This window comes from uncultured Methanobrevibacter sp. (assembly GCF_902764455.1).
Taxonomy (GTDB): Archaea; Methanobacteriota; Methanobacteria; order Methanobacteriales; family Methanobacteriaceae; genus Methanocatella.
The window spans coordinates 1-57,671 of the sequence record NZ_CACWVY010000011.1 but is presented as its reverse complement, the minus strand read 5'-3'; the positions used below and the strand labels follow the sequence as shown (position 1 = coordinate 57,671).

Here is a 57,671-nt window from a genome sequence, read left to right as displayed (position 1 = left end):
TAGATCCTACAATCACTCTTAATGTGGATGATGCTGTCATTGGTGATACTGCAACATTAACAATAAATATTCCTCAAGCAACTGGTGGTGTTGAAATAAAAATGGGCACTGAAACTTATGATGGGCAATTGATTGATGGAATGATTGTTAAAGAGCTGTTTGATTTCAAGATTGGTGAAAATACAATTGAAGTATTTTACAAAGGTGACAATAATTTTAATCCATTAATTAAAACAACAGCATTTAAAGCTTGGAATAATTTAGATTTAGATGTGGCTTATGAATCTGAAATAATGGTTGGTGAGGATTACATCATTGACATTAATAATTTAGATGAAAATACTAACGAAGATAATTTAATTCTTTTCATTGACGGTGTTAAACATAATCATGATTTTAGCATAATGTATGACGATGAAGACACCAATCACATTCAAATTAGTTTTATTGCTGATTTAAGTGAAGGAGAACATATATGGGAAATAACCTATCTTGATAATGTAAATTACATAAATACTTCTAAATCTGTGGAATTTAGTGTTATTGTTCCTCCACAACATGATACTTACCAATTTGCATTAATTACAAACAAATCCGTCATTAACATCCCATTTGATAAAATAACTTGGAATGTGAAAACAGTATCCGTTTATGATGAATATCTTGCTGAGTATTATGATGACCCGTATGTCAATTATACCTTTTCTACATTCACTTTAGATAATATTGGCTATGTAATTATAACTTCAAGTGAAAATCCTTCTTTCGCTTCACTTGCAGTACCATTCAATCCGAATGGATATATTGAGCATGATGGAATTTATTATGCAGTAAAAGATGGTGAAATTACAGACGTAATTGGCTATTCTGATTACAATGTTTATGATAATGAGTATTATCGTATTGTAGGTAGTGGATATAAAACGTTTAGTGAAAATGCAGGTGCTGTGGAATATGCTCTTGTAAATGGTGAATGTTATAAGATTACAGGAACAATGGGTGCTTCAACAGCAATGTTCAATAGAGCTATCCAAAATGTTGATTATAAAATTGTAAATGGTAAATATTACACATTAAACGACGAACTGATTGAAAATCTGTTGGATGAGTCCTATGGAAGTGACTATGCAGTAATTAACGGTACTTTCTATGATATTAATGGAAATATTTACACTCCACACGCCGCTTGGACAATAGGTGATGTATTAATTAACAACAATGGTGAATTGTCAAAAGTTGTTTATGGAAAAGATTATAATAATTCATACGCAGTGGATGATGGAAAACTCTTTGCAGTTGTTGGAGATGCAGTCGGAGAAATTGTTGATGTTGATATGAACCAATCTGTTGAAAATCAAACATCAGAAAATACAACTGACATTAATGAAACTGTTGAGCCTGAAATTGATATTCCTTCTTTGGATAATGTTTCAGAAGAGGGTAATGTTGTTGTTACTTTACCTTCTGATGCTACTGGTACTGTTACTTTGACTGTTGGTGGTAAGGATTATATTTTTGATGTTAAAGATGGTGTTGTTAATGTTAAATTGCCTGAACTGGAAAATGGTAATTATGATTACACAATAACTTATTCTGGTGATGGTAAATATTCTTCATTTGTTACCAATGGTAATGTGAATGTCAATACTACTAAACCTGAAGATGTCAAACCAACACCTCAAGTTGTTATTCCTCCATTGGATGAACCTTCAGAGGATGGATCAGTTGCAATCAGCTTACCTGGTGATGCAACAGGAACAGTAACATTAACCATTAATGGTAAAGAGTATTACTTTGCTGTGGTGAAAGGTGCTGCAAATATCATCATTCCTGATTTAGGCGATGGAAATTATCCATATACAATTACCTACTCTGGAGACAGTAAGTACTCATCATTCACTACAAATGGAACTTTAAATAAAGTTGCTCCGGCAATAGACCCAGTAATTACTGCCTCAAATGTTAAAGTGACATATGCAAATGGAAAATATTACACAATAAAAGTGTATGGAACTGACGGTGAACTTGCAGATGGGGTTAAAGTAGTTATCACTGTTAAAGGAAAAACCTTTAAAACTTTAACTACATCAAATGGTGTTGCTAGGTTTAAAGTAACAAATGTTCCTGGAACATACAAGATGAACATAACTGCTTTAGGTAAGTCAGTTGTAAAAACATTAACAGTAAAACATTTGGTAACACTCAAATCTGTTACTGTTAAAAAGTCTGCGAAAAAGCTTACTTTACAAGCAACTTTGGGTAAAGTCAACGGTAAATACCTTAAAAACAAAAAGATTACCTTCAAATTTAACGGTAAGAAATACACTGCAAAAACAGATAAAAAAGGTGTTGCAAAAGTAACCATTAAATCAAGTATCCTCAAAAAGCTTAAAGTTGGCAAAAAAGTAACTTACCAAGCAACATACAGTAAAGATACTGTTAAGAAAACTGCGATAATTAAAAAGTAATTGCTTAGGCAGTTACTTTACTTTTTTTCTTTTTTTCCTATAAAAGAACCAACAAAAATTAAAATTACAAGTGATAAAGAGCAGAATGAGGGTGGAGAATTATCCATACAATTAACAGATTTGAATAAAACTCCACTATCCAAAGAAGTAGTTAACATTACAGTAACCAATAGTAAAGGCAAAGTTGTTGTTGACGATGTTGTAAAAACTGATTCGAAGGGTAAAGCAAAACTGGATTTGGATTTGAAGAAAGGAAAATACAATGTTACTGTAACATATGGTGGAAATGAAAATTATACTGGCAACAATACAACACAAAAATTGACAGTTAAGGAAAAGGTTGTTGAAACACAGGCAGATACTTCAAGTAGTAGTTCTTCAAGTGTTTCCCAAAGATACACAACTGATGAACATGGTACTTATGATAATGAAAGGGATATGTATATTGATCGTCAATTTCAAGGTTCTTCCAAAGCAGAAGTGCAAGAATTTGAAGAAAAAATTAGAAGAGATGGTGGAATGGTTTAATTATTCAAGTAGGTAGAACTCTACCTACAACCATTCTTTTTTTTAGACATTACCTCAATGATAATGTCATCTTCACATTCATGTTGAATCAAACGCATCACTTCTTTCGTCATTCCAGCAATGTCTGAATCTATCAATCCATGTTGATTGTCCAGTATATACTGGGTGGCGAATATTTCCATGTTTTTTCAAATTTAAATATTTTTGGGGGACTGGAATATGTGGTTTTTGGGGTGGTGTGGCGTTATTGTTGAATGGAGGAATGATAAAATTAATGATATAAATGAAAGTGTATTATTTACTCATGCTTTTCTATAATTAAACCTTATTTATTTTTTTCTGATTTTAGTTGGAACTATTTATTTTCCAATTGCAATAATTTTATTATTTACATTACAATTCAGAAAAAGATTATTCTATTTTAAAATAAGTATAAATAATATGTTTGAATTTATTTTTTGTTTTATTCTAATATTTGAAATGTAACATGTAATTAAATTAATATTTTTTGGAATTAACTTAAAAAACAATATGTATGGAAGAATTGATTTTTTAATTCCTTCCATTTCAAAAGATAGTGATTATTTGAATCTATCATCTGCTTTTTGTGATTTTGCTTTTTGGTGCTTTGTTTCAAACCATCCTATTCTTAACTCGTCTATTGTATCCTCATATAATTGGGGTACATAAGGTTTGATGTCCAAAAGCGGTGTTCCATTTAAAATGTCCACATTTTCAATAAAAACTGTATTGCCTTCTACTTTATTTATTTTAACAACGCTCATTCCAATTCTGTTTGGTCTTTTTGGTGATCTTGTTGCAAATACTCCGTGTGTATTGTTATCCATAAAAGGCTTTACTTCAAGCATGTATCCTTCCACTTTGTGAAGCAGGTAAATTAAATGAATATGGGAAAATCCTTCCAAATCCTTAAGTCCTTCAACATATTTATCTTCAATTTCAATTGTTCCTTTTATTCCTTTTGCACCGGTTGGCTGAATTGGCATACCTTCAATTTCATTAAATTCTGTATGGATAGTACCAATTGATTCTAATTCGATATTCATGTATATTATTTTTGATTTGTTTTTTAATAAAATTTTCTGGATGCTTTATATATTATGTAATGAATTTTATGAATTTCGATAGAATTTAAAATTAACTAATATAAATTAATATTATAATTTATAAAGATTATATTTTTTTTTATTTTTATTTTTATATTATTATAATATTTTGAATTTAATTTTAATAATTTTAATTGCTTTTAAAAAATATTTTTTTATTTTTGATATCGATATGAAGCATTTTCGGTAATCGTTCTAAAAAGCCTTATTTATAATGTTATTACTGCTGTTATTACCAAAGAATCTGCTGAAAAATTAGGTTTAACTGAAGGCGATGATGTAACTGCTATCATCAAATCAACTGAAGTAATCATTGGAAAATAAATGGGACGTGAAAATATGCAACTTAGTGGAAGAAATCAATTAGAAGGTAAAATTACAAATGTTGAACTTGGTGCTGTAATGGCTAACGTTAAAATTGAAATTAGTGAACCTAATGTTATTACTGCTGTTATTACTAAAGAATCTGCTGAAAAATTAGGTTTAACTGAAGGCGATGATGTAACTGCTATCATCAAATCAACTGAAGTTATTGTAGGAAAATAAATTTAAATGTCTGGGGAGATTTTTAAATAATAACTTCTTAAGAAATCTTAAAATGTACTGACTTAATTAAAAAAATTAGTTAGGTTAGTAGGATTTAAATCCTGCTATTCCTAATAGTATTAACACCACAAAAATAATCAAAACCTTTTTTTAGAATGGTTTCGGATTTTAAAATAAATCTTAAAAATTATCCTCCTGCAAGGATAGTTTTAGTTCCTTCTTCGGAAATCTCTTCTTTTTTAAACTCTACTTCATATTTTACAGTTTCAATAACTTCTTTTAATGCATCAAGAGTTTCGCCACGATGATTTCCTAAAACTGCAACTAAAAATAACATGTCTCCTGTATAAAATTCACCAATATAGTGAACAACGGATATTTCATTAACATTATATTTTATTTTTGCATTTTCAACAATTTTTTCAATCTCTTTTTGAGTTTTTTCTTTGTCAGGTGTAGTTAAAATTAATTTTTTCAAGTTCATGTTTTCTTCTTTTCCACGAACTATTCCTTCAAATGTAAAAATAGCTCCTGAATAATCAATTTTACTACTTTTCTTTATTTCAGCGATTAAATCTGCTGTTGTAATTTTATCTTCTTTTGCTTCAATAACTCTTACAACCATTATTTTCATCTCCAGTATTAAACTTTGGTCAAATTAATATAAATAACTATTGTTATATATCACTAATTTCCTTAACTGATAAATTTTTAATTCTTTCAATTCCTTTAATTTCTTCAAGGACATCTGCAGTTGCCTTTGGAACTAATTCACGCCAGTTTGAATCCTCAAGAATACGTTTTCTGACTTCTGTTCCGGATAAATGTAAGCGATCGTAAAGTGGGGGCTGCCTTACTTCATAACCCTCTTCCGAGAAGAGCTGCTTGACTAAAGGGTTTCCGGAATACACTATTGAAAATGGAGGAGTTAACATTTTGACATGAGAAGCCCAGATTGCGTTAAAGTTAATGTCCTGCATTGGAATAATATAGTATCTGCTTGGATCAACGTCAGCTTCAGCCAGAGCCTGTGATATCATGACAATTCTTTCACCTGCGGTAAAGGGGTCTTTAAGCTCATGGCTTATCTGAGCACTACCTATTCCTATAATGATTTCATCAACTTCTTCCAAAATCTTATTGATGACTTGCATATGTCCATTATGTACTGGCTGCATTCTACCAATCAATATTCCTCGAACTTTTTGCATATTTACCACGCTAAAGATTTAATTAATCTAAATTATTCATATTAGTAATATACAAAAATTATGTTATTATTAATTAAAATACTTTTTTAATCAAAACAAAGTATATTAAAGACTTTTTACAAATTATAAAATTAACAAATTATGGAGTTTTCATAATGGAAGATAAATATACAATTATAATTTTAGCAGCTGTTGTTGTAGTTATTGCAATTGCAGGTTATATTTTTGCTACTGGAATGTTAAACGGCAATGGACCTGCCCAAACAAGTCCATTAAAAACAGAATTTATGGAAGGGAATTTTGTAGGTAATGTAAGTTTAGAAAATGACTCAAAAAACTTCATGCATTCCTATGAAGATAAACAGCATCATATCACATATAACATTTCCACTGTGGACAATTCAACTGCACTAATGGAAATATATGAACTTCAAGGTGTTACAAACCCTGAAAAGAGATCATTCAATGGCGTTGACTGGAACATCTACTTTACTCAGGCAGTACCTGGAAATGACACAAATAATACTAACAAGACTATGAATATTATAATCTGTCAGCACCAAGGTGAAAAACAGGGATATCTTATATATGCAATATTCGACGGCGAATCCGATGTAAATGCATCAGGTCAAATGTTCTCTCCTGCTTATAAGGAGTATATAGAGCCTTTGCTTAAAAGCATATCACTAAAAGAAAGTAAAAATGTTCCAAAAATCAATGAAGAATATGGACTAAGTGAAGATGAATTTGCTAAACAAATGGATTTGATTCATCAATATAAAGCAGGTAATACCTCTGCTTTAGAAGGTTAAAATATGAAAATTACAGTTTTCCATGCAGATGAATGTGATAAAAAAAGGTGCACTGCCATAAAGATGTCAAAAATGGGTAAGTGCAGACTGGTTCATGATATAAATAAGATACCTTCAGGAGCCATTGTTTTAAATCCATATGCTGAGAAAGCTGTATCATATGAAGACTATAGATATGTCCATAGAAGAGGAATTGTAGGACTTGACTGTTCATGGAATGAAGTGTCAAGTTCTAAAAAATTCTTTTCACTTTCAAAATACCACCGATCATTACCTTTCTTAATTGCAACCAATCCTGTAAATTATGGAAAACCTTGCATTTTATCAACAGTTGAAGCAGTAAGTGCAACACTTTATATTACTCGTTTTAAAGAGGAGGCACGTGATTTAATGAATGGTTATAAATGGGGCCATACATTTTTAGAACTAAATCACGAACTGCTTGAAGCTTATAGTGAAGTTGACACCAGTGCTGAAGTTGTTAAAGTTCAAAATGAATTTCTCGCTGAGAAAGGCATTAATTCAGTTGAGTAATCTTTATTTTTTTCTGATTTTTTTTAATGAATGTCCTAAAGTTTAAATCACAAGTTTTATTACTTGAATTTACAAACTTATTATTAGGTGATTAATATAAGCTCAAATCAAAACAGTGGACTTAACGGTTTACTAACAATATTCAAAAAAGAAGCAGTCGAGGCATCTAAAATTACTTTTATTGGAAGTCCTGGTCTTTGCACACCATTTGCAGAATTTCTGAGTTATGGAGTAAATGACAAACAAACACATTTTATTCCTTTGCTTGATTGTGATGACTGTCATGAATTCGAATTAAAATCATATGGTATGGCACTTAATAGTGAAGTTTCAGACCCTCATGATTCTGACATTGTCGTTCTATTGGGTGGATTGGCTATGCCTGAGTTTAATGTGGATGTAGATGAATTGGTCAATCTGGTCAATGAAATTCTAAAAAAAGACGGTAAAATCATTGGTGTTTGCTTCATGAACATGTTTGCTGACTTTGGATGGTTGGAAAAGATTAATTTTGACTGTGTTATTGATGGAACACTGATTCCAATGGTTCAAAAATAACTCGGGATTGGAATTCCGCAATGCCATTTTCTAAAACTTCTTTGAAATCATGATATCAGTTAAAAATATTTTAAATGAATAAATTTCTTTAATTTAGGGATTTTTAACTAAACATTTAAATACTATTAAAGTAAAATAATTAATTAATAGTTATGAAGAGTGAATAATTGCTTTTAGTTTCATAACATTTTTATTATTACTGAATTTTCATGATTATAGGAGGAGTTATTAATGGCAAGATTTGAAGTAGCAGAAAACAGAATGTTCAATGTAAAAATCTGCTTAAAATGTAATGCTCGTAACCCTGCTGGTGCAACTACTTGCAGAAAATGTGGTTACAAAGGTTTAAGATACAAAGCCAAAGAACCAAGAGGATAGATTTATTCTCTTTACTTTTTTTATTATTTTTTTCAATACAATACTTTAATATATTATTTTTTACAAAACTTATTCTATGAAAAACGTTGAAAATTATATCCGTGATATTTTAAAAACAAGAAAAATTCATTTTACTTTAATTGATCCTGATGAACAATCTCCAGAGGAAGCTTTAGAAATAGCCACTCAAGCTATTGAAGGTGGAACTGACGGTATTATGATTGGAGGGTCTACTGTAGATGGCGATGATGTAGATAACACTTGTAAAATATTGTCTGAAAATATTGCTGTTCCAATTATTATTTTCCCAGGAAACACCAGCAGTGTAAGTGAATACGCTGATGCTATTTTTTATATGAGTTATGTGAATTCCAGAAATCCTTATTGGATTAACGGTGCTCAAGCAATTGCTGCACCATCTGTTAAAGCATCTGGAATGGAAATTTTATCAATGCATTATATTGTAATAGCACCTGGCGGAACTGTCGGGTGGGTCGGAGATGCAAATTTGGTTCCAAGAAATAAACCTAAAATACCTGCGATTTATGCGATGTCTGCTGAACTGTTCGGAATAAAATTCTTCTATCTTGAAGCGGGTTCAGGTGTTGATGAACCGATTCCTCCGGAAATGGTAGCATATTCCAAAGGAGCTGCTCCAAATACAATCATTATTGTTGGCGGAGGAATTCGTGATGCTAAAGCAGCTTATACTGCAGCAAAAGCTGGCGGAGACATAATTGTAACAGGCACTGTTGTTGAAGAAGTTACTGATGTCAAAGCTAAGATTCAGGAATTGACCGGAGCTATTAAGAAAGCTTCACTAGAGTAGTTATCAACTGCTCTCTCTAAATTTTTTTATAAAACATTAACATAATTATTGTTTAGGAGATATTATGTTAAATTCACTATATGAAAAAGCCATCGCTAAAAGAGGATTTATCCATGATATTGAATCAGAAACCAATCCTGAAGATTTATTGAACGGAAGGTGGTTTGATAGAAATATCAAAGAAAGTTCCGATGAATTCATTATTGCAGCAGGAGACGGAAGTTTCAACAAAAAGAAATTTCTAACAACCAATTTCTGTGCTGTCGGTGCTGAATCTATAATTTACGATGGTGAAATCAAAAAAATTGACGACTCGGATATTTTTGACATTGGCCATGTTTCTTTTTTGGATGAACTTTTAGGAAATTACATGGCAATATATGAGTTGAAATGCGCTCTAAGGGCTTTAAATGAATATGATGTTGATTACTATATGTTTGACGGATCCATTTTGGGAGACCTTCAAAATGCATTTCCAAGAGGCGCCAAGCTGCCAAATAAATTAAGGGAAAATCTGGATGATTCACTTAAAAACGAATTTGAGAGAAGATTAAAGATTAATCGTTACGGCTTGTCATTTCCGGAAATTAGAGATTCTCTGAAATTAATGGAATTGCCGAGAAGTGAAAATTCAAATAAGATTGAAGAGTATAATCTTCATTTAGCATCAATAGAAAAGATTATTCTTTTAAAGGAAATTCTGCAACACAGAAAAAAGATTATTTCTATTTCAAAAACCTCTTCTGATAATTCATTGTTCCATTGGAATATTCCGGATATTGCATTTTTGGATAAAAATACCAAAAAACAGGGTATTTCATTAATTAAAGATGATTTTAAAGTATATGAAAAAGCGGCTTTCCCGTATTACAATGATTTTTTCAAGGCATTGACATTTACGATTTTTTATGTAAGGCTGCAGGACAATAAAAACGTGCTGAAGGTTGAATTGCCGTATAAAGCTTCTAAACAGGAAGTGTTCAGGATAATCGAGAAAATCAACGTCCTGTCAGTTCAGGGTTATCCGTATCTATTGAATAAAGCGCACAATGATGTTGTGATTACAGACAGAAATATTAAGGAATTATTAAAAATAGCTAAGATTTACGAAACAACTAATAGGGAAGTGATGTCATGGTAGTCGGAATTTGTGTCGGTGAAACTTCACTGACTGAAGTTACATTTATTTCAGATAAAATGCCTAAAGTGGGAGAATATGTTACTATAGAATATGACGGAAAAATGGTTTTGGGCATGATTGAAAATCTGATAAGAGGAAATGATGCTTTAAATGTGGATATAAACGATTTCAAAGCAATCCAAAAAATCTCAAGAATCGGCGTTGATGAAAATTATATCAGGGGTAAAGTCAAAATTCTTGGTGATGTCAATGATAATTTAAAACTGCCTAGAACTCCAGTGCTTCCCGGAACTGAAATCAGACTGGCCGATAAGGATGTATTAAGGGAAATATTCGATGTTAAAAATGCTTTGAAGTTAGGTTGTCTTGTAAATCAGAGTGATGTGGATGTTAATGTTGATGCCAATCCGATTCTGTCAAGACATTTGGCTATTCTGGCAATGACTGGTGCAGGTAAATCAAATACTGTGTCTGTTTTGATGGACCAGCTGTTAACATATAATGTTCCTGTTTTTGTTTTTGATATGCACGGTGAGTATAAGGATGCACAGTTCCCGAATGGGCAAGTAAATGTAATTAAACCTCAAATCAATCCTAAATATATGGAATTTTATGAAATCAAGAGTCTGATGAATATTCCGAATAATGCGGTTATTCAGGAGAGATACTTTAGAGAAGCATTCAATTATGCTACTAAAAAACTCAGTGAAGGAACTCATGAAACAGTAAACTTCCTGGATTTGATGTATAATTACCTTGAAGATAAATCAGGGATTAATGATGAGGATGCAAAGGTTGAAAAGACTATGGTTGACGTGATGAACAAGATTACTGATTCGAAACTTAAATACTCCAAGCTATTTTATCAGAATGCTTCAAACATCATATCCAACATTAAGGCAGGATATTTAAATGTCCTTGATTTAAGTCAGGTTGATGAATATGTTGCTACCGTTCTTGTCAGCCATATTTTAAGAAATTCACTTCAAAGGTCAAAAGATGCTGCTCATAGTGGAAATAAAGCCGATCTGCTAAACAATTCTGTATTTTTCATCTTAGAAGAAGCTCATATATTGGCTCCAAATAAGCGTGATTCAGATTCTAAAAGATGGATACAGAGAGTTGCAAGGGAAGGGCGTAAATTTGGTTTAGGATTATGTCTTGTAAGCCAATCTCCTAAAACAGTTGATCATGATGCTCTGTCTCAAATGAATAACATGATAATCCTAAGGCTTGTTGAGCCTGAAGACCAAAGGCATGTCCAGTCAGCAAGTGAAAGTCTCTCACAAGATTTGGTTAACCAGCTTCCGTCCTTGAACGTTGGAGAGGCAATAGTTTTAGGTTTAATGAGCAAAGTTCCTACTCTTGTTAAAATCGATGAGTTTAAAGGTCGTCGCCATGGTGATGACATGGACATTGTATCTTATTTTAAGGATATCAAGGAAAGAAAAGAAAAGGAACTGCGTGAAGCTGAACAAGAGACTTTGGACATGGGTTATGATTATTAGATTTTGAACGAACAATATTATATTATTGTTCAATTCTTTTTTTAATTATTTGTATAATAACTTTTATTAATTAATTTAATCAATAACTAATAGTATAGATTTATTAAATTTTTTTAGAATAATTTTAATTTATTCTTATTTTTGTGGTGTGTATATGAATAAAAATTTTTCAGAAGATGATTTAAAGAGCAATATCGGAAAAATATTTTTTGCCGTTAGTGTTTTACTTGGAATTTATTTGTTTTTTTCACCAATCAGCAATGTTTTAATACATATTGATGAATGGTGGACAGTCGCTTTGATAAAAACATCCTTTTTGGAATGTTTGAAAATAACAATTAAGGATGTTCATCCTCCTTTGTACTACATGATAGTTCAAACGGTCTGTTATGTTCTAAATGCTCTTCATATTCAATATGATTTGATATCTGTTTTAAAGATAATTTCATTTGTTCCATATTTTATTGTTTTGGGCATTAGTGCAACTAAAATAAGAAAAGAATACGGCTGGCTGACTGTTGGTATATTTACATTTTCAATTATAGCCATGTCATTCTTCTTTAGAGGATATTCCACAATTAGGATGTACAGCTGGAGTTTACTGTTCCTTCTTATGTCTTTTTTATATTTCAGGCAAGTCATCGCAAAATCTGATAGAAAATCATGGGCACTGTTTATATTGTTTACACTGCTCGGAGCTTATACACATTATTTCGTATTGGTTAGCTCTGCATTGATGTATCTAATGTTATTTATCCGTATTTTCATCAATAATGATGGCATTGATAAAAAAGAGGAACTGAAAAAATGGATAGTGGCCAGTATTTCCACTGTGATTTTATATGCCCCGTGGATATTTGTTTTAATGAAACAGGTAAGTAAAACCATGGAATATCAAAAGAATTTTCCACATTTATATGATCTGTTCAGTTATGTTTCATGGTTTGCAGTAAACAGTACTACTGATTTTTCTTATGTTGATTTCGGTTTTAGAATCCTTGCAATACTCTTTTTAGTATTCATGATAATAATTTTTGTAAAACAGTCAAAAAGCACAGATTTCAATGAAAATTATTTTATCTCTTCAGGTTTTATATTATATTTACTGACTTTAGCTATAGGAGTAACTGCAATCGTTTTAACATATAAACCGTTAGTAATCAGATACCTGATACCTGTAATCTCACTGTTATGGCTGTCCTGTGCAATTGTCATTGGAAAGATTAAAGACCGGAAGATTTTAGTGATTTCTATTATTTTAGTACTTCTATTGGGTGCTTACGGATTGGCTGTTACTTATGATACAAATAATCAGATAAAAGACGATGGAAGTGAGATGATTGCGGCATTGGATAAATTAAACAATGACAGCAATGTTGTAGTATTTAATCAGGACTTTTTATATGTCTGTTATCATGATTATGTTGACAATGCTAAACTGTATGCTACTCAGAAAGACATCAGATTTGATTATAAGCTGGATGACGTCAAATCAGGTAGTAATCTGACAACTATCATGAAGGAAAATCATGGTAAAAAAGTGTATATGATTGATACGTTTCCGGATAAAAATTTCAAATTTGAAAATAATATAACAGGTAAGAAAGTCTATAAGCATCAGGATATGTATTTCCTGAAACTTTCTTAACTTCTTTTTTTATTCATTATTTTCTTTTTTTTAAAAAATTTTAACTTAATATCAATTTTGATTTCTTATCAAATGCTCTCTTTGCAAACAATTAAATATAAAATGGTATAAACTATAATTAGTTAAATACTGTGAAAGTGTTTAAATTGGTTATATACAATAAATTAAAATAGGTAATATAATGAAATTTGCACATTTAGCAGACACTCATTTAGGTTATCGCCAATTTGGTTTAATTGAGCGTGAAAAAGACTTTTATGAAGTGTTTGGAAAAGTTATAGATAAAATTATTGAAGAAAATGTAGACTTTGTAATACATAGTGGAGACTTATTCGAAACCGCAAAACCATCTCCAATGGCACTTTTAGAATTCCAAAAAGGATTATTGAAACTTAAGGGTGCAGGAATTCCAGTCTATGCAATAGCAGGAAATCATGATTCAGTTGCCCGCAGAGGATCAATTCCTCCTCAGGTGATTTTTAAGAAATTAGGATTGAAAGTAATCAGTCCAATCAATACAAATTACATGCAGGATGACATATTTATTGCAGGACTGCCATATTATCCTGCTTCACAATCCAGAGTTTTAAAATCCAAATTAGCGGAACTGTCCAAAAAAGCAGCTGACTATGATAAATCTATTTTGGTGCTGCATCAGGGAATTGACAAGTACTTCGGTTACCAGTATGAGCTGGAAATTGGAGATATTCCTGACAATTTCTCATATTATGCAATGGGCCATATCCATAAATATATCTGTGACGATTTTGGAAAAGGCAAACTGGTTTATCCGGGTTCAAGTGAAATTTGGAAAACCGATGAGCTTGAAGATTATGCTAGAAACGGAAAAGGTTTTGTCGTTGTTGATATGGATGGTCCAAAACCTGTTGTCAAAAGGGTTAATGTGGATATTTCACGTACCTTTGTCAAAAGGTCTCTTGACTACAATAATCTGGGAAGCGGAATAGCAGGAATAAGAGAAACCATTAAGGATTTTGACAAACCTCCAATACTGAATTTGGAAATCAATAATGTCGAATCTGATACAAGCTTTGTTTATGAAATGATTAACGATGAATTGGGAGAATTGTCTTTAATTATCCGACCTAATTTTAACATGGTCGGAGAAGAATCTATTGATATAATTATCAACGAAAACAATCGTGTAGGTCCTAAAGAATTAATTGTTGAAAAGCTAAAGGGCTACGGCAATAGTGATGTCAATAAATTGGCTATTGACCTGTATGACTATTTATCAAAGGACCGCATTGAAGATTCACAGGATATTATTGACCAATTTTTCCAAGAGCATTACAATACTGTAAAAGATGATGTTGAATTTAAAATAGAAAAAGAAGAAATTGAAGAGGTTGAAGAAGAAACTCCAGAAGAACAACCTAAAGATGTTCAAGTAACATTTAAGAAGGAGGTTCAGCAATGATTTTCAAAAAATTAAAATTAACTAATTTTAAATCACATCAAAGCACAATAATAGGATTCGATAAAGGAATAAGTGTTATAGTTGGTGAAAACGGTGCAGGTAAATCAACTATCCTGGAAGCTATTAGTTTTGCTTTATTCAAACAGCATACTGCTAAAAAAATTGATGATTTAGTTAGAAATAATGCCGATAACATGGCTGTTGAATTGGAATTCACATCAAATGGTAAAGATTATAAAATTGTCCGTGAAAAGAAATCCAATCTGAAATCTTCCATTTACACAAAAACTTCTAATGAAGGAGGTTTTGTCCACATTTGTACAGGTGACAGGGAAGTGAATGATGAAATTCGCCAGATTTTGGATATTGATTCCGATTTGTTCCTGAATGCCATTTACATAAGGCAAGGTGAAATTGCTGATTTGGTGGATAAGACACCTGCTGAGAAAAAGTTATTGATTGCAAAGCTATTAGGTATTGATTCACTTGAAAAGTCATGGAAAAATTTATTGCCGTTCATTAATGATTATGAAAATCGGCTTTCAGAACTTAAGGGTAAACTATACAATTCAAAAGAACTGAAAGATGAATATGATACAAAGAAAAATGAATTGGATGATTTGAAAGATAAGGGTCATGAACTTGAAAGCCAATTGAATGATGTTACCTCCTCACTGCAGGAAATCTCTGAAAGTAAAAGGGATATGGAAAGAGAAAAACAAATCCATGATAAACAGTTAACTAATCTGGAAATTGAAGAAGCCAATTTTTCCAAACTTGAAGAAAGTAAACGTTCTATTCAGGAAGAACTTGATAAAATCAGAGAGGATGAGGAAAGAATTTCCAGACTTGAAAAATATGTTTCCAAATTAGACGTTTATCTTGATTTCGAAAAATCAGTTGTAGGAATTCAAAACTTGAAAAAAGAAGAAAAACAGATAACTGAAAAATTGGAATCAATTGCCAATCAAAAAGTAATCGTTGCTGATAAAAAAAGTGATTATAATAAATTTTTAGCATCCGATGAAGAAATATCCAAATTGGATAATCGTAAAGTTAAATATGAAAAAGAATTGGCTACCATGGCCAAACTTGAACAAGATAAAAAAGATTTATTGAAATCCATTGAAGATGAAAGAAACAATATCAGAGATTTCTTCTCAAAAGCAAAAGATAAACTTGATGATAACGGAATGTCTCAAGAAGATCTCGATGCAATTGATGACTTTAACCATCTTGAAGAAGCAACCAATAAGTTTATAGATGAAATCAAACAAAAAATCGAAAGTTTGTCTAATGACATCATTTCCAAAAACGAGGACATTGTAATATTCAAACAGAATATTAAAGCATCCCAAAAACCTTTGAAGGAATTGGCTGATGTTGAAAATAGATGTCCTGTCTGTCAATCAGAAATTGATTACAAAAAGAAATCACAATTGATTCAGAATTATGAAATTGAAATAGCAGATAATGAGAAGTTAATTGCTCAAAATGAGGAAGATGTAAAATTACTTTCTAAAAATAAGAAAAGCCTTGAAGAAAAACTTGTTGTTATCAATGATTTATCCAAAGAGATTATTGAATACAAACAAAAAGTCAATCATCTTGAAGGTGAAGTTTCAAAATTAAATAAACTTGATGAAGGACTTGAATCCAAAGAATTTATCAGCAATAAACTAGGTGAATTGATTTTAGTTATAGCCAATATCAAATCTGATCGTGAATCTTATAAAGCTTCTTATGATGCATATAATAAAGCTAAAGGTGCACTTGAAGTTTTAGGCAGTGAAACTGATGCTCAATTTAAATTAAAACAGGTCAGAAATGAAATTGACACTCATGTTAAAAATATCAAGCGTGCTATTGAGCAAGACCCTCATTTGACTGGTGACATCAGTGCCAGTGAGCTTCAAGACCGTATCGAAGATTTAAAACAGAAAAATGAAGAATATAACCAGCTTAAAGGTTTTGTTCAAAATAAGAAATCTTTGATGACACAGCTTGATACTATAAAAGAGAATATTGGTGTCAGCATAAATGAGATTGAAGTTATCAAAAACAAGATTGAAGCATCTATTTATGACAAGGAAAGATATGAACATATCGTATATCGCTTTGAAATGTATGAAAGACAGCAAAATGCCTTCAATACTCAACTTTCAGAACTTAAAGGAAGAGCTCGTGAATCAATTAATTATCTTAAAGATTTAAGAGAAAGAATACAAACCACAGATAAGTTCCAGCAAGAGTATAATGACATTTCAGATTATATTAACTTGTTAAGTCATATCAGGAATCTGTATAGTAAAAATGGTATTCAAAAGGATTTAAGAAGCATTTCAAAACCTTTAATCCAAAAATACACAAAAGAATTCTTCAATGAATTCAACTTTAATTACTCCGATTTAACATTGGACGATGAGTATGATGTTACTGTTTACGGTCCTGAAGGTGAATCTTCAATGAGTATGGTTAGTGGTGGTGAAAAAATAGCTATTGCACTGGCTTTAAGACTTGGTATTACTCGTGCAATGTCTAAAGGAGAACTGGATACAATTTTATTGGATGAGCCTACAATTCATTTGGACAGTTCAAGAAAACATGAACTTATCAATCTGTTAAAGGACATGTCTGTTTTACCGCAAATGATAATTGTAACTCATGAAAGTCAGCTGGAAAATGCTGCCGACAATTTAATTAAAGTTGAAAAAGAAAATGGTATTTCAAAAGTTTCATTTTAAATATCATTTTTTTAATTATTTTTTTTACATTAAATCCGCATCTTTAACAGAATCGATTATGCAGTTTGCATTCCATCCGACGATGGTTGCAGCCTTTTCTTCTAATATTTCTGGAACTTCTTCAAGTCCTAAAGGTCTTACCAAAACTATTGGTATGTTGTATTTTTCACCTGCATTTAATAATGTTTCAAATAATTCCTTATTGTCATTGTAAAGGCCTGCAAGCAATATGATTCTGTCTACTTTTGAATAAAACTCTTCGCTTGCATGTTCATATGAACCTGAAATAGATTCCTTCCATAAAAAATCCACTTTTTCATATAATTTTTGTGTGAACTGTCCATATTCATTTTTTAAATCTGTACCATGTGATATAATTAAATTATAAATCTTATCATCTTTTTCATCTTCAAACATTTTATCACCTTGCTAATATTTTTAAAAATCTAGTATAAAATAATTGTTATTGCAAAATATTTATTAGTTTTAAAATAATAAGTTAATATGATAAATATTTTTTTTGGAATTGTTTTTTATGAAAGCGGCAGTAATAGGTTTGGGAGTAGAAGGAAAAAAAGCAGTTAATTCCCTTTTAAAGCATGGTTGGGAAGTTTATGCAACTGATTTAAATGTTAATGTTGATTTAGAGGGCTTAAATTTGCCTTTATTATCAATGGATTTAATGGATGATGAACAGACTGTTTCAATAGTTGGCGAAAATATTACTTTGGATTTAGGTTTTACAAATCCTTATGCCATTGAACAATGTGATGCCGTTGCTATAAGTCCCAGTATGTATGGGGGAAGCTTTGCAACTAAATTGCTTGAAAATGGAGAACTTTTAAGTGATGTTGTAACTAAGCACAAGGATATTTTTACAATTGGAATAACAGGAACAAACGGTAAAACAACCACTGTTCATATGATAAAAAGCATTTTGGAAAATGCCGGTAAAAAAGTTTTAGTCGGCGGAAATGGTGGTGGAGGATTTTCAGGTTATTATGATTTGATTCTTGAAGCCAGTGAAGGTGAATATGATATACTGCTTGTTGAAGTTTGTGATATGACACTGGACTTCTGCAAGTATTCTTTTGATTTTGACATGATCGGTCTTACAAATATCGGAAATGACCATATGGACGTTCACAAAACAATTGCCAACTATAAAAATTCACTTGTAAGATTTTTCTCAGATACATTAATATTCACTGCTTTCAATCAGGATTTCAACTCAGATTTTAAGGAATCTGCAAGTAAGACAATTCCCTATTTTGAGTATCAGGATGAATTAAAATTGTTCGGTAAGTTTAACCTGCTTAATGCAGGTCTTGCATCTGCCATTACTCGTGAGCTTAAAGTATCCAAGGAGGTTATCAAATCAACTTTGGCCGATTTCAATGCCGTTGAAGGCAGATTGGATGTTTATAAAATTAATGATGCTCAGGTTTATGTTGGAAAAACAGATAATTCAGATGCACTCGCATCTATTTTAGCTGAAAAAGATTTTTATGCTATATTCATTGGAACTCCAAGACACAACGAAATCCACAGGCTTGACATTCTGGATGTTGCGGTAAAATATAATCCGGAAGTAATTGTGCTCTTTCCTGGTTTGGATGATACTTTGGATATCGCAATTTACAGGATTAATTCTTTAGGATACATGGGAAATATTATCACTGTTAATTCACTTGATGAGATTATTGAGCTGGTGGCGGAATATTCTCATGAAGATGCAATACTCATTGGTGGAAACGGTCAAGATACTATTATTGATATTCAAGAAAGAATTAAACTGATTTCTGAAAAACTTTCATAATGATAACTATATTTTTATATGCGTGTTGATATAACAATACCAATATTTTTATATATGTGTTAATATAATTAATATTGTATTAAGTGTTAGGTGTAATAAATGAAACATTGGAGAAGGAAATCATTAATAATATTTTTAGGATTGCTATTTGCATGTTTATTATTATTTGTATTTTCAGCTGTAAGCAGTACCCCATATACTGGTGAAAGCGTTGCAGATACCTATAATATTTCTGTTGGTCAATCCATTTTTGATGGCCAGTCAATTTTGGGTCAAAATAAAACAATCGAAGTTCCTTTAATAGGTAACTTTGGTTTTTTAGCACACCAATTAATGGCATTTGATTTACAAGGAATTTTCATGGCGCTTTCTACGGGTAAGGTTCCATTTGATTTTGATGTAGTCGCTGGAGAGGGTATTGATTCATATGGAAATGCAAAAGGTATAGAAGGACCAGGTTATATAACCTATGAGGGGGATAAATTAGCGGTTAAAGGACCTGAAAATTATGTATGGGGTTACAGTGCTCCGTATAAACTTTTATGTAAAACTAATTCAGGGGTAGATGTTATTGAAGGCGGTAAAGTCATCGAATCTGTCCCTACAGATCAAATCAAAAATTTAAACTATAGTAATGATTATTATAACAACAATACAATTGTAAGCTGGTATAACTACGATGCTAGTGTAGGTTCTACTTTTACATTGGATAAAGGTATAGTAGGATTTTCAGATGGAAGATCAAACATCAGTTCTCAACAAGTTCCTCAAATCTTTGGTCAGGATGTAGTAGACTATGCTGCTGAATATCCAACGGGTTCGCCTATCCTGCTGTATTCGGGTAATTACACTGAACAAAAAGGAGAAGTCTACAGTACTTCATTAGGTTCTCACCCGGAATATGGGGATTCAATCAGGGAAGTTAATGCAAGACAATTTGTAGAAGCATGGAACGGTACTGTTATTCCACCTAATTCAACAAGTTCAGGTAAAGACTATGTGTACTTTGAAGCAGCTAGTGATGCAGCAGCTCCTGGAGGAAGTGCAGCACACGGTGTATGTCCTTCAGCTAGGGCTTTAAGGGCAGCTGTACTTGCAGAAGGATTTGCAATGCCTGTAGGTATGGACGGTACTGAAAATGCAGTATTGTTCGGTTATAATCCGGCGAGCGGTATTACTGTGACTAATACTCATAATTATCCGGTTAAAATTAATATGTGGTCTGAAGGTTCCGGTACTGGAATGGGACTTTATTGTCAAATTACCAGATACATTCCAACAAATTCCACATAACCTTTTTTTCTTTTTTATGTCAATCTCAACTATTATTACTGCGGCAGGTAAAAATTCTCGAATGAGAAAAGACCAGCTGGCCCGCAATATTGATTTAACAAATAAACTGATTTTACCATTTAGAGATAAGACTGTTATAGAGACAACTATAGACAATGCATTATCCTTAAATATAGATGAATGTATTGTGGTACTTGGTCATTATTCTAGTGAAATAAAAGAAGTTATCTATGATAATTATAAAGATCAAGTTAAATTTGTAGAAAATAATCCTGTTGATGTAGGTTTATCAACATCTCTTTACAATGGTCTTTCAAATACAGACTCTGATTTTGCACTGTGTATAACTGCAGACCAGCCTACAGTCTCCTGTGAAACTTTTAAGAAAATGATTGAGGTAAGTCAAAACAGTGAAAACCCATTCAAAACTATATCAATTTTAAGGAGAAGAAAAACTGGCTTGTTGGATACTGCTGAAGGTCTGGGAATGCCATTTGTAGCACCTAGATTAAACCTGATGAAATATCTGGAAAATGAGGATGATAATTTAAATCCGATTTTAAGGAAAATATTTTCTGATGGTTATACATTTTATGGAATAAAAGAAAAAAATAAAAAAGAATTGTTAAATATTAATCATTACGAAGATTATTTAAACCTTCTAGATTGATTCAAGTCCTGAAATAACTTCTTCAAGTTTGGCTTTACTGATACCGACAGTCATTTCATTGTCTTTGATATCAGCTGCTTTTCTGGAACCGTCACAACCTAATGTGAAGTTAACTCCATTTTCAATGTATGGATTTGCAAATGCATCTCCGCATAATGATTGGATTCCTGCAAATGAAGGATTTATTTTTTCACCTGTTTTATAAACGATACTTTGTGCAAGTTTCATTCCGCCAACAGGTTCGGTAATAATTTCTACAACATCAGCTTCGAAGTCAGCTTCATCCAATGGTGCATAAACCATTCCCCAATGTATGTCTTTAACTATTGAAAGTTTACTGGTGAGTTTTTTAGCAGTTTCCAAATCTTGGAATCTTCCCAGGGAGAAGTATTTTTCGCCGTTTGCTAATTTTTCAGGCATATCTCTAAGTCCGATAGCTCCTGCTCCACCAAGACACATTTGTTCTTCGATTGTTGAGTAAAATTTGCTTCCTAAAGATGCTTTTCTAACCATTTCACAATGTCTGATTTTTTCATCAATTAAATCGTAACCTTCAGGAAGGTCATCTTCTGTCTTGATTAATTTCATTGCAACAGGTTTGGCATCAAGTTTAATTTTACTTTCGATAATTTCGCAGTATTTTTTGTTTTTTTCTAAATTTGTCATAGAATCGCCTATTTGTATTATTTGTTTTAAGGAATTTTAAAGTCTTTTGTTATGTCACTGTTATTTTTACAAAATGTCTTGAAATCGCATGCTAAACAGGTTCTGTTGTCTGCTTCTGCTTTCCATGCATCCTGAATTTTACATCCCTTCATCTCTTTTAGAAGTGAACTTTCAATATCTTCAACAACATTGTCAAATTTTTCAAGTGCTTTTTCACGTTCTTTTTCATTAACGGAAATGAATCTTATTGAACGGGCAATTTTGAATTCTTCAGATAAATTCGGAGCTTTTTCATCTTCTTCCCATTCTTCAATCAGCTGAATGTCCTCGTCAAATTCAATTCCTTCAGGAACATCGGTAAGATTATTCCTAATCTCTTCTTTTATTAAAACAAGGTCCTCTTTTGATGGAACGAGTTCATTTAGATAAAGAATGATTCCTGCAGAAATGTTTTTGGAATCTTCCTGTTTTGATCTCAGCCATGAATATGTTAAAATTTGCTGTTTGTGATTTTCCCATTTATCCTCGCTCAACGGATTCAGTACTTTGGTTGGGGGGCGTTTCATTCCCTTATAGTCAATTATGATTTCATAATCGTCTGAGTCACTTTTTTCAGACAGATTATTTTTGATGAACTGAACAATCTTGTTGTTATAGTTGTATAAGCTGCTTTGCTCATCGTTTCTGTTGATTTTGGTTGAGGTCAATACGTCTACAACCCCGTTGATTCCATAATAATTTGACCTGGTTTTGTGCTTGTCCTGATTCGGCATTGGCCGAATTCCTTTAATCAGCAGTTCCGATGCATCTATTAATGGAAACAGGTGTTTTCCCCAAATGTTTATTGCTTTTTCAGCTCTTGCACTGGCCAGTTTTTTATGGTCATGTTCATTCAAATCATCCAGTGTCATTTCCATTCCCGGCTGATTGATGCTGAAAAACAGGTCTTCATCATGAGGATACAATCCTCTGACCTGCAGTCTTAAATCTATTAAATCTTCTATAGGTCTGATGTCTTCCTTCCAGTCCCATGGAAATTCCTTTTTGCCGTATTTCCATTCATTGTATGATTCTTCCATTACTCCATGGATGAATTCACCAAACCATCTCTGTACTGGTTTTGACGGTGGAAGAGCTCCCTTGTTTTGATATCTGTACTGCAGCCCGCATGTAATGTAGGATAATAAATCTCCAGTTAAGCTGTATTCCGGAATCATGTATGATTTTGATCTTGAAGGTAATTTCATGTTATAGCTCCTAAATTAAATATATTTCTTTAAATCCGACATATTTTTCATCTCTGCTCCAGCCAAGGGCGATGTTCGGTATGTTGAAGTGCTGATTTTTCTTGGTATATCCTTCAACGGCAGAACTGAGGCCAACCAAAAGCAAGACGCTTTCCGCTCTTGAAAATGCAACAAAATAAAGACGTGTCAAATCGTCAAATGAACGGTCTTTTTCGCTTCGTTCGCTTTCACCTAAAGAGCTGTATTGTCTGATTGTATCTTCAATTGTTGTTTCATCCTTAATGGACTTTGGAAATCTCAGTCTTTGAGTTTTAATATCATTAGTCTTGAATCTGGAACCTACATCCACAATAACCAATGGAAATTCCAATCCTTTAGACTGGTGGATGGATAAGACGTTTACTCTGTCTTCAGGCAGTGTTTCGAGGTGTGATTCATCAATGCTGATTCCTCCTGTTGAAAGTGGTATGAATATATTCCAGATTGCCTCTAGCACAGAATCCCTTTCGTCTTTTGGAGATCTGAATGATATGTTTGAATGGTATTCGTTGAAAAATCCGGTCTGTGTAATGGATTTTGTAATGGCCTCAAGGTATACGATTCCTTCAACATCGTCCTGCAGATCCTCTATCCATGTTGTCAGTTTATATGCAAGCTCCATCAGGCTTGCGGTTTTCGGCCACATGTTATCGTTTCCGTTCTGGTCGGTTTCAGGATATGGTCTTCTAATCTGCCAGCGTGTTACAAAAGTATCCAATGAGATAGGCTCTCTTGGTTCAGGGTTTAATTTAATGTATTCTTTTGCCTTTACTCTCCATCTTATCATGTTTCTTTTTGCCAGATTTGGAATGGTTTTATCCAGTTTTTGTATTGTTCCTTCAGGGTCTATACACTCCAGAATCAATCCGCAGAATATGGCAACTATTTCAACATCCTGAAGGTCAATTCCACGGGGATTGAACATTTCAATAGGTTTTTTTAGGTTTTTCAGGTTTTTCCTCAAATGATGGAGAAAGGACCTTGCACTGTACTGTCTTTCTTTAGGTGAGTATGACAGTATTGCAATATCGGAAGCCGAACCGTGTTCTGTGTCCAGCTGAAGCTTGATTTTTTCCATCTTTTTTCCTTCCTGAATGTTTTTCTGTCTCTGCTGATGCAGCTGTGCTATGTTAATGTTGCCGTTCATTTTCCGGTAGTAATCCTCATTTAAAACCTTCAGCACTTTCTGTTCTGTTTCACCTTTGTTTACCAGATTGTTTATAAGTTTTGCCAGGTCATTTGCAAGCATTTCAACATTGTTTCTAAACATTCCAAGAACTGGCATTTTATCCCTTTCAAAATCAGGAGCAATAATTTTGGGTTTGTTTTTAACTCTTGCATGCTGGTATTCTCCGTCAAGTTCTGCAAACCTGTTGCAGTGTTCAATAATGTTTTCACTTGACCGGTAATTTGTCCTGAGGTTAATTTCTTCCACATCAAGGCCCAATGCATCCTTGACTCTTTTTTTATAATCAGTAAATAAATCAACGGTTGCTCCTCTGAACCGGTATAATGACTGGTCGTCATCACCTACAACTGTGATATTTCCGTCATTTTCAATGGCGGATTTTGCTATAGTAAAGTAGATGTCTTCCTGAATCAGGTTTGTGTCCTGATATTCGTCAATTAAGACGATTTTAATTTCATCCAAAAAGTCTTCAAGCTCGTTGTTTTTGAGTTTTTCTAAAAAATTGGCTTCAAGCATTGCAAAATCGATGGTATGTCTTTTTTTCAGGACTTCTTTATATTCTTTTATACAGTCAAGCGCAAGTCTGAATCCGTTTTCACTTTTGCTTTGATTGTAGAGCTCTTCAAAATCTATCTTGTCATAGTAAATTCTATTTTTTATTTCTATGAGAATTTCACTCATCTTTGAAGGTTCTGATAGTTTTCCTCTTCCACTCAGTTTCTTGAGGTATTCAACAAGGTCCTTGTCAAGATATTTTTCATCTTCAATAAGTATTTTAATCATTGCTGAGTTTGCAACAAAATCCTCAATCACAACAGGATGGGTTTCTCCGGGCTGTCTGAAGTCTCGCAATAGCTCTTCAGCAACACTGTCTGTGGTACCGACATAAATCTGGTTGAAATCTATTCTTTCGATTTTCATTATCTTTTCGATATCCCCGAAATCACTTTCATCAAGCCCGCTTGTGAGGTGATTTTTTATTTCATCTCCCCATCCGAGTATTCTGGAGCTAAGTTCTGCAGCTGCTTTTTTTGTAAATGTTGTAGCCAGAATCTCACTGGGGTCAATATCGTCAACAAAGATATATTTCAATATTTTAAGAACCATAACAGTTGTTTTACCTGAACCTGGCCCTGCAACTATAAAAAGGGATTTGTTGCTGTCGGAATTTATTGCCTTTTTTTGATCTTGATTTGAAGATATGTCTCTTTTAAGCGTGTTAACAATAATGTCTTCAAATTCTTCATATGAAATCATATTCTGCCCCTTAAAGTGTATTATAATTAATTTATTTGTTTTTATTATTAATAAAAGCAGTGAGAGAGCGGTTGATAAGTAATGGAAATTCATGTTAATGAAAACTTTTTATAAAAGTTAATGAATAATAATAATTAGTGGAAAAAAATCTTTTCCATAATATGCATAGATAGTTAGGAATTCTTTTTCCTAACCATCTTTTTTCTAATTTTAAATCAATTTTTTTTCAAAATTAACAAATAATTTAAATATTATTTCGATTTAAAATATACTTATTAATTTAATTTTGCTGATATTATGTCTGAGCCTAACAATATTGATATGTTTAAAAATGATGTGCGTTATCGTGATAATATTGCACATGTTGAGACATTACCGGCAAAAAAAGCTAGTTTTAAAAAAGTTGACAATTTGAATGAAAAAATCATAAAATATTTGGATTCAAAGGATGTTAAGCTTTATACTCATCAGGCTCAGGCTTATGAAGCGATTAAAAATGATGAAAATGTCATAATCACCACGCCAACTGCATCCGGTAAAACTCTGGCTTTCAATCTTCCTATTATGGAGACAATGATTGAAGACAGTGAAGCTACAGCCCTTTACATTTATCCGGCAAAGGCCCTTTCAAATGACCAGCTGCATGTTCTGGAAAATCTTGAAAGGGAACTTGATATTAAAATCAATCCCCGCACATATGACGGAGATACTCCAAGGGATGAAAAAAGAGGAATCAGGGAAAAATCAAGGATAGTTTTAACCAATCCGTATCAGTTGCATCTTATTTTGTCATGGCACCATCAGTGGAGCCGATTCTACAAAAATTTAAAGTATATTGTAATCGATGAATCACATTACTATAAAGGAGTATTCGGTTCAAATGTGGCATTCCTGATTAAAAGGCTTAAGAGGATTGCCAATTTTTACGGGTCTTATCCTCAATTCATATTGTCTTCTGCAACTCTTGCAAATCCGTTGGAACTTGCAAATAGGCTGACAGGTGAAGAATTTGTTTTGGTCGATAAGGATGCATCTCCAAGCGGTGAAAAGGATTTCATTTTATATAATCCGTTTAGAAATTACAGAAGAAATAGGGTCAACATGCAAAATGCACCTTCCGTACATATGGAAACTGAAAGCATTTTCATGTACATGATGCTTAAGGGAATTCAGACATTATGTTTTACAGTTTCAAGAAAAACAACTGAACTTATAGCTATGTGGGCCAAAAAGGACATGACCCAGATTAAAGGAAAACTGGCTCATAGGATTGCAGCTTATCGTGCAGGATATCAGGCTCATGAACGTCGTGAAATTGAAGAAGGGCTTAAAAGCGGAAAATATCTTGGAGTAACATGTACAAATGCCCTTGAATTGGGTATAAATATAGGTTCTCTTGATGCGGTTATCATTTCAGGATATCCTGGAACCATGATTTCCACATGGCAGCAATCAGGAAGGGCAGGCAGAAGCAATCAGAAATCCCTCGCAATTCTAATTGCTTTTGAAAATCAGCTTGACCAGTATTTTATGAATAATCCGACATTTTTCTTTGACAAGCCTCATGAAAATGCAATCATTGACCTTAGCAATCCGATTCTGCAGGAGGCACATATTCTGTGTGCCGCCAAGGAATTGCCAATAAAGAGCGGTGAGGTCTACAAGTACTTTAACATTAACGAGGATATTTTGGATGACTTGGTCTTAAAAAAGGATTTGCATAAAAATATCCGCGGGGATTATATGTATCCTTATGATGACAATCCTGCACTTGACCATTCTCTTGACCAGATTTCCGGTCAGGAATTCAAGGTAATGAATAACGGCAGGCTTTTGGAATCAATGGAAAGGTCCCAGGTATACAGAGAAGCTCATGAAGGCGCTATTCTAATTAACAAGGGAGACACCTATGTTGTAAACAGTGTCAATCTCAAAAGCGGTTTTGTCAATGTCAGCCAGAAGACTGTTGACTACCATACAATGGTTTTAAACAAAACCGAGATTAACATTGAAAAGAAATTGTCAAAAACAAAATACGGCAATCTTACCATTCATTTCGGTGAGCTGACTGTCCGTGAGGATTATTATAAATATAAGAAAATGCAGTTTTCAAAAGCAATCGGAACATATCCTCTTGACTTGCCTCCTTTGAAATTCAAAACAAAGGGATTATGGTTCACAATACCTAAACAGGTCAGCGATACTCTTGAAGACATGTTTCCAAATGAGGAGGAAGTATTTGCAGGCGGTCTTCATGGTGCAGAACATGCTTTAATTGGGCTGTTTCCGCTTCATACTATGTGTGACAGATTTGACATTGGAGGTCTTTCAACAAACTATCATGAAGACACTCAGGAAGCGACAATTTTTATTTATGACGGTTATGAAGGAGGAATTGGAATATGTGAAAAGGCAGTTGATGTATTTGTCGATCTGCTTAAGTCAACAATTGACCTTCTTGAAAACTGTAACTGCAAAAGGGGATGTCCGGCATGTATCTATTCTCCAAAATGCGGAAATGATAACAAGCCTCTTCACAAAAATGCAACAAAATATATTCTCAGCTACATGTGTGAACTAATTTCTAAAAAGAAAGAGGAGTCTCATGAAATAATTGAAGAAGAGGTTGACAAAAATGATGGTGATGATGTCAATGTAATGTTTAATGAAGCCTGGGAATTATATAATGCAGGAGATTATTCTGCATCCAAAGACATCCTGAATAATATTATCTCCATTGACAAATATCATGTTGATTCACTGGCTCTGATGGCTCAAATATTATACAATCAGGAACAAAATGATATAGCTGCTTATTTTGTTAAAAAAGCGCTTAACTTGGATAAATCCAATGAAATGGCCAATGAACTTGATGTGCTCCTTTCAAATAAATCTCATGAAACCGTTCCCGATGTTAAAGTGGACAATCTGGATGATGTTGATGTTATGTATGAAGAGGCATATGACATGTATTATCAGGGAGATTTAAGCACAGCCTCTGAAATTCTTGAAAAAATCCTTGACTTTGATGATAGAAATGCAGATGCATTGGCATTAATGGGGCTGGTTTATTATCAGTTAGGAATATTTCCAAAAGCAGTGGAATATTATAAAAAGGCTTCAAAAATAAATAAAAATGGTGAAATGGTTAAAGAGTTGAAAATGAGAGTTGCTTAACCAAACTCCTCATAAGGGCTGAAACCATTTTCAAAGTTTTCACAAACTTTTTCAAGTTCTTCGGGAATATCGATTTTTTGTGTACAGTAGTCCAGACAGGTTCCACAATAAGTACAATTATCCGCAGGAACCTTTTCATCAGCCAATTTATCAAAATACAGTTTGTAAATGTTCTCGTCAGGTCTGTTTTTGCTTATATTAAACAGGCTGAAATATTCGGGAATTGGAATCATTTCAGGACATTCATCAACGCAGTATCCGCATTCGCTGCACTGCACTGCAACGGATTCATCTAATTTTTCAGCCATTTTTTCCAGAAATGCATATTCTTTATCATTTAAGACTTCAAAGTTCTCAAATGTGTTGATGTTATCAAGCATATCTTCCATTTTAGTCATTCCGCTTAAGACAATCTTGACATTGTCAAGGGATGCCGCAAATCTAAAGGCGAAATTAGCTATTGACCTGTCCGGGTCGAAATTCTTAAAATCATTTTTAATTTCATCAGGAGCATTGACTATAACTCCTCCTTTCAGAGGTTCCATAACATAAACGTCAAGACCATGTTTTACACACAGTTCATAACATTTTCTGGATTCAATTACAGGATCTTCCCAGTCAAGGTAATTTAACTGTAGTTGAACAACATCAAGGATGTCAGCATATTTGTCCAGGACTTTTTCAAGCAGTTCTGATGTATCATGGAAACTGAAACCTATTTTTTTAGCTGTGCCGTTTTCTTTCATCTTTTTGACATACTCAAAACTATTTGCGTTTTCAGCCAGCTTAAACCATGGAGTATTAATGTTATGTATAAAAAATACATCAAAATATTCAATTCCAAGTCTTTCAAGCATTTCATTTACAAATTTGTCATTGTCCTCTTCACAGGTCAGTGCCCATGTAGGCATTTTATCGCAGATTTGAAAGGATTCCCTTGGATATCGTTCAACCAGTGCCTTTCTAATGGCGGTTTCACTGACTCCTCCATGGTAGGCGTAAGATGTATCAAAGTAGTTGAAGCCATGTTCCATGTATGTATCGACCATCTTTTCAAATAATTCCTGGTCAACTGATGTGGGATTGTTTTCATCGGTTAGAGGAAGTCTCATGCATCCAAAACCGAATTTTGATTTATAACTCATAATACTATTTCCTAATAGTTAATATGTTTTTGATTGGTAATTATATATTTGTTTATTGTTGATTTAGATTAAAAATTCAATTATATTTCAAAATGATAAGATATTACAAATAGGTTTATTAATAAATAAAACTATATTTATTATAATTAAGATTTTAAGGAGTAGTTAAATGCACGAATTATCTATGGCTCAGGGTATTATTAATGCAGTTCTGGAAACTGCTGAGGCAAATAATGCTACTGAAGTTAATGAAGTTAGTATTGAAGTTGGCAGGCTTGCAATGATAAATCCTGAACAGTTACAATTCATTTTAGGAGTATTGATTGAAAATACTATAATTGAAGATGCAAAAATCAATTTTGAAGAAATTCCTGCAGAAATTGAATGCGGAGATTGTAATTTCCATGGTGTAGCTGTTTTGGATGATAGTGATCATTATGCTCCGCTTGTCAAGTGCCCGGAGTGCGGCAGCCTTAAAGTTGAAACTTTAAATGGAAAAGATATTGTCGTTAAAAATATTGTTATTGAAAAACCTGATGATATTTAGATTTACGGAGGAATTATTATGCATATGATTACAGATGTGGAAATGGAAAAAAACATTATGGATGCTAATAAGAAATTAGCTGATAAAAACTTAAAAAACCTGGAAGAAAAGGATATTTTTTGTGTTGATTTTGTAGGAGCAATTGGTTCCGGTAAAACAACTCTTGTAGAAGAAATAATTGACAATACTGATTATAAAATTGGAGTTCTTGCAGGAGATGTAATCTCTAAATTTGATGCAGGACGTATTGAAAAGCATGATGTTCCTGTTGTTGGATTAAATACAGGCAAAGAGTGCCACTTGGATGCTCATTTGGTGGGCCATGGTCTTGAAGACTTGCCGCTGGATGATTTGGATATGGTAATAATTGAAAATGTTGGTAATCTGATTTGTCCTGTGGACTTTGAACTTGGTTCTCATTTAAGAATCGTGGTTGTTAGTGTTACAGAAGGTGATGACACTGTAGAAAAACACCCTATTATTTTCCAGACCTCCGATGTAGTCGTTATTAATAAAGTTGATTTGGCTGATGCAGTCGGTGCAGATGCAGATAAGATGGTTGCAGATGCTCAAAGATTAAATCCTAATGTTAAAGTTATTAAATCCAGTTTAAAACAAGGTACTGGATTGGATGAAATTATTAAGGTTATTGAAGATGCAATGAATAACTAATATTTTAAAGAGGGGTTTTATGAAAGTTTGGATTGATATTTCTAATGCACCTCACGTAAGGTTTTTCAAGGATGTGATTAAGTATCTTGAAGCTGAAGGTGAGGATGTCATTGTCACAGCAAGACAATTTGGTGATATCCATAAATTGATGGAAATGTATGACATTGACTTCATATCTGTGGGAAAACATGGTGTAAGCTTATACGACAAGTTAAGGGAAAGCACATCCAGGGTTTATAATCTCGTAGATATTATACATGATGAAAGGGTTGATGTCGCCCTTAGCAAGCATTCTATAGAACTTCCTAGAATCTCATTTGGTTTAGGAATTCCTAGTTTGTACGTTTTAGACAACGAACATGCTCTTGCAGCTAATAAATTAACATTGCCCTTATGTGACAGAATTATTACTCCAAAAATCATAGACATGTGGAAACTTATGAAATTTGGAGCAGATCCGAATACAATTATTTCATATAATGGAACCTCAGAACTGATGCACTTTAAAAGTTTTAAATATAATGATAATGTTTTCAATGATTTGGATTTGGATTTAAAACATCAAAAAACAATTTTAATGAGACCTGAACCGTCTCTTGCATCCTACTTGGATGCAGATTGTAGAAAATCTGTTTTATCTCCTATTGTGGATGAATTAAAAAATGTTGCAAACATTCTGGTTCTTCCAAGATTCAAGGAACAAGCAGAAATTTTTGAAGGCATTGAAAATGTTTCAATCTTAAAGCCTCCGGTTGATACCTCAAGTATAATTAAAAAATGTGATTTGGTTATTGGTGCCGGTGGAACAATGAACAGGGAAGCGGCATTACTGCAAACTCCTGTCATTTCATGTTATCCTGGTGAAACATTATCTGTAGACCAGTTTTATATTAATCATGGTCTTATGTACAGGTCAGTTGATACTGATGAGGTTATAAATAAGGCACTTGACTATATTGTAAATCCTCATGAAAAAATTGACTTGAAAACTGATGATTTGTTCCAGGTCATAATTGATAATTTATATGATTTGGCCAAAAATGGTAAATAGCTTTTTATATTAAAAATACCATATATCTTATATGGTATTAATTTTATATCTTTGTGGGCTGGTAGCTCAGATGGTAGATCGTCGCCTTGGCATGGCGGAGGCCCCGGGTTCAAATCCCGGTCAGTCCATTTATTTTTTAAAATAAAGAAAAATTGTGATTTAATCATGTTATTAATTGCTCAGAATCATTTACAATTAATTGTAGAAATGGGATTAATGTTATTTGTTTCATTGGTCTTTATTCTTAACTTAATTCCACTTTCCCTAAGTGTAGTGACTTTTTTATCACTATTCCTTATCGGAGGGTTCACTGTTATTTTTGGAGCGGATATTGTTCTGTTGGTTATTTCTTCGAGTCAGGCAGAATTTACTCACCCGTTCGGTCCGATTGCACTTTTAGGGGCGGTGGCTGCTTTAGCATCGCTGAAGGTAATGAAAGAATCGGGTGTTGACATACGGCCACTTAGAAGATTTGTAATTTTATTCATTGTTGGAATTACAGTCTTTGGAGGGTTAATGCACAGGTCTTTTTTAATATTATGGATATTAGGATTATTCTTAGGTTATCTGATTATTTCAAAATCCTTCAGAGAAAAATCATTCATTACAGGTAAAAGAATATTAATACTTTTAGGTGCCGGTGTAGGTGGTTTCTTGCTTCTGGAGGCAATTGCTAGAGTATCCGGAATGACAATTTTCTCTCCAGTGTTAAGATTGACAAGAATTGAGCAATATTCACTGTCAAGTATTAAAACTGTATTAAATAATATTCAACTGATAGGTCACAGTGCCGATGCTTCATACTGGGGAGCTGAAGGAACGGCATTTGCTGAAGGTTATATCACACTGCCGATGCAGTTAGTTCTGTTCTTCGGTTTACCTTTCCCGATGTTTTTCGGTGTACTGGTTAACCAGAAGGATACAATCGATTATATGCTTCCGGGTATCTTTGGTTACGGATTCGATTTTGGATACGTAGGTCTTATAGGATTAATGGTATTTGTACTTGGTACAATACTGATAGGTTTTAAGATTTTAACCATATATCGTGAGAGAAGAGAGAAAAACAATAAAAAATACCTTGGAAGGGAAGTATTATTGACAGGTGCATTAGCAGCATTCTGTTCACAGGCTTTAATCGGTATGTTTGTATTTAACAGAACAATCAACGGTATGGCACTTTTAACATTCATATTTATGGGCGCATTAATTTTAGCTAATGCTGTATCGCTCAAATCAAGACAATAAATTGAAGGTGTATATATGAAAGCTTTAGTTTTACTTGGATGTCCTGAGACTCCATCACAAACTCCAATGGCTGTTTATGTTTTTAATAAATTAACAAAAATGGGTTATGATGTAACAATTGCAGCTAACCCTGCTGCTTCAAAATTAGTAAAAATATCAGATCCTGAAGAATTGTATCATCTCAATCTCGTAGATTTGGAAAGATTATTGGGTGAAATTAACGAAGGCGACTTTGATTTGCTGGTCGGTTTTGTCCACAAGGATGCGGCAGCATCATTTTTTGTCACATTTGACCAAATACTGCAGACCAAGTCTCTTGCACTGGTCTTTTCAAGAGATGCTGATGAAGTTGCGGAATTTGTTAATATGATTGAAGAAAGCGGAAGCAATGCTAAAATTGCCTCTGTAAGAGCTTTCCATAATCCTTCACCTATTAAAGTTAAATTTGACAAAGCTATTAAGGAGTTTGAATAAGATGTCATTTTGTTTAGATACATATCTTCAACAATCAGATAATTATGAAATTCATGCTTCAAAAGCAGGTTTTAAAGATTGTGCAATGATTATCAGATTTAAAGCAGATGATTTGGTTTATATCAAACCTGGAGATCAAGTATTAGGTGTTAGAGTAATTGGCATTCCGCCGATTCCAATAGGTTTTAATCATGAAAAAGGAACCGTACTTTTACCTTATACCAAACCGTGTCACGGAACTTCAGTTGTTGAATTGCCGATTGATGAAGAAGAAGTTGAAAATATTAGAAAATTAGACACGGGTAATAAAAAATGAGATCAACTGTCGTTGGAAGTTTTCCAGTTGAAGTGAAAGGACCATCTTCAACAAAAGATAAATTATTGAGTGTCTTCGGAGCACATGACCCTTTTAAGGATGCCATCAAAAGCAGTGTTATCTCTCAGCTTGATGCAGGAGTGGATATCATTTCAGACGGTCAGGTAAGAGGGGACATGGTTTCTATTTTTACAAAATATATTCCAGGAATGAAGATTGAAGATGGAAATACTGTAATTGTTTCTAAAATCGTACGTCCGGTTCAGGAAATTTCAATCAAAGATTTGCAATATGCTAAAAAGGTCATGAAAGATTATTATGGTGGAAATATTCCTGAAGGTAAAGGTGTAAAAGGAATAATTACAGGGCCGAATACTATTGTACACTCTTCCAGAATTCAATTTTTCTACAAAAACAAGGAAGATGCAATTATTGATTTGGCTCACAGTTTAAAACATGAGGTAAATGCAATAGCTAAAAAAGTAGACCCGGTTTATATTCAGGTGGATGAACCCTTCCTTTCAACAGGCATGGTTGACATGAAGACTGCCCGTGAAGCCATTGATATTCTTCGTGAAGGATTGGAAATACCATTGGCAATGCATGTTTGCGGTCTTTTAAATGACTCATTTGCAGATATAGCAAAGTTCAATGTGGATATTCTTGATTTTGAATTTGCCGGAAATAATGTTAATCTTGGCGTTTTGGAAAAGAATTCATCACTTCTTGGAAATAAAAAAGTTGGTTTCGGATGTGTTGATTCATCCGTCAATGAAGTCGATGACATTAACGATATTGAAAATCTTGTCACTAAAGCTATTGATATTGTTGGAAAAGACAATTTGATTTTGGATCCTGATTGCGGTTTAAGAAGAGCTCCTAAAGATGTTGCATTTAAAAAGTTGCAGCTTATGAATCAAATTAAGGATAAATACAGCTAATTTTTATGATATTATGAATTTTGAGTTTTCATTCGTAGCTCTGCTTTTACTTATAATGCTTTTTGTTCCAAACATTTTATGGAGCAGATATCCTCCTAAGGATTATGAAAAATACTCAAAAAATGAAAATAAGCTTTTTTTAACATTAGAAAGATTAGGTGAAATTTTAGTCACTGTATTTTCACTATTCTGTGGTGTTAAATTCAGTTTAAATCCAATTTTAATCATCATTTTTGCATCAATGATTTTGTATGAACTGTACTGGATTCGGTACTTCAGAAGTCCAAAAACAATGCAGGACATGTTCTCCAGCTTTTTGGGAATTCCTCTTGCAGGTGCAACCCTTCCGGTTTTTGCATTTTTGCTTCTGGGAATTTTAGCTAGAAACATTCCTTTAGTAATATCAGCTATAATTTTAGGCATTGGTCATATAGCTATTCACTATGAGCACAAGCTGGAAGTGGAATAATTATTTTTAAAAAATCTTGTATAATGGTGATGATTTTCAAACAGGTGTGATTTTAAAATCCTATTTTTTTTTAACGATATTCGTGTTTGAAGTTTTTGTCATATAGCTTGGATGCATTAAAGTCTCCAGGGTCTAATACATCTCCCACTACAATCATTGCAGTCTTTGTAATATTGGCATCTTTAACTTTTTGTGCAATATCCTCGAGGGTTCCTCTAATTATTTGCTGGTCCGGCCAGGTTGCCTTTTTCACAACAGCTACTGGAGTGGTTTTTTCATAACCTTCAAGCAGTTCATCAACTACCTTGTCAATCATTCCTATTCCTAAAAAGACACACATTGTTGCATGGTGTTTGGAAAAACTTGCAAGGCTTTCACCGGCAGGTTTAGGTGTTCTTCCTTCAGGATGGGTTATGATGACACTTTGTGAAATCTCAGGCAGTGTCAGTTCGGCTTCAAGAACACTTGCAGTTCCGAATAGAGAACTTACACCAGGGATGATTTCATATTCGATGTCATGTTTTTTAAGTTCACGAATCTGTTCCCCGATGGCTCCGTAGATGGACGGATCTCCGGTATGCACACGTGCAACCAGTTTGCCTTCATTAACAGCTTCAGTGATTATTGCATCTGTTTCTTCTAAATTCAGATAAGCACTGTTGTGAATTTCACATTCGTCCTTTGCAGGATTCAACACTTCTTTGTTTACAAGTGAACCTGCATAAATAATTACATCAGCATTTTCGATTACTTTTCTTCCTTTAACTGTTATCAAATCAGGGTCTCCTGGACCTGCCCCTATGAATATTACTTTTCCTTTCATGATTAATTTTTTATTTAAAATATTATTTAATAATTTTGCATCAAAATTGACTTTTGATTAGAGTAAACTTTATTAATCTTCAAGATAATTTAAAAATATGGATAATAAAGGTTTTATTTCAATAAAATACTTGTTTTCAATCTTTGTTATTTTAATAATAGCTATTCCATTGTTATTTTTATCTCAATCGGCTATCGAATCAAGTTTTAATATTGATGAAAATATTGCACACAGGATTATTCTCGATACTGTTGCAAGTGAAATAAGTCAGGTCAATTCCAATGGTGAAGGTTACTCAAAATCAGTCACATTACCTTCAGATGTGGGATATTATAAAATAACTGTTGAAAAGAGCAAGTTAACGATAGAATATGATGGCAAAAAGGGAGAAACATTGTTTCCGTTGTCGAATATTGATTCAAAATATAATCTCTACAGCGGCAAAACTTACACGATTTCCAAAACGGATGAGGACAAAATAGTGATAACATGACAGAAAGCAGAGGACAAATCAGTGCAGAATATTTACTTGTTGCAGGTGTTTTGATATTTGTTTTAATGTTTTCAGCCATTTTCATCGCTTCCGAACGGGAACTGAACATTGCAATGACTGCAGCAAGAAACGGCGTTAATGATGGTGCGGCATCATCATCAAGTGGAATTTACCCGAAACAGACTTATTCGGATTATGATAAATCAGCAAAAGATTTATTAAGTCCATATTCTGTTGAAATAGTCAATATTTCATATTCCGAAATAGGAATTGACCATAACTATGACAAGAAAAAGATTCAGTTCAAGGTTTATGCAACTTCCTCTAAAGACTTTTCCAAAAAGGAGCTGGACTCGATAGGGGATAGGATAAACTATAACTTAAGAAAATCACTGGCGGTCAGTTTCAATTCAACATCTTCAACAAATAAATTGTACAATCCCGTATTTTCACCCCATTATGTTTTCACAACAGCTAATGTTAAATGGGTTTAGGTATATAGTTAATAATATGTCAAGATATGAAAAAGGTAAAAAAGTAATTGAAGATATTCAGCAAAGATCAGTTGAAGAGATATTTGGTGAGCTTGAAGACATTGCTCCTGATCTGTCCAGATTTGTAATTGAATTTCCATATTCTGAAATTTACACCAGGGACGAAGTGGATTTAAAAACTCGAGAAATATGCACTGTGGCTGCATTGACTGTTCTTGGAACAGTTCCTCAGCTTAAAGACCACATTAATGCAGCATTGAATGTAGGCAACAGCCCAACTGAAATCGTTGAGATTATCATGCAGATGTGTGCCTACTGCGGTTTTCCAAAAGCTATCAATGGGGTTGTGGCAGCTAAAGAGGTATTCACTGAACGTGGACTGATGCCTGTGAGGGATTAGGATTAGCAAAGAAACTTTTGACGTGGTTTCCTTTAAACTTCAGGAAGAGCTGGCTGAAATAATTTCAACAGGTAAAGAGGTTAACGACTACGAGTTAATAGTATATAAATATATGTTCATTTCCGAGTTGAAAATTCCTCTTCTGGAGGATTTGGATGTTGAAATCAGTGAAGATTCATTCATTCTCCATTTAATTCCTGATGATTTGGAATTCTCCGTCTTAAGAAAGCTGGACGATAGTTTTGACAGATTTGAAATTTCATTTATGCCAAACGATTATGGTCTTATTAAATTAAAATTCGTATTGAAAGGTGTTTAGATGTATAGTGATGAGGAAAAAAAGCAGTTGATGAATGATTTAAAAGAAATGGAAACATTTCAGGCTGATACTGGTGATGAAGGCAAAATCCTGCAGGAAGATTTGAAGGAATTTTTCATCAACGGAAAGGGCGACAGGCAGGATTTGATATTCAGGCTGGAGTTATATCTCTATGCTTTTAAGCTCTTCTGTAGAAAATCCGTAAAAATTGATAGAAATCAGTTTATAGTTTATCTCAATGATTCTCTTTTGGACTGGCATTTAATAAATTTAGTAAAAAAAGACATGACAGATTTTGAACTGGAAATCGAAGCGGTAAAAGAAAATAATGATGTGTTAATTAATCTTAATTTCACACTTCACTTTTAAATTTTAAAAATTTTTCTTGCGTTGTTGGTGGTTATCTCATCAACAACATTAACGTCAATGCCTTTGATTTCTGCAATTTTATGAACTGCATTGACAACATTAACAGGTTCGTTTCGCTCTTCTTTTGTCATGGCCAGATATGGACTGTCAGTTTCAGTTAAAACATAGTCAAGATCTATTTTTTCAATCAAATCCTGATGATGTTTTGAATAGCACAGCATTGTAGAAAAGCTCATATATGAATCGTTTCTGTTCATGATTCTTTTGGCGGTCTTTAAACTGCCTCCATAGCAATGGAAAATAAAATAAGGAATATTATCATAGTCTTCGATGATGTTAACCGCTTTTTTCTCACAGTCTCTTACATGCATTACAATCGGGAATTCATATTTGTTTGCAATGTCGAGAAAGCTTCTAAAGATTTCCTGCTGTCTTTCCCGCAACTCCTTGTCTGTTACGTAATAATAGTCCATTCCAACTTCGCCGATTGCAACAATATTGTCCAAATTTTCAATAAGATATTTGTGTGCATTTTCAAGCTCTTCATTGCTGCAGTTCTGAGAGCTTACAGGGTGAAAACCAAAAGTAGGATATATAAAACCTTTATATTCCTGGGAAAGGTTTAACACGTCACGGTTACTGTCAATGCTGTATCCTGATGCAACAACATAGTCAAGTTTGTCCTGCGCTCTTTTTATTACTTCCTTACGGTCTTTGTCAAAATCTTCAAAATCAATGTGGCAATGGGTATCAATCATTGTTTATACTCCAAATCTTCTGTCTCTTGCCTGATAGGATCTTATAGCTCTTATAAAATCAACTTTCCTTAGTTCGGGCCATAATGTTTCACAGAAATAAAGCTCTGAATATGAGGATTGCCATAATAGAAATCCGCTCAAACGCTCTTCACCGCTTGTTCTGATAATCAGGTTAGGATCTGCAAGGCCTGCGGTATAGAGGTTTTTACTTACAAGGTCTTCATCAACGTCATCAATTGAAACTTTTCCTGCTTCCACATCTTCAATGATTTTTTTAATTGAATCGACTATTTCCAAACGTCCGTCATAACCAATCGCTAAGTTGAATATTCTTTTGGTGTAATGTTTTGTTGCCTCTTCGGCTTCTCTAATTGCTTCACGTACGCTTTCAGGCAGTAATTCTGTTCTGCCTACAACGTTTACTCTTACTTCGTTTTTGTGTATTTTTTCATGGTTCACTAGTCTTTTGAAGTTAATTACGAATAACTTCATTAATCCTTCAACTTCATGTTCTGGTCTGTTGAAGTTTTCTGTTGAAAATGCGTAGGCAGTAACAATTTCTATTCCAAGTTCAACACTCCAGTCAAGAACATTTTCTAAAGTGTCAACTCCCATTTCATGGCCTTTAAGAACATCTATATTTCCCTGGAGTTTTGAATATCTTCTGTTTCCATCCATAATTATAGCTACATGCTTTGGCATTTTTTCCGGAACCAGACCTCTGGAAATATACCATTCATATAGTCTATAAAGTATATTTTCTGCCATTTTTTTATTCCTTAAATTTTTATAATAATTAATATTATATTGCTTAAAGTTTTTAAAGTTTGGCTAAATTATTTGCAAAAATCAAGCTTCTGAGATATCCTTCGACACTTTGGTCACGGCTTGTGTCAATGTATATTCCATCGATTCCAAATGTTACTGCACCATAGCTCGGCCAGGAATTAACCAGAACCAGTGTCCTGAATATTATATTTCCTATAATTCCGTCAGGAGCAATTATGACATTGCATTTGTCTTCTATTGCCTGTTCAATTAGAATATAATAGTTTTTAACTTCAAAATCAGTATTATTTTTTATTAGCTCGGTTAATTTTTCACTCTCGTCAATTGACTGTGAGATCTTTTCGCTTCTGCCGTAGTCTCCTTTTCTTCCATCTGCAAGAACGGCAATTTTAGGTTCTTTTCCAAGTTTTTTTAAAAATTCTCCACAGTTTCTGGCTATTTTCAATTTTTCTTCAATTGTATTTCCCTCATCGATTCCGACTGGAGTCAGTAAAAATTCATGTCCGTCTCCGTTTACATATGTTGCTCTTGAGATTTCCGGAAATTCATTCTTGACTTTTTTGATAACGCCTGATGCGGCAAGTGAACCCCGAACAACGGCATCAATATTTTTATCGAGTATTGAATTTGCCAATTCATCATCACTGTGAACCGGTTTCACTTCGATTTCATGGTCTTTTTTAAAAATTTCGATAGCTTTTAAAATATTTAAATTTCTACCTATTCCTATTGCTATTGTTGTCATTATGTATAATATTTATGTTGGTTTTTTATTAATTTTTGCTTTAACAAAATATTTTAAATTCATAAAATGTGTATAAAATTGCATAAATTATATACTTATTTTTTATAATAGATTGAAGTTATTAACTATTATGAGTAAAAATGATGAGATTTTTGATATTGTAGGTTATGTGATGGCTTCACAGTATAGGTGCAATATTATTAAAAGTATTGGTGAGAATATTAAAATCCCATCTGCAATTGCTGAAGATATTGGTTTGAGAACAAACCATGTATCTAATGTATTGAAAGATTTAAAAGAGCGAGATATTGTTATTTGTTTAAATGAGGATGCTCGTAAAGGTAGATTATATAAAAACACCGATTTGGGTCTTGAAATTTTAAAATATATTTAAATCTATTCTAATGATGTCAATATTGAATATTATTATTCGTATTTTTTAATCAAAAGGTCAACTGATGATTTAATCATCAATTGCAGAAATAATTTAAATTTTTGGCTGTTTATTTTTTCATAGTCCTATAAATGATAGTTATGATGATTTGTTAAAATCATCAATTGCACTATCAACTATTTTTAAAACTGACTTGTCCAGTTTGGGATAGTTATCGTTTATGGCTACAGGAATATTGTCACAGTAGACAACATCCAGTCCGTGTGCTATCGCATCCTTGGTTGCAACATCAACTGCGGCTGCTTTCAGCTCGGTTAACATGACGTCGGCCTTGTCCATGTATTTTTCCATGTCCTGGCGTAAAAGCGGTCTGTTGGAGAGGTGAGCTGTTGTTCCTATAACTTTACAGTTATAGTTGCTTTCCAGATATTCCACAAGCTTGTCTTTAACTGCCTCAGGTGCGGTTGTTGCAAAGAGTACCTTTTTACCTTCAATATTGTCAAGCGGCTTAGGCCTGAACACTGTGGATATGACTGTTGCATCGGGATTGACTTCACTTACAAACTCTTCAATCTGAGCTATCTTTTCATCTGAACACATCGGCTCTTCACACATTGTAAGGATAATCAGATCGCCAAGTCCAATCCTGTATGGTCCGAAGTAAGTTGTCAGGTTTTCAATAGGCTGGTTTGCTCCCACAAGCACTATTTTCTTATTTGTTTTAATTGGAGGTATTGCAGCTCCGCTTCCTTCAAATATGGCAAATTTGGAGTCTACTTCATTAGCTAGTTTTGCTCCTTTTTTCATATTTGTCATAAATACTTCACCGGCCATTCCTCCGCCGCAGCGTCTGCATCCTATTGTTAAAATTCTGCTCATCAGTGCATCTTCCCAATGGTCACTTGCTGCATGCACACCCTTTTCTGACTGTTCAAGCAGGAACTCTGCATTGATTTTTAATTTTTCACCATGCACGATTTCAGGCTCTTCAGGTCCGCCTCTTCCCATCGCAATAACGCATGGTTCATAGCCGTTTTTATCAATCAGTCTTGATACGAATCCTGAAACTGCAGTTTTTCCGATACGTTTTCCGGTTCCTAAAATTGTTATTGAAGGTTTTTCCATGATTTCATATTGGCTTGTAGGTTCGAATTTAAAATCAGGTCCTTCATAGGTAATTCCTTCATTTAAAACCTTGCATGCAATCTTGAATCTTTTCGGATAATCCAATATAGGTTCGTCACTTAAATCAAATACTGTATCAGCATCGTATTTTTTAATCATTTCAACAATAATGTCATAGGGAATGTCCTTGTCTTTTGCAAACTGAACCGGAACTCCTAATTTTTCAGAGTAAGATTCTTCGGAATCGTCTCTTAGCTTTTCGGTTCCTCCGATAAAAACAGCACCTATAATATCAATGTGTTCTAAATTGTTTAAGGTATCTATTGCTTCTTGTGTGACTGGCAGGTAGTGTTCACCATCAACTAAACAAAGCATTTTGTTTAAGGCTTTCATGATAATACTATTGTTTTAATAAATAAAAAGTTTAATTATTAAATATGAATTTCACAAAGATTGATTTGGATGAAACTCATATCCGCCTTACCACAGATTTGGAAAATCATGACCTGAAAAGATTTATATTCAATATCCGAAGGGATTTGAAAGACTATATTTTAAGAAACAATGATTTTCTCATTTCCATGAGTCCCCTTAAAATTCCCCAGGATAATTTGGCAGACATTGTAGTAAAGATGATTGGAGCATCTGATATTTGTGATGTGGGACCTATGGCATGTGTGGCCGGAACAATTTCTGAGATGTCACTGGATTATCTCATCCGGCTGGGATCTTTCTATTCAATTGTAGAAAACGGCGGCGACATTGCAATGATAAATGATCGGAAGGTATTGTGCGGAATTTATTCCAACAATGATGTTCTGGGAAACAATATTGCCTTTGAAATCAAAAAACGTAAAAAACCCCTTGGAATCTGCACTTCCTCTGGAAAAATCGGTCATTCAATAAGTTTTGGAGAGTCTGACAGCGTTACTGTCATTGGAAATTCTCCTGCAGTTTGCGACGGGCTTTCAACTAAAATTGCAAACAGTGTCAACGGCGATACCAGTGAGGATAAGGTTATGAATGCTCTTGAGTGCGCCGATGAGTTCAGGTCCTATTTTGAGGGTGCATTAATTATTTGTGACGGGAGTGTTGCAACTATTGGAAAACTCCCGAAAGTCATAGAAAGCAAAGAATTTCATCTTAACCTATGATTTACATTAAGAAAGCTTTAACTAAACTGATATTTTTTTAATACACTTGCTCTTTAATAAATCAAATTTTCAATATTATTGACTTTAATTATTCAATCATATTTTTCATCTGAACCAATCTACATGTAACAATCACATAATATTATTTTGAAAAATTAATTAATTTAACCTTAATGTCATGTTAAATTTAGTTGATTAAGGAGATATGTAAGTTATTTTTTAATGCAATATTTAAATATGATTAAAATTAATATTATTTTATAGAAAAAATGAGTTAATTTTTAACTAACATAAAATTAGTTAATTGGGTTAGATATAATGTATAAAGACGAAATGATACAATTACATCAATTTTTAGTATATGTTTTAAAATATTTAGCAGAAGATGACCAGATTACCAATGATTGCAGCGAATATATTTCCCTAAAAATTAGTCCCCATCATATTCACAAAACCAAAGCTGAGCATAAACACGCTATTTTTGTTTTATGTAAGATTATTGCACAATTAATTGCAGATAAGGAAAACGAGTCCATTCCGGAAAATGTTAGAAATTCATTAGCAGATTTAGTTACAAGATCTGAAAATGAAATGAGGGCAGACTAATTTTTCTTAACTTTTTTTCTTTTTTTTTGAAACCAATTTTTTTTTTAAAAGCAAAGTGTTAAAAACTTATTTATACAATTACATATTAATTATAATTAAAAAAAATTAACACGCGTGATATTTTGAAATCTTTTGAATTTTTATCAAAAAAAAGAGAAGCAAAACCAAGAAAGTGCGGAATCACAATGGTTTTGGACAAAGGCCTGGGCCTTGAAACAGCAGAAAGCCTGATGAATATTTCCGGAGAATATGTGGACTATCTTAAATTCGGATGGGGAACATCCATAGTTCATGAACAGGACATAATTAAAGCTAAAGTTGAAATGTATAAGGCCCATGACATTACTCCATACACAGGGGGAACACTTTTTGAGTTGGCCTACATGGCAGATAAACTTGACGAATTCTTTGAGGAAGCCCGTAATTTAGGATTTCCTGCTGTGGAAATTTCAGACGGTTCAACCAGCATATCCCATGATGAAAAACTCAAATGCATAAGCATGGCCAGAGAAAACGGATTTGAAGTTCTCTCTGAAGTGGGTAAAAAAAATCCTGATTTGGATAAGGAACTCACACTGGATGAAAGAATAGAATATATGCAGGAGGAACTGGATGCAGGATCTTCACTTGTCATTGTGGAGGCAAGGGAAGGCGGAAAAAATATAGGAATATTTGATAAATCCGGAAATGCCAAAGAGGATGAGATAGATTATATTCTCGATAATTTCGACGGAAACAAAATTCTCTGGGAAGCTCCAAACAAGGACCAGCAGGTATTTTTCATACTCAAACTTGGAAATACAGTTAATCTTGGAAATATTTCATCAGATGACATAACATCTCTTGAAACATTAAGACAGGGTTTAAGGGGAGATACATTAGGAAAAATTTAAAAGGTGTTCCAATTGACTAATAATAGAACCGTTGGCGAAATCAACAAAAAAATCGAAAATGGCGAAGCAAAGATTTACACTGCTGAAGAATTCAAAAAACTCATTAAAAAAGGGGACACTCCAAGTTTTGAAGACGTTGATGTGGTAACAACAGGAACATGTGGAGTTATGAGCGGAACGGCTGCAATCTTAAACTTCATTATATCCGAGCCAGGAGAATTCATAAGAGCACGTGAAGTTTACATAAACGGCGTACCTGCATATGCAGGACCGTGTCCGAATGAATGGTTAGGTTCAGTTGATGTGATACTTCACGGAACAGCACATTCCATTTATGATGAAAATTACGGCGGAGGATTTTTACTAAAAGAACTTCTTGAAGGAAAAGAGGTAAATGTACGGGTTGAAAGTGTCGACGGCAAGACTATAGAAAACACAATAACTATGGAAGATATTACACGTGGACAAATCATAGGAGCACGTATGGCATTTAAAAACTATACTGCATTTACAAATCCAAATAAAGAATCAGTTCCGTCAATTTTTGCAGCAACACCTCTTGAAGGAAACTTAAGGGGGCTGACATTTTCAGGCTGCGGAGATTTAAACCCTCTTCAAAATGACATTCCTCACAATGCAATAAAGGAAGGCTCAAAGGTTCTAATCAATGGAGCGCAGGGTTATATTCTCGGTGACGGAACAAGATCAAGTCCTGAAAAACCAAACTTAATGTTATCTGCTGATTTAACAAAAATGGATCCCTACTATATAGGCGGATTTAAAACAGGTCAGGGAGGAGAGATATATGATACTGTAGCTATTCCTATACCTGTTTTAAATGAGGAAATATATAACAATCTGCTCGTTACCGATGAAGAGGTAGGCATACCTGTAGCTGACATTAAAGGGCGTCACCTGCCTCTTGGTGAAACCAATTATGCAGAATTATGGGGAGATTATGACTTAAGACCTCAATACGACCGTGATAAATGTTCTGGTTGTGAAAATTGTGTGGCAGAAGAGATATGTCCTACAAATGCATTCAAAAATCAGAGATTAAACATTGCACACTGTTTCGGCTGCGGAATGTGTGCTAACTACTGTCCAAACGCAGCATTTGATATGGATACAGGCAGCGTCGATTTAAACATTAACGGCAGCAATGTCAATATACCTATTATATGCAGACAGTCAGACAGATTAAGAGGAAACAAACTGTCATTAAAATTAAAGAAAATGATTGAAAATAAAGAGTTTAAATTATAGGTGGTTAGATGTCAAACCAGCAAAAGATTACAGACTCACCAATTGATTTTGCAGAAAGAATCATTAGTGATGTCAAAAACTCAAAGGATGAAGGAGTTCTGAAATGCGTTCAATGCGGTATGTGCACATCCACATGTCCTGCAGCACGCCATTCACACTACAATCCTCGAGAAATTATAGAAAGGGTTTTGGACGGCGATGAAACAATCCTCAATGATGATAACATCTGGAACTGCTTTTATTGCTATACCTGCCACAGCGTATGTCCTGTTGGAAACAGCGTATGTGAAGTAAACCAAATACTAAAACAGATTGCCATCGAAAATGAGATAGGCTACGATAAACTTTATGAATACATGGGATTTGCAGATTCATACTTTACGGCTGCAATCGGTGCAATTCCTGAAAGATTTTTCGAAGACATTGACCGTGACGTTCCCGGATGGTGGGACTTCAGACAGAACCTGGATGAAATCAGACAAGAGCTGGAACTTGACCCGCCTCTGATGCCGTCTCAGGAAGTCATTGATGAAGTAAGCACAATACTGACAATAACCGGATTTAAAGATAAAATTGAAAAGATAAGAGCAACTGAGGAGGATGTAAAATGAAACAGGTTCCCGATAAGGACATTTTACTGTTTAGGAGTTGTCTTGTAAGTGTGGAATATCCCGGTGTTGAGGCATCAACAAAATTCGTTTTCGATAAACTGGGAATCGATTATGCTATTTCAGAAAAGCAGACATGCTGTACTGGTCTTGGACATTACTCAGATGTATTTAATCAGATTGACACCTCAGCTATTGGAGCAAGGAATTTCAGAATAGCAAAAGACATAGGAAGGCCAAATCTTGTCATGATGTGTGCAACCTGCTATGCAATCAACAAAAAATCAGTAAAACTATTAAATAAAAAGGATGATTTGAGAAATCACATTAACGAACTGTTTGATGAAAACGGACTTTCACACCTGAAATATGAAAAGGATGACCTGAAACCTACTGAAAACATTTTCCACGTTGTCGATATTTTTTACAGCAAAAAGGATGAGATTAAAAAACATATCAAATATGATTTAAGCGATTATACAATTGCCACTCATCACGGATGCCATTACTGTAAAGTACATTATGAGGACACTATCGGAGGAGTAAGGGACCCGAATATCATGGATGAAATTATAGCTGAATGCGGATGCCAGACAATCGGATGGTATGACCACAAAAGAGCAACCTGCGGAACAGGATTCAGACAGAGGTATTCCAATCCTGACCTGTCATTTACGGCTACTGCAGATAAGATGAATGCAATCTGTGATGAGGACGTGGATATTTTGGTGCATTTATGTCCTAACTGTCACATTCAGTTTGACAGGTACCAGCATCTGATTTCAGAACGTGAAGGCAGAAAATTCAGAGCAATTCATTTAAATATTGCACAGTTCATTGCACTTGCAATGGGCGGTGATTTTGATAAGGTAATCGGTGTTAAGGCACATACGGTACCGATAGATTCAGTTATCAAGGAGTTAAAGGAGGTTGAAAAATGAGGGATGATTTAAAAGTTGGCGTGTTTTTATGTGAATGTGGAGGAAATATTGCAGATATTGTTGATTTGGATAAAGTTAGAGAAGAACTTGACGTTGAATTCATAGGACAGTTTGAAAATCTGTGTTCCCTGAACGGACGTAAAATCATTCGTGATGCAATATTTGACCATGACCTTGACCGTGTTGTGGTTGCGGCATGTTCACCGATAAGTCATGAAAAGACTTTTCAGGATTATATAAAACCTCTAAATCCTTATCTGATGGACATGGCAAATATCCGTGAGCAATGCTCATGGGTACATGACGACAAACAGAAGGCAACTCACAAGGCTATAACTTTAATCAACGCATCAATCGAAAAGGTAAAACAGTCCGATGCGGTAGACCCGATTTACTGTCAGACTCCTGATGAAGTTGCCGTCATCGGCGGAGGAATTGCCGGAATGAATGCAGCACTGTCCCTTGCAAAACAGGGAGTAAAGGTAACTCTTATTGAACAGTCACCTTCAATAGGAGGACACATGGCAAAAATCGGAAAGGTTTTCTCACCTGTCAAAATAGCCGAAGAATGCGGAATGTGTCTTCTAAATCCGATACTTAATGAACTTGTCTGGAACGAAAACATTGAAGTTTTAACAAACACCAAAGTCATTGAAGCCGAAAGGCGGGCAGGAACATATAATCTGATTCTGGAAAAATCCCCTCGCTATGTGGACACAGAAAAATGCATTGCATGCGGAAAATGTGCAGAAGCATGTGAAGTTGAAGTTCCAAACGACTGGAACGATAACCTCTCCACAAGAAAGGCAATCTACAGACCCTTCGGACAGTCATATCCTGAAGCCTACGTGATTGACATGGACAACTGTAATAAATGCAGCAACTGCGTTAAGGTATGTACCATGAAGGCAATCAAACTTAGAGGAAAATCTGAAAGAATTCCTCTACAGGTCGGTTCAATCATTGTTGCAACAGGCCATAAGCTGTTTGACATGGATAAACGTCCTGAATACGGATATACAAGATATGATGATGTAATAACACAATCTGAACTTGGCCGTATCACAGGGGTCAACGGTCCGACCAAAGGAAAGCTCCTGAAATCAAACGGCGAAGTGCCAAAACGTGTCGTAATGATTCAGTGTGTAGGATCACGTGATGAAAAGCCTGACGGACACAGGTACTGTTCAAAAATATGCTGCACTGTGGCGCTCAAAAACGCCAATATCATAAAGCACAAATATCCGGATACTGATGTTCTGATTTGCTATACGGATATCAGGACTCCTGGAATGTTTGAAAAATACTACAAGCACACTCAGGAAAATGAGGTAAGGTTCCTTCGTGGAAGACCTGGTGAAGTTGTTAAGAAAGGAGATAACTTCATTGTAAGAACTGAAGATACTCTTAAAGGAGAATTTGTAGAAATCGAAGCGGATATGGTAGTGCTTTCAACAGCAATGGAGCCTTCAGACGGCACCCGCGAGGTAGCGGAAATCTTAAACGTCGGAGTAACAGAAGACGGATTTATCAAGGAATCACATCCTAAAATCAAGCCGATAGCAACTGATGTTCAGGGAATATTTGTCTGCGGAACAGCACATGACCCGAAAGACATAACAGATTCGATAATGCAGGCGACAGCCGCAGCATCAAAGGTTTCAGAATATAATTACGGCGGTGTTGAAATCGAACCATTCATTGCCGAGATTGACAAGGAAAAATGCAATCTGTGCGGTGATTGTATAAGCCGCTGCAAATACAAGTCAATGAGCATTCAAAATGATGAAATTTACATTGACCCTATGAGCTGTACAGGATGCGGAAAATGTCTTGTAGGATGCAGTATGAGGGCAATTACCGTAAACGGAAATATTGATGAGAAAATCACCTCAACAATTAAGGGAGTACTGTCCAAAAAACAGGAAGGCCAGCGTATGATTCTGGTATTTCTGGATAATATAGGATATACTGCTGCAGACAATATTGGAGTAAACAGACTTTCATATCCCGAATCGATACATATCATCAAAGTTATCTCAGTAAATCGTGTAAGACCAGAACACATCAGATATGCACTTGACAACGGTGCAGACGGTGTATTTATCGGAGAATTCCCTGGAGACCTGATGTACGATGAGGTTGAACGCAAGATTCAGGGAGTTAAGGACAGAATTGAGGAGCTGGGAGAAGACCCTGAAAGAATCACTTTTTCAAAAGTCTATATTCCATATTTCTCAGGCCTTGCCCGCAAATTCATAGAATTTGACGAAAAAATTGCCGAGTTGGATGAAGCCGAATCCTAGTTTTGCCGATACAGGTATTGTGCCTGTAAAAGTGACTGTTTGAATTTTTCATCCGACAACTTGAAATATTAAGGATTATTTTTTTTATCCTTTTTTTTATTTTTTTTGGGCTAAAATGCCACTATTTTTCTGATTTAATATTATTCATATCTTTTTAGATAAGATTGAATTTTGTTCGCATTATTTCAAATTATCCAAACAAATATATTAGGTTTTAAATAGAATAACTATCAACTAAAAAAAATTTTGGTGTAGTTACATGAAATACATGAAGAGCATACTGATTTTTACCCTGCTTGTTTTAGCATTGTTCAGCATAGCCTGCGTAAGCGCCGTCGATGTGAATGATACTTTAGCAGCTAGCGGAGATAATCAGATAATAAACGATGAACCTGTTGGCCAGTCTAATGATTTGGTTAGTGATGATGCATATAATGCATCTTTAAGTGGTGATGAAATTATTGGTGTTAATTTGGAAGATGATAAGGATATTTTAGGTGTGGATCCTGGTTTTTACATGTTGGATGCGCTTATTAAAGATACTAAAGAAGGAGAAACCTTGAAATTAAAATCTGATTTTAAATATGGGCTTCTAGTTGATCCCCAGTTGAAAAAAATAGAAATTAATAAAGCAATAACTATTGATGGTGGTAATGGTAGGCATATTATCGATGCAGATAATGAAGTCATGATTTTTGAAATTAACTGTAATGATGTAACTTTACAGAATATTCACTTTAAAAACAGCAAATATGCAGCAATCAATTGTACTAAAAATGTATCTTCTATTACCATTAAAGAGTGCACGTTTGAAAATACTGTTGGATGTGCAGTCTGGTTTAGTGGGGATGCTTATAATTGTAAAATTGAGGGCTGTGAATTCAAAAAAAATGACCCGAAATCATCCACTTACAGTTCAGTAAACTTTAAAGGTAAAGCTACTATGTGTTCCATTAAAAGCAATGCCTTCACTGATAATAAGGCAGTTTATGGTAGTGCTCTACAGTTTTGGGGCGATGTTGAAAAATGTAATATTTCAAATAGTGTTACAGGTAAGGACGGTGCATATTCTGAGGTTGGTGGTGCAGTAACATTTGTTGGTAAAGTTTCTGATACTATAATTGGAGGGTATTTTAAGAAGAATGCTGCAAAATATGGTGGTGCAATCTATTTCGGATCTGAAGTTTCTAATTCTGTTATAAATGCTAATTTTGATGAAAATACTGTATCTGGTAATGCTACTGATGATGAAGCTGCTGGCGGAGCAATAATGTTCAATTCCACAGTTTCTGACACTACAATTAATGGTAAATTTACAAATAATAAAGCATTAGGTAATGACGGATGGGCTGGTGCAATATGTTTCCTTGCACCTGTCAATAATATTAAAGTTTATGGTGAGTTTACTAGTAATACTGCAAGTAAATCCGGTGGTGCACTCTATTTCATCGAAGACCTTCAAAATTCCATTATTTCTGCTAATTTTGGAAGTAATAAGGCGTATGGTGGTGCAGGCGGTGCAATCTTGATAAATAAAACTGATAATACTAGTTTTTCTGGTTTTTTCCAAAGTAATTCTGCATCTGCTCATGGAGGAGCAATTTATAGTTATGATGTTATGTCTAATTCCAATATTTCTGCTAGATTTGAACAAAATAGGGCGAATAATGGTGATGGTGGTGCAATTTATGCATTTTATCTTTCTCATATTAATATTACTGGCCTATTTAATGCAAATCGTGCGAATTATGGAGGGGCAGTCTATTGTACAAGCATAATTGATTCTACTATTTCTGCTAAATTTAACAGTAATTCCGTTAAAGCAAGTGGTGGTGCAATAAATATAGATATTATTTCCCGTACTGATATTTTTGGTGAGTTCAGCGAAAATAGAGCAACGGTATTAGGAGGTGCAATCTTTAGTGGAAGTATATTAAATTCTGCTATTTCTGCTAAGTTCATTGGGAATAGAATATCCGGTAATAGTGGTGTGGGTGCTGCCATTTATTCAATTGTTGCTAGGGATAGTATTTTTTCTAACTGTGATTTTATAGGTAACTATGCCAAAGGAGGTATTGTTTATATTGAAAGTGTTCCCTATGTTTGCTTAAATTTAATATTAAATAACAATACTTTTTTAAATAATAATAATTCTAAAATTTATTTTAATGCTTTAGATTATTCTAATGTAAACTTTAACTGGTTTGGATCTAATGCGTCCAATTATGATATAAGGCCAATTGAATCTAATTTTGTATTTACCGATTGGTTGTTCTTGAATGCTACATTGGATTACAGTTCATTTTTAAGTTCCAATACTGTTGATGTTTTATTTAAATTATACAGGTATAATCGGTTCTCTGGAAAGATATCTGAATATGACAATGATCAATTTAAACATCTTAATTTTACAATAACTTCATCAAATGGTAAGGTTAATAAAAGTATTGTTAAATTGGGAGAAACTGTTAAATTCACTCCTGATAATAAGAAACCCGGTTTTGTAACTGCAAAAATAGAAAATGCATATTATACAATCAAAATTGGTGTAAAAGGCGACTTTGATGCATTGCAGGAGTTAATAGATAATTCCACATCTCCGGTTATTAATCTGGAACGCAGCTATGATTATAATCTCTTTGATAGGATGACTGAAGGAATTGTAATTAATAAGCCTGTTACAATTAATGGTAATGGTTTTGCAATTGATGCTAAAGGAAAATCAAGAATATTTAACATTACTTGTGATAATGTGGAAATAAAAAATATAACTTTCCTGAATGCTAATTCAGAAGGTAGGGGTGGTGCTGTATTAATTAATGCTAGTAATGTTTCTGTTTCTAATTGTATTTTTATGGATAACTCTGCTGGTGAGGGTGTTGTCTATTTTGATACTGCTGATGGCATACACAGTAATTTGAAAATCAATAACAATATCTTTTTAGATAATGGTGTTTGTGAAATTTCTTTCGATGAAATTGATAGTAATTCTAATGTGGATTATAACTGGTTTGGAAATAATGCAACCAATTATGATGTCCAACCAAAAACCACTAATATAAATTTAAATAATTGGTTGTTCTTAAATGCTACATCAAATTCCAGTTCAATTACAGCTTTTGAATCACCAAACGTGTTATTTAAGTTGTTTTTATATAATTTAACTTCTCAAAGGATATTGGACTATGATAATTCGGAATTTGAAAATCTTGATTTGAAAATTACTGCAATAAAAGGTAATGTTGATAGAAATATTGCGAAATTTGGAGAAAATATTAAATTCACTCCAACTAGAGGAGGAAATGCTAGTGTAACTGCAAAAATAATGGATTCATATGTAACTATTGAATTTTATGTTATTAAAGGGGATTTTGATCGATTACAGGATTTGATTGATGATGCAACATCTTTAGTAATTAATTTAACACGTAACTACACTTACAATGAATTTGATAGTATAACTGAAGGGATTATTATAAATATACCGGTTATAATTAATGGTAATGGTTTTGTTATTGATGCTAAAGGCAAATCAAGAGTATTCAACGTTCAAGCAACTGATGTAATCATTGAAAATCTAACTATTAAAAATGCTAAATTTAATGGTGACGGAGGAGCAGTATATTTTGCCCAATCCGGTATGGCGATAAATTGTAATTTTACTGATAACAAAGTAACTGGAGATTATAGTCAGGGTGGTGCAGTTTACTTCTATGGGGATGGTAATGTAACAAATTGTAATTTTACTGATAACACTGCTAAGTTTGGTGGTGCAGTTTACTTTAATAGTAATGGTGATGTAACAAATTGTAATTTTACTAACAACTCTGCAACCTCTGAGGGTGGTGCTATAAGATTCAATAGTGAAGGTACTGTGACAAATTGTAATTTCACTAATAACTCCGCAACTGCTCATGGTGGTGCAGTTTACTTCCTTAATAATGGTGAAGTGACACATTGTAATTTTAATAACAACACTGCAAACTCTGGTGGTTTTGGTGGTGCAGTTTACTTCTATGGGGATGGTACTGTAACAAATTGTAATTTTACAGACAACACTGCAAACTCTGGTGGTGGTGCAGTTTACTTCCTTAATAAGGGTGAAGTGTTAAATTGTAATTTTAATAATAACATAGCAGAGGCATTTGGTGGTGCAATTTATTTTGCTGGTGATTCTACTGGTGAGGTGTTAAATTGTAATTTTACAGACAACACTGCAAATTATGATGGTGGTGCAATTTATTTTGCTGTGGGTTCTAATCGTGAAGTGTTAAATTGTAATTTTACAGACAACACTGCAAAACATGGTGGTGCAATTTATTTTGCTGTGGGTTCTACTGGTGAGGTGTTAAATTGTAATTTTACAGACAACACTGCAAATTTTGATGGTGGTGCAATTTATTTTGCTGGTGATTCTACTGGTGAAGTGTTAAATTGTAATTTTACAGACAACACTGCAAATTATGGTGGTGCAGTTTACTTCCTTAAAAATGGTGAAGTGTTAAATTGTAATTTTACTAACAACACTGCAAATTATGATGGTGGTGCAATTTATTTTGCTGGGGGTTCTACTGGTGAAGTGTTAAATTGTAATTTTAATAACAACTCTGCAAACAGTGATGGTGGTGCAGTTTACTTCAATAATAATGGTGAAGTGTTAAATTGTAATTTTAATAACAACTCTGCAAACAGTGATGGTGGTGCAGTTTACTTTAATAGTAATGGTGATGTGAGAAATTGTAATTTTAATAACAACTCTGCAAACAGTGATGGTGGTGCAGTTTACTTTAATAATTTTAAAAGTAATGGTGATGTGAGAAATTGTAATTTTACTAACAACTCTGCAAACCGTAGTGGTTTTGGTGGTGCTATTTGGATTTCTTATGGTACTGTTGAAAATTGTAATTTTATTAACAACTCTGCTAGATATGGTGGAGCTATTTACTTTTTTGAAGGAGGTAATGTAATAAAATGTAATTTTACTAACAATCAGGCAGCAAGGGCTGGTGCTATTATCTTCGAGGACTATTCAACTGGTAATGTAATAAATTGTAATTTTACTAACAATCAGTTGGATGGTGCTATCTATTTTGGAGGTTCTGGTTTTGTAACAAATTGTAGTTTTACTGATAACACTGCTACCTTTGGTGGTGCTATCGAATTTAGCGGTTTTGGTTCTGGTTTTGTAACAAATTGTAGTTTTACTGATAATAAAGCAAATTTTGGTTCTGCAATTTACTTCAACAAATATAATTCAGCAGATAATACTTTAACTATTTCTAATTCTATTTTATTAAACAATAGGGCAAATGATAAAACTTTAGATGTTGTTAAAAATGATAATAATATTACAATTACTTTCACTGGTCAAAATAATCTTTTAAATGCAATTTATTCTGAAGGAGATGTTAATTTTACTAATGTGACCTATTGGGGAGCAAACGGAAAAACAAACTCTGGCAATTCAACTATTGAGCTATTCCAATCCAATAAGGAAGCTGGTCAAAACATAACCATTGCAGTAATTGTTAATGACAAACTTGTTTTTAATGATGTTAAAGTCACAGACGAGAATGGTACAATTGTTTTAGACATAAATGCTGGTGAGAATTATTACATTACTGCTCGCCACAATACAGATTCATACTACACAGAAGCTGAAAAAACAATCTCAAACATGACATTCACTGTGAGTGTCACTTCACAGACAACCACCAACAAGACTGTAAACATCACTGCAAAATCAAATATTAAACCTGAAGTCATGCCAGGTAAATTACTATTTATCTTGCCAAATTGCACTGAAATTAATGCAACTTGTGCTTCTGACGGAACATGGTGGGCGGTTCATACATTTGATAGCATTGGAGATTATGAGGTTAATGCTTCATATATTGGTTTGGATGGTGTAAATATCAATAATGCCACTATAACTATTAACTTAATCGAGGCAAATGTCAGTGTTGATCAATCTGCAATCAATCTCTTTGTTGGTGAAAACGCCACTGTTCATGCTACAGCAACACCTGATGGCTTAAAGGTTAACTTCTCAACCAATGATTATGACATCATATCTGTTGATAAGGATGGAAACATTATAGCTTTAGGTGAGGGTAATGCCACAATTACTGTCAGTGTTGGTGATAATGTCGTCTATACATATGATTCTGTTACTGTCAATGTTACTGTGGCTAAAGTCCCTACGGAAATTAAAATTACAAATAAAACACTTGATTTAAAAGTAACTGAGGAAATTGATGTTGGTGCTAGTTTAAATCCTAAAGATGCGCCTGTTGATGAGTTAATTTACACATCAGGTGATGAAAATGTTGTTAAAATTAAAAACTCTAAGATAATTGCTGTTGGTGAAGGTAGCACTGTTGTTACTGTTTCATTTAAAGGCAATAATAAGTATGCAGCTGCTGAAAATAAAACAATTAAAGTTTCAGTTGGATTAAATGATGCAAGTGTAAATGTTTCTAAGAATGTGTATTATATGCATGTGGGTGATAATGCTACCATTCATGCTACCGCAACACCTGGTAGTTTAAAAGTTAATTTCTCAACCGATGATTATGATATTGTATCTGTTGATATGGATGGAAACATTATGGCTCTTGGTGAGGGTAATGCCACAATTACTGTCAGTGTTGGTGATAATATTGTCTATAAATATGATTCTGTTACTGTCAATGTCACAGTGACTAAAATTCCTGTTGAAATTAAAATTGCAAATGAAACACTTAATTTGAAAGTTAAAGGTATTGCTGATTCTGCTGCTAGCTTAATACCTTCTGATGCGGGTAATCCGACATACATTTCCAGCAATGAATCTGTTGTAATTATAAATAACGGTCAGATTGTTGCTGTCGGTGAAGGAACTGCTACTGTTACAGTTTCATTTGCAGGCAATGAAAAATATCTTGCTGCCAAGAATAAGACAATCACCGTCAATGTTGAAGGTGCTTTAAAAGATGCTAGCGTCAGTGTTGATGCTTCTTCTGTGGATTTGAAGGTTGGTGAAAACTACACAATTTATGCCACAACAACTCCGGATAACTTGAATGTAACATACAAATCAAGCGATGAGTCCGTTATCACAGTTGATAATGGCTTTATTGTTGCTGTAGGTGAAGGTAATGCAACTGTGACTGTAATTGTTGGTGATAATGAAGAATATGCATTAAATTCCACTGTTGTCAATGTTACTGTTAGTAAAATTCAGACTGAAATTATTATTGCAAATAAAACTCTTGATTTGAAAGTTAATGAGGAAGTTGATGTTGGTGCTAGTTTAAATCCTAAAAATGCTCCTGCTGGTGAGTTGGTTTATGAGTCAAGTGATGAAAGTATTGTTAAAGTTGAAAATGCTAAGATTATTGCTCTTAAACAAGGCATTGCTGTTGTTAATGTTTCATTTAAAGGCAATAATAAGTATGCAGCAGCTTTAAATAAAACAATAAAAGTCTCTGTTGGCTTAAATGATGCAAGCGTC

General features: G+C 33.8%; 53 protein-coding genes, 1 tRNA gene and 1 pseudogene (1 of these 55 running past the window's edge). 41 read left to right on the top strand and 14 right to left on the bottom strand.

What is annotated here, in order from left to right:
• A protein-coding gene (locus tag QZU75_RS04185) for a hypothetical protein (protein WP_296881729.1) crosses the window boundary here: on the top strand, positions 1-2,468 show its end. Its footprint begins 3,997 nt before the window's first position; 2,468 of the gene's 6,465 nt are visible here — the last part of the coding sequence; its start codon lies off the left edge, out of view; the stop codon is at positions 2,466-2,468.
• A complete protein-coding gene (locus QZU75_RS04180) occupies positions 2,469-2,996 on the top strand; it encodes a hypothetical protein (protein WP_296881728.1) in 528 nt (175 codons plus the stop codon). It abuts the gene before it with no gap.
• A gap of 20 nt (positions 2,997-3,016) precedes the next feature.
• On the opposite strand, the gene QZU75_RS04175 is transcribed toward QZU75_RS04180, so the two are convergent.
• Entirely contained in the window at positions 3,017-3,178 is a 162-nt protein-coding gene (locus QZU75_RS04175; RefSeq protein WP_296881726.1) for a hypothetical protein, read from the bottom strand.
• Positions 3,179-3,577: 399 nt separating this feature from the next.
• The gene (gene tsaA, locus QZU75_RS04170; RefSeq protein WP_296881725.1) at positions 3,578-4,063 is read right to left on the bottom strand and encodes a tRNA (N6-threonylcarbamoyladenosine(37)-N6)-methyltransferase TrmO; all 486 of its coding nucleotides are present in this window, start codon (positions 4,061-4,063) and stop codon (positions 3,578-3,580) included.
• Between the two features lie 279 nt (positions 4,064-4,342).
• Here tsaA and QZU75_RS04165 point away from each other — a divergent pair.
• A pseudogene (locus QZU75_RS04165) lies at positions 4,343-4,447 on the top strand (TOBE domain-containing protein); the annotation flags it as partial.
• Between the two features lie 15 nt (positions 4,448-4,462).
• Positions 4,463-4,669, top strand: coding sequence for a molybdopterin-binding protein (locus QZU75_RS04160; RefSeq protein ID WP_296881734.1), 207 nt, complete (start codon positions 4,463-4,465; stop codon positions 4,667-4,669).
• Positions 4,670-4,856: 187 nt separating this feature from the next.
• On the opposite strand, the gene QZU75_RS04155 is transcribed toward QZU75_RS04160, so the two are convergent.
• Complete coding sequence (locus tag QZU75_RS04155) at positions 4,857-5,294, bottom strand: molybdenum cofactor biosynthesis protein MoaE (protein WP_296881723.1); 438 nt, start codon at positions 5,292-5,294, stop codon at positions 4,857-4,859.
• A gap of 52 nt (positions 5,295-5,346) precedes the next feature.
• On the bottom strand, positions 5,347-5,880 hold the full coding sequence (locus QZU75_RS04150; protein ID WP_296881720.1) for a nicotinamide-nucleotide adenylyltransferase: 534 nt from the start codon (positions 5,878-5,880) through the stop codon (positions 5,347-5,349).
• A gap of 155 nt (positions 5,881-6,035) precedes the next feature.
• On the opposite strand from QZU75_RS04150, the gene QZU75_RS04145 reads away from it, so the two are divergent.
• From QZU75_RS04145 to QZU75_RS04100, 10 genes are all read left to right on the top strand, one after another.
• A complete protein-coding gene (locus QZU75_RS04145) occupies positions 6,036-6,692 on the top strand; it encodes a hypothetical protein (RefSeq protein ID WP_296881719.1) in 657 nt (218 codons plus the stop codon).
• A gap of 3 nt (positions 6,693-6,695) precedes the next feature.
• Positions 6,696-7,226, top strand: a complete 531-nt coding sequence (locus QZU75_RS04140) for a DUF367 family protein (protein ID WP_296881718.1) — start codon at positions 6,696-6,698, stop codon at positions 7,224-7,226.
• Between the two features lie 87 nt (positions 7,227-7,313).
• Positions 7,314-7,784 carry a DUF2124 family protein gene (locus QZU75_RS04135; protein ID WP_296881717.1) on the top strand — a complete coding sequence of 157 codons (471 nt, stop codon included), beginning with the start codon at positions 7,314-7,316 and terminating at the stop codon, positions 7,782-7,784.
• 231 nt (positions 7,785-8,015) lie between these two features.
• Positions 8,016-8,162 carry a 50S ribosomal protein L40e gene (locus QZU75_RS04130; RefSeq protein ID WP_292741479.1) on the top strand — a complete coding sequence of 49 codons (147 nt, stop codon included), beginning with the start codon at positions 8,016-8,018 and terminating at the stop codon, positions 8,160-8,162.
• Between the two features lie 76 nt (positions 8,163-8,238).
• On the top strand, positions 8,239-8,991 hold the full coding sequence (locus QZU75_RS04125; protein ID WP_296881715.1) for a geranylgeranylglyceryl/heptaprenylglyceryl phosphate synthase: 753 nt from the start codon (positions 8,239-8,241) through the stop codon (positions 8,989-8,991).
• Positions 8,992-9,055: 64 nt separating this feature from the next.
• Positions 9,056-10,132 carry a DNA double-strand break repair nuclease NurA gene (locus QZU75_RS04120; RefSeq protein WP_296881713.1) on the top strand — a complete coding sequence of 359 codons (1,077 nt, stop codon included), beginning with the start codon at positions 9,056-9,058 and terminating at the stop codon, positions 10,130-10,132.
• Positions 10,126-11,640 carry an ATP-binding protein gene (locus tag QZU75_RS04115; RefSeq protein WP_296881711.1) on the top strand — a complete coding sequence of 505 codons (1,515 nt, stop codon included), beginning with the start codon at positions 10,126-10,128 and terminating at the stop codon, positions 11,638-11,640. Before QZU75_RS04120 ends, QZU75_RS04115 begins: the two co-directional genes overlap by 7 nt.
• Before the next feature lie 154 nt (positions 11,641-11,794).
• Positions 11,795-13,288, top strand: coding sequence for a hypothetical protein (locus tag QZU75_RS04110; RefSeq protein WP_296881709.1), 1,494 nt, complete (start codon positions 11,795-11,797; stop codon positions 13,286-13,288).
• Positions 13,289-13,469: 181 nt separating this feature from the next.
• Complete coding sequence (locus QZU75_RS04105; protein ID WP_296881707.1) at positions 13,470-14,729, top strand: DNA repair exonuclease; 1,260 nt, start codon at positions 13,470-13,472, stop codon at positions 14,727-14,729.
• Positions 14,726-17,473, top strand: a complete 2,748-nt coding sequence (locus QZU75_RS04100; protein WP_296881706.1) for an AAA family ATPase — start codon at positions 14,726-14,728, stop codon at positions 17,471-17,473. Before QZU75_RS04105 ends, QZU75_RS04100 begins: the two co-directional genes overlap by 4 nt.
• A 24-nt stretch (positions 17,474-17,497) precedes the next feature.
• Here QZU75_RS04100 and QZU75_RS04095 read toward each other — a convergent pair whose 3' ends face one another.
• Positions 17,498-17,890: a nuclease gene (locus tag QZU75_RS04095; RefSeq protein ID WP_296881704.1), complete on the bottom strand. Its 393-nt coding sequence runs from the start codon at positions 17,888-17,890 to the stop codon at positions 17,498-17,500.
• A gap of 118 nt (positions 17,891-18,008) precedes the next feature.
• Here QZU75_RS04095 and QZU75_RS04090 point away from each other — a divergent pair, with 118 nt between their 5' ends.
• The 3 genes from QZU75_RS04090 (at position 18,009) to QZU75_RS04080 (ending at position 21,255) form a co-directional block, all read left to right on the top strand.
• Positions 18,009-19,292: a Mur ligase family protein gene (locus QZU75_RS04090; RefSeq protein WP_296881702.1), complete on the top strand. Its 1,284-nt coding sequence runs from the start codon at positions 18,009-18,011 to the stop codon at positions 19,290-19,292.
• A 99-nt stretch (positions 19,293-19,391) separates the two neighbouring features.
• Positions 19,392-20,585 carry a hypothetical protein gene (locus tag QZU75_RS04085; protein ID WP_296881700.1) on the top strand — a complete coding sequence of 398 codons (1,194 nt, stop codon included), beginning with the start codon at positions 19,392-19,394 and terminating at the stop codon, positions 20,583-20,585.
• 16 nt (positions 20,586-20,601) lie between these two features.
• Positions 20,602-21,255: an NTP transferase domain-containing protein gene (locus QZU75_RS04080; RefSeq protein ID WP_296881699.1), complete on the top strand. Its 654-nt coding sequence runs from the start codon at positions 20,602-20,604 to the stop codon at positions 21,253-21,255.
• Here the strand turns inward: QZU75_RS04080 and QZU75_RS04075 are convergent.
• Genes QZU75_RS04075 through QZU75_RS04065 form a run of 3 tightly spaced genes read right to left on the bottom strand, consistent with a single transcriptional unit; the run spans position 21,247 to position 25,653 of the window.
• Positions 21,247-21,921, bottom strand: coding sequence for a DUF169 domain-containing protein (locus tag QZU75_RS04075; protein ID WP_296881698.1), 675 nt, complete (start codon positions 21,919-21,921; stop codon positions 21,247-21,249). The genes QZU75_RS04080 and QZU75_RS04075 overlap by 9 nt on opposite strands.
• Before the next feature lie 26 nt (positions 21,922-21,947).
• The gene (locus tag QZU75_RS04070) at positions 21,948-23,168 is read right to left on the bottom strand and encodes a PD-(D/E)XK nuclease family protein (protein ID WP_296881697.1); all 1,221 of its coding nucleotides are present in this window, start codon (positions 23,166-23,168) and stop codon (positions 21,948-21,950) included.
• Positions 23,169-23,178: 10 nt separating this feature from the next.
• Positions 23,179-25,653 carry a DEAD/DEAH box helicase gene (locus QZU75_RS04065; RefSeq protein WP_296881696.1) on the bottom strand — a complete coding sequence of 825 codons (2,475 nt, stop codon included), beginning with the start codon at positions 25,651-25,653 and terminating at the stop codon, positions 23,179-23,181.
• 297 nt (positions 25,654-25,950) lie between these two features.
• On the opposite strand from QZU75_RS04065, the gene QZU75_RS04060 reads away from it, so the two are divergent.
• Positions 25,951-28,830 (top strand): DEAD/DEAH box helicase, encoded by a 2,880-nt coding sequence (locus QZU75_RS04060; RefSeq protein ID WP_296881694.1) that lies wholly within the window; start codon positions 25,951-25,953, stop codon positions 28,828-28,830.
• Here the strand turns inward: QZU75_RS04060 and QZU75_RS04055 are convergent.
• Positions 28,827-29,975: an aldo/keto reductase gene (locus QZU75_RS04055; protein ID WP_296881692.1), complete on the bottom strand. Its 1,149-nt coding sequence runs from the start codon at positions 29,973-29,975 to the stop codon at positions 28,827-28,829. The genes QZU75_RS04060 and QZU75_RS04055 overlap by 4 nt on opposite strands.
• Positions 29,976-30,144: 169 nt before the next feature.
• On the opposite strand from QZU75_RS04055, the gene hypA reads away from it, so the two are divergent.
• The 9 genes from hypA to QZU75_RS04010 all read left to right on the top strand — a co-directional run bounded on the left by hypA (position 30,145) and on the right by QZU75_RS04010 (position 35,693).
• Positions 30,145-30,522, top strand: a complete 378-nt coding sequence (hypA, locus tag QZU75_RS04050) for a hydrogenase maturation nickel metallochaperone HypA (RefSeq protein WP_296881691.1) — start codon at positions 30,145-30,147, stop codon at positions 30,520-30,522.
• An 18-nt stretch (positions 30,523-30,540) separates the two neighbouring features.
• Positions 30,541-31,194 (top strand): hydrogenase nickel incorporation protein HypB, encoded by a 654-nt coding sequence (gene hypB, locus QZU75_RS04045; RefSeq protein WP_296881690.1) that lies wholly within the window; start codon positions 30,541-30,543, stop codon positions 31,192-31,194.
• Between the two features lie 19 nt (positions 31,195-31,213).
• Positions 31,214-32,245, top strand: coding sequence for a DUF354 domain-containing protein (locus QZU75_RS04040; protein WP_296881689.1), 1,032 nt, complete (start codon positions 31,214-31,216; stop codon positions 32,243-32,245).
• Between the two features lie 55 nt (positions 32,246-32,300).
• Positions 32,301-32,373, top strand: a tRNA-Ala gene (locus QZU75_RS04035).
• A 37-nt stretch (positions 32,374-32,410) separates the two neighbouring features.
• Complete coding sequence (locus QZU75_RS04030) at positions 32,411-33,493, top strand: hypothetical protein (RefSeq protein ID WP_296881688.1); 1,083 nt, start codon at positions 32,411-32,413, stop codon at positions 33,491-33,493.
• A 15-nt stretch (positions 33,494-33,508) separates the two neighbouring features.
• Entirely contained in the window at positions 33,509-33,967 is a 459-nt protein-coding gene (locus tag QZU75_RS04025) for a DUF1890 domain-containing protein (RefSeq protein ID WP_296881686.1), read from the top strand.
• A 1-nt stretch (position 33,968) separates the two neighbouring features.
• Positions 33,969-34,283, top strand: coding sequence for a DUF1894 domain-containing protein (locus QZU75_RS04020; RefSeq protein ID WP_296881684.1), 315 nt, complete (start codon positions 33,969-33,971; stop codon positions 34,281-34,283).
• Positions 34,280-35,224 carry a methionine synthase gene (locus QZU75_RS04015; RefSeq protein WP_296881683.1) on the top strand — a complete coding sequence of 315 codons (945 nt, stop codon included), beginning with the start codon at positions 34,280-34,282 and terminating at the stop codon, positions 35,222-35,224. The genes QZU75_RS04020 and QZU75_RS04015 overlap by 4 nt, the downstream gene beginning before the upstream one ends.
• A 13-nt stretch (positions 35,225-35,237) precedes the next feature.
• Complete coding sequence (locus QZU75_RS04010; RefSeq protein WP_296881681.1) at positions 35,238-35,693, top strand: hypothetical protein; 456 nt, start codon at positions 35,238-35,240, stop codon at positions 35,691-35,693.
• Positions 35,694-35,763: 70 nt separating this feature from the next.
• On the opposite strand, the gene cobM is transcribed toward QZU75_RS04010, so the two are convergent.
• A complete protein-coding gene (gene cobM, locus QZU75_RS04005; RefSeq protein ID WP_296881680.1) occupies positions 35,764-36,516 on the bottom strand; it encodes a precorrin-4 C(11)-methyltransferase in 753 nt (250 codons plus the stop codon).
• A 97-nt stretch (positions 36,517-36,613) separates the two neighbouring features.
• On the opposite strand from cobM, the gene QZU75_RS04000 reads away from it, so the two are divergent.
• Genes QZU75_RS04000 through QZU75_RS03980 form a run of 5 tightly spaced genes read left to right on the top strand, consistent with a single transcriptional unit; the run spans position 36,614 to position 38,591 of the window.
• Positions 36,614-37,009: a hypothetical protein gene (locus QZU75_RS04000; RefSeq protein ID WP_296881679.1), complete on the top strand. Its 396-nt coding sequence runs from the start codon at positions 36,614-36,616 to the stop codon at positions 37,007-37,009.
• Positions 37,006-37,503, top strand: coding sequence for a hypothetical protein (locus QZU75_RS03995; protein WP_296881678.1), 498 nt, complete (start codon positions 37,006-37,008; stop codon positions 37,501-37,503). Before QZU75_RS04000 ends, QZU75_RS03995 begins: the two co-directional genes overlap by 4 nt.
• A 16-nt stretch (positions 37,504-37,519) precedes the next feature.
• Positions 37,520-37,903, top strand: coding sequence for a carboxymuconolactone decarboxylase family protein (locus QZU75_RS03990; RefSeq protein ID WP_296881677.1), 384 nt, complete (start codon positions 37,520-37,522; stop codon positions 37,901-37,903).
• A gap of 22 nt (positions 37,904-37,925) precedes the next feature.
• Positions 37,926-38,222, top strand: coding sequence for a hypothetical protein (locus QZU75_RS03985; protein WP_296881675.1), 297 nt, complete (start codon positions 37,926-37,928; stop codon positions 38,220-38,222).
• Positions 38,223-38,591 carry a hypothetical protein gene (locus tag QZU75_RS03980; RefSeq protein ID WP_296881673.1) on the top strand — a complete coding sequence of 123 codons (369 nt, stop codon included), beginning with the start codon at positions 38,223-38,225 and terminating at the stop codon, positions 38,589-38,591.
• Here the strand turns inward: QZU75_RS03980 and QZU75_RS03975 are convergent.
• From QZU75_RS03975 to mtxX, 3 genes are read right to left on the bottom strand one after another with little or no spacing between them, the layout of a single operon-like run.
• Positions 38,588-39,349, bottom strand: coding sequence for a TatD family hydrolase (locus QZU75_RS03975; protein WP_296881672.1), 762 nt, complete (start codon positions 39,347-39,349; stop codon positions 38,588-38,590). The two genes, QZU75_RS03980 and QZU75_RS03975, sit on opposite strands and share 4 nt — an antisense overlap.
• A 3-nt stretch (positions 39,350-39,352) precedes the next feature.
• A complete protein-coding gene (gene uppS / locus QZU75_RS03970; protein WP_296881671.1) occupies positions 39,353-40,117 on the bottom strand; it encodes a polyprenyl diphosphate synthase in 765 nt (254 codons plus the stop codon).
• Positions 40,118-40,169: 52 nt separating this feature from the next.
• The gene (gene mtxX, locus QZU75_RS03965) at positions 40,170-40,883 is read right to left on the bottom strand and encodes a methanogenesis marker protein Mmp4/MtxX (protein ID WP_296881670.1); all 714 of its coding nucleotides are present in this window, start codon (positions 40,881-40,883) and stop codon (positions 40,170-40,172) included.
• Between the two features lie 130 nt (positions 40,884-41,013).
• On the opposite strand from mtxX, the gene QZU75_RS03960 reads away from it, so the two are divergent.
• Entirely contained in the window at positions 41,014-41,277 is a 264-nt protein-coding gene (locus tag QZU75_RS03960; protein ID WP_296881669.1) for a transcriptional regulator, read from the top strand.
• Between the two features lie 138 nt (positions 41,278-41,415).
• Here QZU75_RS03960 and QZU75_RS03955 read toward each other — a convergent pair whose 3' ends face one another.
• Positions 41,416-42,795: a 2,3-diphosphoglycerate synthetase gene (locus QZU75_RS03955; protein WP_296881668.1), complete on the bottom strand. Its 1,380-nt coding sequence runs from the start codon at positions 42,793-42,795 to the stop codon at positions 41,416-41,418.
• Positions 42,796-42,839: 44 nt separating this feature from the next.
• On the opposite strand from QZU75_RS03955, the gene QZU75_RS03950 reads away from it, so the two are divergent.
• From QZU75_RS03950 to QZU75_RS03915, 8 genes are all read left to right on the top strand, one after another.
• Entirely contained in the window at positions 42,840-43,556 is a 717-nt protein-coding gene (locus QZU75_RS03950; RefSeq protein WP_296881667.1) for a UPF0280 family protein, read from the top strand.
• 318 nt (positions 43,557-43,874) lie between these two features.
• Positions 43,875-44,162 carry a UPF0058 family protein gene (locus tag QZU75_RS03945; protein WP_296881665.1) on the top strand — a complete coding sequence of 96 codons (288 nt, stop codon included), beginning with the start codon at positions 43,875-43,877 and terminating at the stop codon, positions 44,160-44,162.
• A 122-nt stretch (positions 44,163-44,284) separates the two neighbouring features.
• Entirely contained in the window at positions 44,285-45,055 is a 771-nt protein-coding gene (gene comA, locus QZU75_RS03940) for a phosphosulfolactate synthase (RefSeq protein ID WP_296881664.1), read from the top strand.
• A 12-nt stretch (positions 45,056-45,067) separates the two neighbouring features.
• Positions 45,068-46,321 carry a methanogenesis marker 16 metalloprotein gene (locus QZU75_RS03935; RefSeq protein ID WP_296881663.1) on the top strand — a complete coding sequence of 418 codons (1,254 nt, stop codon included), beginning with the start codon at positions 45,068-45,070 and terminating at the stop codon, positions 46,319-46,321.
• Positions 46,322-46,329: 8 nt separating this feature from the next.
• Positions 46,330-46,932, top strand: coding sequence for a ferredoxin:CoB-CoM heterodisulfide reductase subunit HdrC (hdrC, locus tag QZU75_RS03930; RefSeq protein WP_296881662.1), 603 nt, complete (start codon positions 46,330-46,332; stop codon positions 46,930-46,932).
• Positions 46,929-47,870 (top strand): ferredoxin:CoB-CoM heterodisulfide reductase subunit HdrB, encoded by a 942-nt coding sequence (gene hdrB, locus QZU75_RS03925; RefSeq protein ID WP_296881661.1) that lies wholly within the window; start codon positions 46,929-46,931, stop codon positions 47,868-47,870. The genes hdrC and hdrB overlap by 4 nt, the downstream gene beginning before the upstream one ends.
• Positions 47,867-50,176: a ferredoxin:CoB-CoM heterodisulfide reductase subunit HdrA gene (hdrA, locus tag QZU75_RS03920; protein ID WP_296881660.1), complete on the top strand. Its 2,310-nt coding sequence runs from the start codon at positions 47,867-47,869 to the stop codon at positions 50,174-50,176. The genes hdrB and hdrA overlap by 4 nt, the downstream gene beginning before the upstream one ends.
• Before the next feature lie 259 nt (positions 50,177-50,435).
• Positions 50,436-57,671, top strand: a 7,236-nt coding sequence (locus tag QZU75_RS03915; RefSeq protein ID WP_296881659.1) for a right-handed parallel beta-helix repeat-containing protein, incomplete at its 3' end; no start/stop codon positions are given.

Excerpts from the sequence above, each read along its gene's own strand:
- QZU75_RS04115 (WP_296881711.1), top strand. The coding sequence starts at position 10,126 with ATGGTAGTCGGAATTTGTGTCGGTGAAACTTCACTGACTGAAGTTACA.
- uppS (WP_296881671.1), bottom strand. The coding sequence starts at position 40,117 with ATGGCAGAAAATATACTTTATAGACTATATGAATGGTATATTTCCAGA.
- QZU75_RS04155 (WP_296881723.1), bottom strand. The coding sequence starts at position 5,294 with ATGGTTGTAAGAGTTATTGAAGCAAAAGAAGATAAAATTACAACAGCA.
- QZU75_RS04030 (WP_296881688.1), top strand. The coding sequence starts at position 32,411 with ATGTTATTAATTGCTCAGAATCATTTACAATTAATTGTAGAAATGGGA.
- hdrB (WP_296881661.1), top strand. The coding sequence starts at position 46,929 with ATGAAACAGGTTCCCGATAAGGACATTTTACTGTTTAGGAGTTGTCTT.
- QZU75_RS04090 (WP_296881702.1), top strand. The coding sequence starts at position 18,009 with ATGAAAGCGGCAGTAATAGGTTTGGGAGTAGAAGGAAAAAAAGCAGTT.
- QZU75_RS03980 (WP_296881673.1), top strand. The coding sequence starts at position 38,223 with ATGTATAGTGATGAGGAAAAAAAGCAGTTGATGAATGATTTAAAAGAA.
- hypA (WP_296881691.1), top strand. The coding sequence starts at position 30,145 with ATGCACGAATTATCTATGGCTCAGGGTATTATTAATGCAGTTCTGGAA.
- QZU75_RS03975 (WP_296881672.1), bottom strand. The coding sequence starts at position 39,349 with ATGATTGATACCCATTGCCACATTGATTTTGAAGATTTTGACAAAGAC.
- QZU75_RS04040 (WP_296881689.1), top strand. The coding sequence starts at position 31,214 with ATGAAAGTTTGGATTGATATTTCTAATGCACCTCACGTAAGGTTTTTC.
- QZU75_RS04160 (WP_296881734.1), top strand. The coding sequence starts at position 4,463 with ATGCAACTTAGTGGAAGAAATCAATTAGAAGGTAAAATTACAAATGTT.
- QZU75_RS04000 (WP_296881679.1), top strand. The coding sequence starts at position 36,614 with ATGGATAATAAAGGTTTTATTTCAATAAAATACTTGTTTTCAATCTTT.
- QZU75_RS03950 (WP_296881667.1), top strand. The coding sequence starts at position 42,840 with ATGAATTTCACAAAGATTGATTTGGATGAAACTCATATCCGCCTTACC.
- QZU75_RS04125 (WP_296881715.1), top strand. The coding sequence starts at position 8,239 with ATGAAAAACGTTGAAAATTATATCCGTGATATTTTAAAAACAAGAAAA.
- QZU75_RS04075 (WP_296881698.1), bottom strand. The coding sequence starts at position 21,921 with ATGACAAATTTAGAAAAAAACAAAAAATACTGCGAAATTATCGAAAGT.
- QZU75_RS04065 (WP_296881696.1), bottom strand. The coding sequence starts at position 25,653 with ATGATTTCATATGAAGAATTTGAAGACATTATTGTTAACACGCTTAAA.
- QZU75_RS04120 (WP_296881713.1), top strand. The coding sequence starts at position 9,056 with ATGTTAAATTCACTATATGAAAAAGCCATCGCTAAAAGAGGATTTATC.
- cobM (WP_296881680.1), bottom strand. The coding sequence starts at position 36,516 with ATGAAAGGAAAAGTAATATTCATAGGGGCAGGTCCAGGAGACCCTGAT.
- QZU75_RS04080 (WP_296881699.1), top strand. The coding sequence starts at position 20,602 with ATGTCAATCTCAACTATTATTACTGCGGCAGGTAAAAATTCTCGAATG.
- hypB (WP_296881690.1), top strand. The coding sequence starts at position 30,541 with ATGCATATGATTACAGATGTGGAAATGGAAAAAAACATTATGGATGCT.
- QZU75_RS04070 (WP_296881697.1), bottom strand. The coding sequence starts at position 23,168 with ATGAAATTACCTTCAAGATCAAAATCATACATGATTCCGGAATACAGC.
- QZU75_RS04025 (WP_296881686.1), top strand. The coding sequence starts at position 33,509 with ATGAAAGCTTTAGTTTTACTTGGATGTCCTGAGACTCCATCACAAACT.
- QZU75_RS03990 (WP_296881677.1), top strand. The coding sequence starts at position 37,520 with ATGTCAAGATATGAAAAAGGTAAAAAAGTAATTGAAGATATTCAGCAA.
- QZU75_RS03955 (WP_296881668.1), bottom strand. The coding sequence starts at position 42,795 with ATGAAAGCCTTAAACAAAATGCTTTGTTTAGTTGATGGTGAACACTAC.
- QZU75_RS04060 (WP_296881694.1), top strand. The coding sequence starts at position 25,951 with ATGTCTGAGCCTAACAATATTGATATGTTTAAAAATGATGTGCGTTAT.
- QZU75_RS04175 (WP_296881726.1), bottom strand. The coding sequence starts at position 3,178 with ATGGAAATATTCGCCACCCAGTATATACTGGACAATCAACATGGATTG.
- QZU75_RS04110 (WP_296881709.1), top strand. The coding sequence starts at position 11,795 with ATGAATAAAAATTTTTCAGAAGATGATTTAAAGAGCAATATCGGAAAA.
- QZU75_RS04095 (WP_296881704.1), bottom strand. The coding sequence starts at position 17,890 with ATGTTTGAAGATGAAAAAGATGATAAGATTTATAATTTAATTATATCA.
- QZU75_RS04105 (WP_296881707.1), top strand. The coding sequence starts at position 13,470 with ATGAAATTTGCACATTTAGCAGACACTCATTTAGGTTATCGCCAATTT.
- QZU75_RS04150 (WP_296881720.1), bottom strand. The coding sequence starts at position 5,880 with ATGCAAAAAGTTCGAGGAATATTGATTGGTAGAATGCAGCCAGTACAT.
- QZU75_RS04145 (WP_296881719.1), top strand. The coding sequence starts at position 6,036 with ATGGAAGATAAATATACAATTATAATTTTAGCAGCTGTTGTTGTAGTT.
- QZU75_RS03945 (WP_296881665.1), top strand. The coding sequence starts at position 43,875 with ATGTATAAAGACGAAATGATACAATTACATCAATTTTTAGTATATGTT.
- QZU75_RS04085 (WP_296881700.1), top strand. The coding sequence starts at position 19,392 with ATGAAACATTGGAGAAGGAAATCATTAATAATATTTTTAGGATTGCTA.
- QZU75_RS04100 (WP_296881706.1), top strand. The coding sequence starts at position 14,726 with ATGATTTTCAAAAAATTAAAATTAACTAATTTTAAATCACATCAAAGC.
- QZU75_RS03995 (WP_296881678.1), top strand. The coding sequence starts at position 37,006 with ATGACAGAAAGCAGAGGACAAATCAGTGCAGAATATTTACTTGTTGCA.
- hdrA (WP_296881660.1), top strand. The coding sequence starts at position 47,867 with ATGAGGGATGATTTAAAAGTTGGCGTGTTTTTATGTGAATGTGGAGGA.
- mtxX (WP_296881670.1), bottom strand. The coding sequence starts at position 40,883 with ATGACAACAATAGCAATAGGAATAGGTAGAAATTTAAATATTTTAAAA.
- hdrC (WP_296881662.1), top strand. The coding sequence starts at position 46,330 with ATGTCAAACCAGCAAAAGATTACAGACTCACCAATTGATTTTGCAGAA.
- QZU75_RS04130 (WP_292741479.1), top strand. The coding sequence starts at position 8,016 with ATGGCAAGATTTGAAGTAGCAGAAAACAGAATGTTCAATGTAAAAATC.
- QZU75_RS04010 (WP_296881681.1), top strand. The coding sequence starts at position 35,238 with ATGAATTTTGAGTTTTCATTCGTAGCTCTGCTTTTACTTATAATGCTT.
- QZU75_RS03960 (WP_296881669.1), top strand. The coding sequence starts at position 41,014 with ATGAGTAAAAATGATGAGATTTTTGATATTGTAGGTTATGTGATGGCT.
- QZU75_RS04020 (WP_296881684.1), top strand. The coding sequence starts at position 33,969 with ATGTCATTTTGTTTAGATACATATCTTCAACAATCAGATAATTATGAA.
- tsaA (WP_296881725.1), bottom strand. The coding sequence starts at position 4,063 with ATGAATATCGAATTAGAATCAATTGGTACTATCCATACAGAATTTAAT.
- QZU75_RS04055 (WP_296881692.1), bottom strand. The coding sequence starts at position 29,975 with ATGAGTTATAAATCAAAATTCGGTTTTGGATGCATGAGACTTCCTCTA.
- QZU75_RS04015 (WP_296881683.1), top strand. The coding sequence starts at position 34,280 with ATGAGATCAACTGTCGTTGGAAGTTTTCCAGTTGAAGTGAAAGGACCA.
- QZU75_RS04140 (WP_296881718.1), top strand. The coding sequence starts at position 6,696 with ATGAAAATTACAGTTTTCCATGCAGATGAATGTGATAAAAAAAGGTGC.